A 57,671-nucleotide genomic window follows, 5' to 3' on the forward strand; every position below is an offset into this window, starting at 1 on the left:
TTATGAGGTTATTTGTTTTTGCTGTAAAAGTGTATTTCGAGTAAATGAAGGAACTGAAAAATATAAGCAGTTCAAGGAAAATCCAAAAGGGAAATATTGCTGTGACGAATGCAGTCATAAAATAAGACTTGAAGCAATTAAAAATTTTTTTAGATAGGGGTACTATCTACTTTTTATTTTTGCTAGTTTATAATGTCTAAAATAATTCATCTTAAAATGATTAAATTTTTTTATAAATATTGTTTATATATTCATAAAGGAAAACTCCATTTTAATCAATCTTTTGACAAAATGGAGTTTTTTATTTGTTGTTAAATAAGGATCGAAGGATATTTTTTAATCAATCTTTATTTTAAAGCTATACCGAATCCTTAAGTTGATGGATGTGTGGCGGTACCCCATCACCATCAAGCTAAGAAAATAGAACTACCCCCAGAACAAGATTTTGTGCTAATTTGTAATAAAAAAGTTCGTTTTTTCGTTTTGGGAATACCTTAAAATTTTAAGTTGATGGGCATGGGATCCAGCCCACGTTTTAACGAAAATATACGCTAAGCGAATCCCAACATAAAGCGAGCCGAATTTTCTACTCTTAAGAAAAATTTTGGTTCGTTTTATGGTTTTATGACAAGTTGTTTACTGAACAATAAAGTTCTTTATTGGAACAGGCTACTTTCTTCAACAATCGGGCCAGATTGTTGAAGAAGAAATATAATAAAAATGCTTTTGATTGTTTTATTAAACGAATTAAACCGCAAAAAACAAGAAGAATTCCCCCCTTTTTACTAGTACACTAAATACTATAAAAGGGGGGAGATCATGAACAATAAAGCCATTGGATTATTTCAAGGAATTGCGTTATACATTTCAGCTATTCTAGGATCAGGTGTCCTTTTTTTATCGGGGGTAACGGCCTCAATAGCGGGCCCTGCATCTATTGTATCCTGGTTTATCGTTATTATAATTAGTTTTCCGCTTGCTTATTCCTTTGCTAGTTTGGCACGGATATATCCTGATTCCGGTGGAGCAGCAACCTTTGTTAGAAATTCTTTTGGATATCATCTTGGCAATATCGTTGGGTGGTTTTACTTTGTAACAGCAGCAGTTGGTCAAACGATTGTATCTTTAACTGGTGCATTTTACGTCAGTCAGGCATTTGGATTTTCGCATTTTGAAACAATTGTAATTGCCGTCTTTATTTTGGTAATTGCAGGTGTTTCCAATTATTACGGCGTAAATGTTAGTGGTAAAGTTGCATTGATTTTAAGTTCTTTATTACTGATTCTTTTAGCGTCAGCTATATTTGTGGCGTTTCCAAGAATACAATGGGGAAATTTTAATCCCTTTGTTCCAAATGGATGGTTTTCTGTCGGGAACGCTATAACGGTTATCTTTTGGTCATTTTTCGGTTGGGAGGCGATTTGTAATCTGGCTGAGCACTTTAAAAGGCCAGAAAAAGATATTGTCAAAGGAGCAGTTATTAGTGCAGTTGTCATTGGATTATTATTTTTAGCGCTAAGCCTTGTCACTATTGGAACGGCCACGTATGGCAGTCAAGAAAGCAACCTGTCACCTATTGGTGTTATAATGGGAGATACAGTAGGTGGAGGTGCCAAAGTCGTTACAGCTGTTTTAGCTTTAATTATTTGTACAGGGACAGCGAATGCTTTTGTAGCCAGCCTAACGCAATTAGGATATTCATTAAGCAGAGATGGTGCTTTTCCAAAATTTTTCTCAAGGTTGCATGCAACTACTCAAATTCCAAGACAGATGGTATTGTTTGTTATCTGTTTTTCGGTAGCAGGTGTATTAGTGACAGAAGCTTTGTCACTAACGTTTGATGATATTTTGTTTATACCGACTTCTCTTGGGATTCTAGTTTATGTTCTTTCAATGGCAGCAGGCGTTAAATTATTTAGGAAGAACACACCAGCATGGTGGGCATCGTTAATCTCTTTCATTTTATGTTTGCTGGTGATTCCATTTTTTCAATTATATATATTTGTCCCGTTAATTGTCGTGGCTATATATGCGATTTATATGATTTTGAGTAATAAGATTTTCGCCTACAAGGGGGGATTAAAATCTAATGAAGGATCAAAATAACCTTTCCAGAGATACCATGTGGAAAGCAACAGTATCATGTGATTCAGCGTATGACGGGATATTCTTTTACGCAGTCAAAACAACTGGGATTTTTTGCCGGCCTTCTTGCAAGTCTAAGGTTCCTAATTTTGAAAATGTATCCTTTTTTTCAAATGCGCACGAAGCTCAAAGGGCAGGCTATCGCCCATGCAAAAGATGCCGATCAGATCTAAATATAAAAATATACGACCCGTTCGAATGCGTTTTGGAAGATACTATGCGATTGATAAAAAATAATTATGTTCAAAACATGTCTTTAAATGAAATTGCATCAAGGGTAGGAGTTAGTCGTTTTCATTTAAATCGGATTTTCAAAGAAAGAACAGGGTATACTCCTCGAATATATTTAGAAAGGATCAGAGTTAAGAAAGCAAAGGAACTTCTCTTGACAACGGTCTTTAATAGTACAGAGATTGGTTATCAAACAGGCTATCAAAGTGTATCTAGCTTTTATAATGCATTTAAAAGAAATACAGGATTTTCACCGAGTCAATTCCGTGCTTTCCATAGTGGAAATACCGAAAACCAAGAACTTGACTGAATTCACGTTCTTTAACAAAAGATAGCATGAATTAACAAGAGTGCTTTGTACTCATCGTATTTTTCGATAAATCATTACTGATTGATTAAAAGTAAACAACTTTGTATTGAACAATAATAAGCCATTTTTTCTCTGTTATAGAATTGTAAGCTTTTTAATTCAATCCTCAACAAACAGGCAAGATTATTGAACAAGTTTTATGAACTTTAGTGGTAGCATCATTAGTGAAATACTTTATAACAACTAATTAAGGAAGGATAGAATATGAGAAATAACTTTCAAATCGTTGCGTTGCAAGAGAAGGAGTTTAATAACCTATTTCTAATGAATGAAGAAGTATTAAAAAGTATCGGGGCAGTCAAAATAATAGCAAATAAAAACCCTGGATATCCTTGCAGGATAAGTTTGAAGGATGCAGAGGTAGGAGAAGAGGTAATTTTACTGAATTACCAATATCATAGTGTTAATTCGCCTTATAAAGCAAGTGGTCCTATATTTATACGAAAGGGAGCAACTACTGCTAAGCTAGATGTAAATGAAATTCCGCATATGTTACATCATAGGTATCTATCTGTACGCGGCTACAATGCTGACTCAATGATTGTAGAAGCAAGGGTTACAGAAGGTGTAAATTTAAGAGAAAATATAGATGAAATTTTTGATAATAAAGAAGTAGAATATATTCACATTCTTAATGCTAAACCAGGATGCTATAACTGCCTTGTTAATAGAGTGTGAAAAAATTAAAAATGCAAACTTCTATTATCCTATAAGGGGTACCACCAATCGCTATCAAGATAATTCAACAAAACCCTCCCTAAAATGAAAAAAAATACGCTATTCTTTTTGTAGAATCATAGGAAAGGATGGCGCTTTTGAATGTCTATTTCTGTATCTGATGAATTACAACTATTTGCTCAAGAGATTCAAAGTTTTTTATCTCCAAATATCTTACGGGATCTTGCTAGAGATGTTGGTTTCGTAAAACGAACCAGTAAATACCAAGCAAAAGATTTAGTCGCTTTATGTATATGGATAAGTCAAAATATCGCTACAACCTCTTTAGCGCAGCTATCTAGCTGTTTAGAAGCATCCACAGAAGGACTGTATCAAAGGTTTAATAAATCAGCCGTTCAGTTTTTACAACATATATTGACTAACCTTCTAAATAAAAAATTAACTTCATCTATACCACTTTCTTCTCCATACACCTCTATTTTCAAGCGTATTCGCATTTTAGATTCCACTGCATTTCAGCTTTCAGATATATTTTCAACCATTTATCCTGGGGCTGGAGGGTGTAGCTATACTGCTGGGATGAAAAATCAACTTGAATATGACCTATTAAGCGGCCTAATTCAAAAAATGAAACCCGATAGGGTTTATTTCGCATGCAAACCTTTAACTTCTCTAAGTCTGGCTTTTAGAAAAAAGAAATAATCACTACTATACTTGACATTGTATAATCTTAGCTTGATAGCAATGTGATCACGCCCTTTTTTAGAGTCAAACTATCAGTATATCCAAGATTAGGAGATTACTTGCAAGAGTCTTGGAAGTATTGCAACCGTGCTGTGTTATAATTCTAAAGTACTAACATTTCATGTAGGACTTATAGATGTCGGGTTGTCATATGAAATGTAAAATCAATCCGTTATTTTGAGGTTCAGGCTACCATTATTCAAACTATCATTCACACTAAAAGAAGTACAAGGAGGAAGGTATATCTATTAAAATAGTGAGGTATACCAAATTAGAAATGAATATTAAATTTAATAAAAAAGTAGTAGCATTCACGGCAGGATTAACGGTATTATCTTCACCATTGGTATCGTTTGCAGAGGAACAACAATTAGTAAACAATAAGCAATCTACAAACGTTCAGGAACAAAGTAAAACCACATCAGATGAACAGGCTTTAAAAAGTATTGAAGCTAGTTTTAAAGAGGTAGACGGACGTGGTGGAGGCACTGTCGACAATAAGAAAGTAGATAGTCTTCAACGTTCAGAAGGTATTCATGAAGAAACAGGTACACTAACTGTTCCTAACAATTCAAACAGAACAAAACGTAGTTTGTCTCCCATATCACCTAGCACCTCTAGTACAATAAATGGTGTTCCATTCACTGAATGGATTGTACCAGCAGGTAACGATAATATTCGTCCTCAAAACTATATGAGTCCAAAGTACATTACAATTCATGAGACTGATAATACAAGTGTAGGAGCAGGCGCTAGAAACCACGCCCAATACCTTTATAACCAAGCAGTAGGCAACACAGACCGAGCTGCATCGTGGCATTTTACAGTAGACGATAAAGAGATTTATCAACACCTACCATTAAACGAGAACGGATGGCATGCAGGAGACGGTGATGGTCCAGGTAATAGAGAATCCATTGCAATTGAAATCGCAGTTAATAGTGACGGAAACTACAGTAAAGCAGTAGATAACGCTAAGAAACTTGTAGCTTATTTAATGAAAGAAACTGGTGTACCGTTAAATAACATTGTAAAACACCAAAAATGGAGCGGTAAAATCTGCCCTGCTAACATGATTAATAATGGGCAATGGGATGTATTCGTAAATAGCGTTGAGGGGTATTATAATAATCTTTATCAACCAAAGGATGACATTACAGGAGGGTGGTATGAAGAAGCTATTCGAGAGTTAAATAGAAGAGGTATTATGATAGGGGAAGGAAACGGAGTTTTCGCACCCAATAGAGCGATAACAAGAGCCGAATTTGCTCAATTAATCTCTAACTCTCTAAACCTGCCAGCTGGAGATGCTTCATTTAAAGACCTAAACGATGCAAATTCAACTTTACGGGATGGTATTAAACGTACTGCAAGTGCAGGTATCATTCAAGGTAGAGGAGATGGTTATTTTGACCCAAACACACCTATTACAAGAGAAGAATCAGCAATTATTGTAAACAAGGCTTTACAGTATAAAGGTATATGGGGACCAGTTGTAAACCTACCATTCTCAGATAAAGACCAAATTATATATAAAGAAGACGTACAAAGACTGTATGGCCTAGGTATTGTAAGAGGTAAGGGTGACAATCAATACGACCCTAAAGGAACAACAACTCGTGGTGAAACAGCAACATTCATTCTAAATATGCTACAAGTAATTGAAAATGGTAGTGTAGAAAAGGTAATTGGAACGGCTCAAATTAATGGTATTGGGGTAAATGTTCGAAGCGGATCAGGTACAAACTATTCTATTGTTAGAAAGACAAGTAAAGGCGAAAAAGTTACAGTATATGAAGAAAAGAATGGTTGGCTAAGAATTGGAACAGGTCAGTGGATTTATTATGACTCTAGTTATATCGACTATAGCAGATTATAAAAGACTAAATAGTTAAAAGAACAAGTCATATTTGAATATATAACTTACTCTCAGGTTGTGAAGAAGACTTTCTCCACAACCTGTTTTTGTGTCTGCCCCCTCTTTACCTACCAATATTGATAAAAAGAGGAAAAGGAGAGATTCATTATGATGGGGGCATCGAAAAATCACCGTGATCGGCGTGTATAAAATTTAATTTACCTTATGTTTTTACGTATGACTTAAGCAGGTTCTTTTGAAAATAAGGGAAAGATCATTTAATGTGCTTCCCCGGAATATTGATGCCTCGTTTTCTGAAAAACAAAACATTTAATTATAATAATAATCGGATTGTTTAATACAATGTATTAATCCTAACAGAAGGGAAGATTAGCCATGCAATTAGTTTGTTTTAAAGTAGTAAATGGACAATACTTTTTAGTTGTAGAAGGTATCGAGATTCCTGCGCCAATTCCAGCGTTTGCTGCAGCTTTATTAATTGGTTTAGGAGCAATCCCGCTTTGTTCTTAATTTAAGGAATTCCAAACAGCTCTATCTTTCAATCGATAAATCCTTAAGTATATGAATGCTTGAGGGTTTTTTTATAATAAAAAAAGAAAAGACGCCATAAGGCGTCCCCACAAATAGGTAGATAAGACTTTAGTTTTCCAATCTAAAGAAACTTTGTATCAGCTCTTTGAAAGTATATCATAATATCTGATTGATTTATTATGCATTATTACATACTTCTCTCAAACCCTCTAGTTTCTATTTGATAAAATAGAATCCTAATATTACTAAAAATTAAATAAATATTTCTAAAAACCCTAAATATTTATAAGGGTAATAAAAGTGATACATTTAAGGTGCAAATTATAAAAAATATTAAAGGGGGAATAAAGCAGTATTAAAAAAACTATTATAAGCGGTGGGCATTTATAGAGGTTATATGAACTTGAATTTTGTTAAAAAGATACTCATTTAAATGTACTTTTTCTGACTTGGACTAACGTGATTTTAATAATATGAATGTTGGAGGCAGATCCCCAATAGGGCATAATGAAACAAAATACCAACAGCGCTTTAGGTATTCTATCATGCAATAAAATCTTATTATTTAAATGAATTGTTTTACTGAATTCAAAGGATTGAAAAGCGTATTTAAAATTGTAATACCTTTGCAGAGATAATAAAGGTATTTAATTAAAGCACCTGTTGGTTAAAGTGAGTTTTTCAACAGATTACTATTTTAGGGTGAACTCTGTAATGTAATGATACCGGTGCTATCAGATACTACAATTCTATTGATCACGTTAATTATTTCTCACTTGTAATAGCGGGGGATGTAGTGTTTTGAAATGTATCTGTTTTTGTTTCCCTATATGAACTATTATATCACCGGGCTCTTTATTAAAATAATGAAGAATCATCATTTGTTTATTCTGATTTCTGAAAAAGTTTTAATAGATTCATGTTGAACAAACATACTTTTTAGAAAGAGGGGAGATTATTGATGGATAATCAATTACTATATCAACAGCAAAAAAGAGAAAAGGCACTTGTGATTGGAGCTGGTATTGCAGGATTGCTTACTGCACGCGTGCTTTCCAGTCATTTTGAGAAAGTGATAGTTGTTGAAAAAGATGAGTTACCTCAAAAACCATCTGAACGTCCAGGTACACCCCAAGACTTTCATCCTCATCGTGTATTACCACGCGGAGAAATAATTATGAACCGTTTCTTTCCTGGATATGTTGATGATTTATTAAATCTAGGGGCCCATAATGTTAAGAATGATAAAATGATTCGATTTTCTCCGTATGGGGCACTTGAACTAGTTATAGAACGAAAAGGTGCAGCGAGCAGTCGAGCATTGTTAGAATGGACAATCCGCCAACGTGTGCAAGAAATTCCTAATGTACATTTTTATTCAAAGCAAGCGGTGACAGGCCTTTTAGCTTCGTCGGATCACAAGCGTGTTATTGGAATTCATATTCAAGAACGAGACGAATTAAAAACAAAACGAACTGTGTTAACCGATTTGGTAGTCGACACATGTGGTCGTCAATCTAAACTCAATAAATGGCTTACATCTATGGGGTATGATGTTCCAGAGCCAGAACATTTAAAGGTGAATTTTGGATATAGCACGAGATATTATAAAGTACCTTCACATATCAAAGAGAAATTGAGTACAATTTCTGAAGGCGATCCTGCTAAAAACGTTGGTGCTGTAGGGTTATTATATATTGAAGATAACATAGCTCAAGCGCTACTATTTGTTGCTGGAGGTACGCACTATCCACCAACCAATTCAAAAGAATATGAAAAAGAACTGGATTCTTTAGTTACCCCTATGATGAGAGAGTTAATTAAAAAGTTAGAACCAATTAGTGTCCCAAGAGGATTTAGAGCGCAGGAGTCAATTCGTCAACATTTTGAACAAATGGAAAATTGGCCATCTGGATTATTAGTGTTAGGTGATGCTTTTTGTAACTTTGATCCCATTTATGGACAGGGGATGACCGTAGCTGCCATTGAAGCTGAAATGTTAGATACTTGTTTAAAAGAACACTCTACTCATAAACCTGGATTCGAACGCAAGGTGCTGCAACGTATGCAAAAAGCTATTGAGCCGGCATGGTGGCTGAGTTCAATTGCGGATTTACGTTGGAAAGGTGTTGAACATGTAGGAGCCGTTCCACTAAAAGGTGTGAAATTTACACAGAAATATTTTGATTTATATCTTAAACAAGCTGTAAAGCAAGCAAATGAAGGTAATTCATCCATGCTCCAAAAATATATAATGATGAATGGGCTAGTTCATTCGCCTCATGAAATCATTAACTTAGATATGTTAATGATGTTAATCAATGGAGATGAGTCTTCAGAAGAGAATGAACTTTTGAACGAACTTGGAGAAGTAGATAAGAAATCACTGCAAGAAAGAATACATGAACTCATCCCTTCCTTTACATTAGCTTTTGAGAATAGCGTTCCAAATCTGTTCTTATCCATTTCAATTTCTAATGTCAAATGAGGAAAAGAAACATTGCTCTAATTAGGGCAATGTTTCTTTTATTAGCTAAGCAGTATTTAATCAACTACTTTTTCAATTGTTGGCATTATAGCGATTGGTGGTAAAGAGTAAGTCCAAGCAGCAGCGTATACGTTTAATTTTTCACCTAATTTGTAGCTTTCACCATTGGATACAGGTACTCTTAAAATTTTATTTTGGGAAACTAGCTCCCACCAATTATTCTGATAATAAAGTGCTTCTTCTTTCGTAAAAGTATCAGCAACAATTAAGTAATTATCGTCTGCTGAAATAACATAGCCCGTGAAAGGTATTTGTATTCGTACCTGTTCCTCCTTAATTGGAGAAGTGTTATTGGCAGTATCCGCAGAAGCAGGTGTTAAGCCAAAAGTAAATCCGCACCCTAATGTTAATGTTGTAATTACTGTTAATAATTTTTGTTTTTTTGAAAACATAATAGAAAGCCTCCTTAAATTTTATTACCACACCAACACCTTTCTATTCATTTAGATATAATGCCTTTTTGTATTCAAATATTTAACAATTTTGTCATAAATAAAACAAAATTGTATGTGATATGTATTTTTTTAGAGTGATTTATGATATAATTAACTAGGTAAAGTATTTTCGTGGTTCATCTTTATATAGTTTTTTACCCTACTTACTCTGTAAAATATTATTGGTGAAGAGAGAATGTTTTCTCTCTTCTTTTTTTATTTGACGTTAATAATATCGATAATAAAGGATGTTTAATATTTTTTAGGCTACTTTGTTGTTGGTAGTGAGTTTTGGTACTTATAATAAAATATGGTTTGATTAAGAGATTTAGTCTTGACGTACAGAATTTGCAAAATGTTGGTGTTCCGTCTTTATTCGCATCAAATATATTCCAATTTTAAATGAATTCAACATAATATTTTGTATCTATAATCCCAAAGGAAACTTTACATGGAAATGAAATTTTTCCTGCAGAAGCAGCCTGCATACAAGAAATTACCCAAGATTCCAATTCTAAAGGCAAGCGGTATACTTGAATATTACCATCACTGTTTTTTACAGTTACAATCGGTGCATTTACTCTGGTTGTTGCAAAATCGTCCGTTGTTATCATTCTTACTGCATTATTAGTGTGAAAACCAGTGTTTATAACTTCATAAATCTGTCCATCTTTCTCTTTAATAACCATAGGTATATTTAAATAGGGATAGTTTTTAATATCATTATGAATAATTGCTCCTATTGCACTCTTTCTTATTTGAACCTCTTGCATTCTTTTATGCTCCTTTATAATGATTTAAACATGTTTACGTAAATTTATTTTATTTTACATCTATATCTAAAGCTATTTTGCTCATTAAAGGGTTAGGGCCAATTCCTATTGTGCATTCGATCCGTGTTTTTGCATATATTTCACGTTTAAATGTCAACGCAAATTCATAGGGATTGTTAGCAAATAAATGAATACTATCCGTAATATCCATGAAAAACTCATCGATAGAATATTGGTGAAAATCTTTAATAGGAACGTACTGTAAAGCTAGTTTTGTTATGTAATTGGAGCATTTAATGTAAGTAGCCATAATGGGATTTACAACTAGAATGTCTTTTCTGCGAGGGATCTCGTATAATCTCGCCATCTTCTTTACTCCCAATTCTTTTAATGGGGGAGTGGCAGCTAATACGATTGAATCGTTTCTATTTACATTAGCGACTACTGCCAATTTTGTATACATAGGATCTAACCCCATTTTGATGCAACTTATAGAAGGGTAAAAGCTACGTAAATCAACACATAAGATGATTCTATTCGGTAAGATACAATAGTCATACACTGTTATTCCTCCCTAAATAAAAAGAATGTTTGTTCTTATTGTATACGAACGCGAGTTCTTTTATAAAGAGGTTTTGTTTTAAAATAATTTTTTCAGATATTCTTCTTGTGGGAGCAGCAGTTCTAACAACAATCAGTAATAGGGGGCGTGACACATGTCCATCAAGCTAAAATTTTGAAATACCCACAAAAAGAAAATTTTTATCTCTCTACACCAATTTATGAGAATTCATTTTTTTCGTTTTTAGGATAATGAATTTCTTAACTTGATGGCAATGACCTCACATTAAAGTGGATGGATAATTTCTTTTAATTAGTATATTTAATTTTATAAATATTTGATTGAAGCATAGGTGTATGATAAACGTATGTAATATCCTTCATCCTGTCCATAAATGTGCCCTGGATTTATTAGTATTTCTTTTGCTAAAACCATACTAAATAAGAATCGTAATAAAATTAAAGGTAAATTACACAGAATATTGAAATTTATATATATCAACTTATTTAAAGGTTAATCTAACGTAATGCCATGATACCATGGTTTTACATTAGATATAGATAATTTTGGAAAAGGGGAAGATTCTATGAATGTTCAATTAGAAAATGAACAAATAACAAAATTATTAAACGACTGGTATCAATCCATGTTAAAACACCAATTAGTTAAAGCAAAACAATTAAAAGAGTATATAGACAATGAAATTAACAATGTCAAAGAAAATCAAAACTTAATCTTATATTATTCTTTATTAGATTTTAGATACAAAGCATTAACAGATTGGATAAGTATTAACGAAAGCAGTTTTGATGAAATGGATAATTTCACAACTCCAGCAGATGACTTCCTGGCTTATTATTATCACTTCTTTAAAGCATTTCATTGTACTTTAACATCCAATTACACTGAAGCAAGTGAACACTATGAAAAAGCAAAAGAACTATTAATACACATTCCTGATCCAATAGAACATGCTGAATTTAATTATCGAATGGGATATTTTTATTATCAAATCTATAAACAAGTAATAGCTCTTGATTATATAAAATTAGCTAAAGAAGAATTTTTAAAACATGAAGATTATGAAATAAATGTAGCACTATGTGACAATTTTATAGGTCTGTGTTGTATTGATTTAAAACATTTCGAATTAGCTGAGGAGTCATTTAATAAGGCACTAGACACATTCCAAAAAAATAACCATAAAAATTCTATCCTTATGGTAAGACATAATTTAGCTTGGTTATATTCAAAACAAAATTTATCTAAACTCGCGATTCGTCATGTATCTGAAGTAACAAAGAACAATCCAAACCATTTCAAAGCATTTTTCGTAGAAGCATATGAATACTATAAGATAAATGACCATAATTACAGCGATCAACTAATTCAAAAAGGATTAAAACTTAGTAACGATTTTAACAATCAAGAATTCCAACATCGTTTTAAAATTTTAAAAGCCCTCAACAACAATGTCCCTACATTAACTTTAGAAATATTTGTTTCAGAAGGTATTACTTATTTCAAACAAGAAAAACTATGGGAATGCGTAAAAGAATATGCTGATATCTTAGCTCTAAAGTTTTATGAAGAAAATAACCATAACAAAGCAAGTCAATATTTTTACATGAGCAATACAGCTCAAAAAAATGAATTAGAAAAAGGAGCGTTAAAATAATGAAAAAAATCTATCTAACTATACTTGGAATATCTTTAATTAGTATCCTATCGTTAGGGTTAAACGATTCTTTTAAAAATCAAGCTGTAAATATAGGAGACGGTGGAGGTGCACCAGCAAGACCAGATTATTTATTACAAACACACGCTGACTTATAAGAAAAAAACACCTTCATTCTTGAAGGTGTTTTTTTATAATCTGATTTTTAAATAAATGAAAAACGGAATATATCAAAGTTCTCTAAGTTAACAACATATTCCAATTATTAGAAAAATATTAAAAATTTTCATTTTTTGTTCTATTATGGAGGTGAGGAGAAATTATACTTATAAGGGAGCTGTATTAGTTTGAAAAAAATTTTAGGATTAGTTTTTGTCGTAGTTATATTAGCTTTTGGAGTTTTTCAACCATACTCACTAAATTTAGAAAAAGTTTTTGCACAAGATAATACTAGTAACAATATTAATAATAATACCAAAGAAAAAAAGAACGATTGTGTACCTTGTAAAAAACCAGAAAATCTTTCGAAAAATGAAACAAATAAATTTGCTGACGAACAAATTTTGGACAAAGTAAAAAAACAATTAACTGATCTTAAACAAAACAAATTAAGTATTTACTCCACAGCAGATTTTGAATGGAAAGAAGCTGTTAAGGTCGATTATAAAGAGAATAAAACATCGGCGATCATAATTCCTTCAAAAGAAAACCCTAAATCTAATGATACAAAACAATATCTAACTGTAGGATTTAACGAATCTGAAAGTAAGTTTGCAGACCCTACATTTTTAGAGTTGAAAACACCAAATAATGGTGATACGATTCTTTTAACAGTAAAAACATTAGATGGTGAAAATGTAGGGACTTTAGACCTAAATTCAAAAGATGGAAAACTTAATCAGATGAAATTATTCACTGATGGAAAAAGTGAATCAATCTTAAAAGAAAACAATGCAAAAGCAGGTTACTGGGAAGATGTTCAACGTTGTATTAAAAACAACTGGAAAACTATGCCTCAATGGGCTAAATGGGCTTGCGAAGGTGCATGTGGAGGATGTTTATTTGCTAGTCCATATGCATGTGGTGGTTGTCTTGGATGTCTAGCTGGTTACGCAATTGGTTGCGCTGCTAGTCAAATATAAAAAGAAGGGTGTGATTCCTCAAATGGAAATGTCTAAAGGAATACTGTTTTATAGACTAACATTGATTATTGCTTGTTTCGCAGTAGTTGCCTTCACATATCCATCTGAATTCTCTAAATTCGCATTAATCGCAGGTATTGTTGGTATTTTTATTACACTAGATAAAATAATAGCAAAAGATAACAAAAAAAGAGTTTATCTCCTCGTATCATTACTCTTTATAATCGGATTTGCTATAACCTTCTACTACACATTCTTATAAAAATACTTCACAATAGGCGATACTTCAAAAAAAAGAATCCTGGTCTTTAAAGGATTCTTTTTTTTGCCCTCCTTCTCTTTTCCCCCTTAACAAACCAGATTAGCTAGCCAAAACAGGATATGCGAAGGGTAGGGGGCAAAGCTGGGGCGTGGAAAGCCTTTTGACTATGTGTAATTATTTCACTGCCTCTTTTAATTCTTTTCCAGCTTTAAAAGCAGGTGCTTTTGAAGCCGCGATTTGCATTTCTTCACCTGTTTGTGGGTTACGTCCTGTACGTGCAGATCTTTCACGTACTTCAAATGTACCAAAACCAAGAATCTGTACTTTCTCTCCATTTGCTAGCGCATTTGTTACTGTATCTAATAACGCTTGTGTTGCTGCTGCAGCATCTTTTTGTGTAAGTTCAGCTTTTTCTGCTACTACTTTTGTTAATTCTGTTTTATTCATTTTCTGCACCTCTTCATATGTAATTAGGTGACTATTATAACGTGTGTGTATTCATGACGCAATTATTATACTGTACTTAGAAAAAGCCATAGCAAGAGCAAGAGGACAATGTCTGTGTAAAAGGCATAAGAAGAATATTAATTATCGCTTTAAACTCTGTTCATATTTCTTTACATCTTCCATGGTTTTAAATATTAACACATCAAAAACTCCTTTTTCATTCCCACATACGACAACAAAACCATCTGTTGCTTCCAGAACTCTACCGACGCCACCATCTGTAAGTGAAATATTGGTGAGATGTTTTACGTTCAGTTTTTCTTCTTTTTGAATGTAAGTAGTTATGGGTGTTCCTACAGGAAATGCGTCTGTGATCTCTTTTGTTGTATATGTGCCATCATCTATTGATTGAGTTTTAGCTATAATAGAATCAGTTTGATTGGCACATCCTGTTGAACATATTAAAAGAATTCCAGTAATAATACTTACACAAGCTGTTTTTATCATTCACAAAATCCTCCTATAACTGTTCGTATTTTCAACCCATTTAGGGTAACAAATTATATATACGAAGTTTGTTGTTTTATGTGAGTCGTAAATTAACAAAGATACAGGTATTTTGCCAGAATATGTTTCAAACAAAAGAAAAGACACCCAAAGGTGCCTTCCTGCGACTGGAACCATCGTAATATGGTATTGGGTGCCAACCAGATTATTTTTTACCACATTAAGTAATTTTGGTTGTTGAGAAATATAATTCAAATCTATATTTTGTTTATTTTAGCTTCGTTAGCTTTTTTGTAGTGAATTCTTCAATCTGTTCAGATTTAATTTTAATTTCAGGGGTTATTGCTATCTTGCTACCCGAGTACACACAATAACAGTATTTGTTGCACCAGAACCAACAAAAATAATTAAATATAAAAAATAGTTAAAGGTCAAAATGTATATTAATAATTATAAATTTAAGGTGGCATCTGGAAGGGAATAGTTATGAATGAAAACAATAAAGGGGAAGTTATTTCTTAGCATTGATATTATAGGTTGTATCCTTTGCATTATAATGCTTATTATAAGTCTTGTTAATTTTAGAACATGGGTAAACCCTTTTTTATTTTCATTAAAAAATATATAACAATATATAAATTAATAATTTGTTATTATATATACGGATTTATTTACATTAGGAGGAATGAACAACTATGTTTAAAAGATTAGCAGTATTACTTATTGGTGCCCTATTATTATTCGGTTTAGCTGCTTGTGACAGCGTTAAATTAATGACAAGTAATGTCACGGTTGGTAAGGTAATTGAAGAATTTAAAGCCGCAGGATTAGAAGCTGAAAATCCTAGTGACCTACCAGAAAAAGAATTTGGAAATACTAGAAAAGAAGCAAAGCGCATTCTTGTTCCAGCATTAGGTGAAGATAGTGGCGGTCGAATATTTGAGTTTAAAAACAAAGAAGATCTTGAAAAAGCTAAGAAATCCTATGATGATTTAGGCAATGGTAATCAAATGCTATTTTCTCATACTTACGCAAAAGGTAACTTTCTTATACAAATGAACGGTGATATGGAAGATGCCCAATTTAACAAATATAAAGAGGTTATGGACAAAGTAATTAAGTAAGTTAAAGAATCCGCTTTCATTTTTCTGAAAATATGTTAGAATTATCTTTGGATGAAAGTCCAATACATATTATTAAAATTAAAGTGGTTATCAAGTCGGAGAAAGGCACCTTAGGGTGTCTTTTCTTTGTGGAAAGATACTTATTATAGGGGTGCCGCTACATTGCTATTAAGTGTTTTTATTTTTGAAAGTTTACATATAATTCGGTTCTTCGTTATAATTTCAGTGTTCATATCTTTAGGTACATTCCTAATCAATTTAGAAATAACATAAGTAGCAGTAGGAATGAAAAATATAAGAGATAATGTTCCATATTAGATGTCATAAAAAAACGCCTCCTATGTCGTTATTGAAAACAAGACAAAAGACGTATAACTATTTGTTGTAGCTGACCGCCACCCTGTGTCAAGTCACCGTTAAGTCAACGGAAAATAAAAAACCGCATCAAACGTTAATTTGACACGGTTTCTATCAGTATGACCCCGGAGAGGCTCGAACTCACGACCTTCACCCTGTCAAGGTGGAGGTTTATTTGATTACTTTTCTTCCTGCATTATAAAATTCCAAAAACGTTTTAATTCTTCACGCTTTTGGGATGGAGCAAGTTTTATATCATTTAACCATTGATCTAGTTCTTTATTGTTTCTGTCCTCTTTAACATTAAAATCTCGCCCTAGAAGAAAATCAGTAGACACATTAAAGTAATTTGCTATACGTATCAAGGTATTGTAATCAGGTTGACGTTCATTGCGTTCATACATACCAATTGTACTTTCACTTAGTTGAAGCGATTGGGCAAGTTCTTTTTGTGTAATGCCTTTTTGTTTTCTTAAATCACGAATTATATTTCCAAACGTTTTCATTCTATCACCTGATAATATATTAACACATTATGTGTTAAATAATTAAAATTTTTAAAAGTTGATAATTATAATCTATTGACAACACGAAATGTGCGGTTTATATTTTAATTAACAACACGAAATGTGGCTTTAGAGGTGAGAATGTATGAATTATGAAAGAGTAGCTGAAAATCTAATTAACTTAAGAAATGGAAGATCTAGAGAAGAGGTGGCAAAAGCAGTGGGAATCAGTATTAGTACATTACAGATGTATGAAAATGGACAGAGAATCCCACGAGATAATATAAAAATAAAATTAGCTAATTTCTATGGTGTTACAGTCCAAACGATTTTTTTTGATTCGGAACAACACGAATTGTGTTGAATAATGTTAGACTTTTAAGATGATGTAGTGATTTTTTAGAAATGTAAGCTTAGAAAATGTATTAGGCAATTTTACATAAAATTATAATGTTTTTATCATTATATATAAATTATAGGGGGTATTTGCATGAACATGAAAACATTTGAAATACGTGAAAAACGATTAGCAGAACTACTAGGTGCAAAAGTACTATGGGAATTTATCAGTGCCGTCACAGAGGAAATTGAAAAGCAGGAATTAGAGTCTACACCAGGTTTATTAGAAGATCTATTCATACATGTAAAAGAAACTATTCAAATTCAAAATATGAATCAACGCATAACAAAAGCCCCTGTAAAAACAGAGGCTGAAGGTATAAATAAAGATACATTATTTATGGAAGCATATGTAGAGTTAATCAATCATAAGTTTGTTATTTCTGAATTAGCTGTAGAGCTTTCATCTGTTCTAAAAGAATTAAATTGTTTTGTTCAATCATCTTTGCCACAGCTTCAAAGTGAGCTTGATTCTCAAGAACCTCAATCTGCTTCTCTTTAGGGAGTGATTGAAGTATTTCTTTTATTTCTTTACACTCGTATATGTTATTCTCCGAGTCTTCAATTAATTTATTGCGACGATTGGTGTATTCAAGTGCACCTAAAGTCGCTAATGCGCGAGGATCTAAACCTAGAATTTCCATGTATTCCTCTCCTTTCCTCTACAATAATTCGATAGGGGGAAGGAGATTCCTTTAATAATTTGGTAGAGTTTTTATAGTTATATAACATATTTTTTATTAGTGAGAATTTTATTTTGCAGGAATACTTTAGAATTAGACTTAAAATGTTTACCTTCGTCTAAATACAAGTTATACACACATATATTGATCTTATAAAGGTATATATTACACATAATATTATGTTAAAGGTGGCGAATTGTATCATGAAAGATTTTGTTCTCGAAAAAGAAAACATTATTCGTAAATATGGTGAATGGACCGCTTATGATATTAAATTAACGGATACTCTATATACAAGAGATATTCGACAACCAAATCCTGCGTTAAAAAAAATTGTGACAATGATTCAAGATATCACACAATGTGATTTTAAAAATCTTCGAATCTTAGATTTAGCTTGTTTAGAGGGGCATTACGCTATTGAGTTTGCTATGCAAGGAGCAACTGTTGTAGGGATAGAAGGAAGAGAATCAAACGTACAAAAAGCTATATTCGCTAAAGATTTATTAAGGTTGGAAAACTTAACCTTTTATCAAGATGATGTAAGAAATTTAAGTGCTGAAAAATATGGTCAATTTGATATTGTTTTATGCTCTGGTATTTTATATCATTTAGATTGCTCAGATGTATTCCCTTTTTTAGAAAAAGTGTATGAAGTATGCAAAAGGTTTGTAATAATTGATACTCATATCACTCATACTCCCAATGTATCAGTACTCTATAAAAATTATGAATATAAGGGGCACACAATGCTAGAACACTCTGCTAATTCATCTGTAGAAGAACGTTTAAAATCAAAATGGGCATCATTAGATAACATAACTAGTTTTTGGATGACAAAATCCTCTCTATACAATTTTTTAACGCGAACAGGTTTCTCTTCTATAAATGAATCCAGAAGTTTAGTTCAAGAAGATAGGGTTACTGTTTTAGCTTTTAAGAAATATCCTATAGAAATTAAAAGCTCTCCTGAAACAGAAAAATACATTGAACCCGATTATTTAGAATGCTAAAAATAACACGTTTAAGTTTAATATCCTAATCCTTCTGTATGAGGTTGTACTATATGCCTCTCAAGCTAAAATCTTAAAGTATCCCTAAATAAAATTATCAATTTTCCAAAAGCTATTTATATAAATGCAACTTGTTGTTTCCGTATTGAGGGCACTATCAAGCTAAAGAAATACTTCCGAAAACAAAAAATGAAAAGAATAATAAAAAAGCTTATCATAACGTGTTAAAGGATAAGCTTTTTTATTTAGAGTTCGATAGAACTCTTTACTTAGGAATTCCCCACTTCTAAACGAAGTGAAAGTGGGGGTAGTTCAATTGTAATTACAACAAATTAGTTAACAAAGACTTAAATACAAGTGGTTACTAAAACAGTGTTTTTCTTAAATTGTTCTCATTTAATGTACCTCATGTATCAGTCTTCTTATCTCATTTTTTCTAAGAGTCATCCCAGCTTCAGAAACTGTGTAACGGAAACCAAAGAAACATAAAGCAAATTAATACAGTAAAAGAATAATTTAAAAATATGTTTAGATTATAAAGTGATGCCAAGAAAGGATTGCTCATTTTATGCTTCTACAGTTCATACAATAAATTGATGAATTTCTAAAAGCGGAACCATATTCGGAAATTTAGGCTGATGGTAAGTGAAGTAAAGATGCTTGGTGTTGTGAAAAACTAGGTAGTTTAAAAGGGGATTTTTTATGAAGAATGAACGAGTAGTAACTTGTAATAAAAAAGGAAGTATTGCTGTCGTTACAATTCAAAATCCACCAGTCAACACTTTAAGTTTAGAAGTAGTTCAACAATTAGTAGATGTATTAGAGGAAATAGAAATTGATAATGATATTTCAGTCGTAATTATAACTGGAAGTGGAGAAAAGGCCTTTGTAGCAGGAGGGAATATAAAAGAATTTCCAGATTGGATGGGCAAAGGTGAAAAATATGCCGAGATGAAATCATTAGAATTGCACCAACCTCTTAATCAACTAGAGAATCTGTCTAAACCGACTATAGCTGCTGTTAATGGGTTAGCACTAGGTGGTGGATGTGAATTAGCACTTGCTTGTGACTTAAGGATAATAGAAGAACAATCTTTAATTGGATTACCGGAAATTACGTTAGGTTTATTTCCTGGGGCTGGAGGAACCCAACGCTTACCTAGATTAATTGGAGAAGGGAAAGCAAAAGAGATGATGTTCACAGGGAAATCGATTACAGCTAAAGAAGCAAAAGAAATAGGCTTGGTTAACTACATTACCCCTCGAGGAGAGGCGTTAAATAAAGCAAAAGAGATTGCAAGGGATATAAGTAAATTTTCTCTTCCAGCTCTCGCCTATATGAAGTTGGCAATTCGCGAAGGGGCAGCAGTACCTTTACAAGAAGGGCTTGAGATTGAAGCGCGTTACTTTGGAAAAGTATTTCAAACAGAAGATGTGAAGGAAGGGGTAAAGGCATTTATTGAAAAAAGAATGCCGCATTTTACAAATAAATAGAATGGGACGAAAAAAGTTATCCAGGTTTATTCTACACTATGTCAACATAGCTGCTGTTTTTAAAGCTATTTATTTGTTTTTCGCAACACCTTTCAGATCTAGTTCGTCTAATAAATAGATTTGTAGTAGCATGTCTATTTCAAAAGTGAAAATAAATAAAAAGGCGGAGGAATAGAATGGAAAATGGTACAAATGAAAAGGAAATAAATCAAACGCCTTTAGTAAGTGTATTAATTCCTACGTATAATCGTCCACACTACTTTGAAAAAGCTTTATGTAGTGTATTAGAACAAACGTATCCTAATATAGAAATTATAATAGGGGATGATAGTACAAACGACGAAACAGAGAAAGTGTTACAAAAGTACTTGTATGATCATTCAAATATTATTTATATAAAAAATAAGTCAACTCTTGGACAATTTGAGAACTCACGTATGTTATTTCATAAAGCGAAAGGTGAGTATATAAACTTCTTAATGGATGATGATTTATTTCATGTAAATAAAATTGAAAAAATGATGAAATACTTTTTAAATGACCTAGATAATGAAATTAAGCTTGTAACATCCCATCGCCAAGTAATGGATGCAGAAGGAAACCTATTGCCAGATGTTTATGCAACGATGCGTTTATTTTTTACAGATACGATTATAGATGGGCTACAATTAGGAAAAATGGTGATTATGAATCAAAAGAATTATATAGGAGAACCGACAACGGTTTTATTTCGTAAAAGTGATTTAACAGAACCGTATGGTGTATTTGATAAAAGGCGGTATCTTTGCAACGTAGATGTAGCTTCATGGTTATCCTTACTGAGTAAAGGGAAAGCAGTATATATAGCGGAGACACTCAGTTACTTTCGATTACATTCAAATCAGCAGTTAAATGAATCTAATAAAATGATGGATGGATTAGAAGATTTTTCTCATAGTATTATTATAGCTGGAGAAAAATATGGTTTCTTATCCTCCGAAGAGGAGTTAGACAGAGCTATTACAAATTTTCTAGACTATGCAAGAAGAATTGTTCCATCATCCATATTATATTCATTGGACTACTATCAACAAATCAAGCTAAAGAAAATAAATATTGAAAAGAAAAAACAGCGTATGAATATCAACTCGCACCTCCCAAAAGTCAGTATACTAATTCCTGCCTACAATAGACCTCATTACTTAGAATTAGCCCTCAAAAGTGCTTTGAATCAAACCTATGAAAATATTGAAATTATAATTTCTGACGATAGTACAAATGATGAAGTAAAAACAATGATCCAGCCATACTTAAAAGAACATGAATGTATAACATATGTTAAAAATGAAAATCCATTGGTGGCTGAAAATTTTAATCAATGTATAGAGCTTGCTACTGGTGAATATATAAATTTTTTATTAGATGATGATTTATTTCATCTTGAAAAGATTGAGAGAATGATGAAATACTTTTTTGAATTAGAAAACATTGCATTTGTGACGTCGTACCGTGAACTGATTGATGAGAATGGAGAGGTATTACCCCCCTCAACATTGAATATGAAAATTGCCACAGAAACTACAATTTTTGAAGGGAAAATACTAGTGAATTATATGTTGAAAAACTTAAAAAACGTAGTTGGAGAACCAACAACGGTTTTGTTTAATCGTAATTTTTTTGGAGGGAAATTTGGTTATTTTAAGGGGAAAGCGTATTCTTCTATTAATGACATTGCAACTTGGTTAGATATGATGAGGAAAGGAAAAGTAGTTTATATAGAGGAACCTCTTAGCTACTTTAGACAACATAGTGGACAAAATCAAAAACAAATGTACTTTATATTAATGACAATTGAAGAATGGATTGAATTAATTACAGATGCACATAATAGTGGGTTTTTAAATACTGAACAAGATTATAAAGAGAGCTTATCTTATTGTTTGGAGAATGCGGGATTTATACTTAAGGATGCAGTAAGAAGTGGAGAACTAGATCAAATTTATAATGAAAAGATAAAAAGCGGGTTAATTAAACTAGTTACTCATATATTTGAGAAAAATATTTGTTATTGTCAATATTGCAATCAAGAATTTGAAAAATTTTCACCTTGGCCAGCACATTATGATTTTCTAAAATATGAATTTGAGATGTGGAATAAAGATACAGGTATCTGTCCAGTTTGCTATTCCATGGATCGTGACAGGTTGTATCGTGCGTACATTGAAACAGAAACGGATTTGTTAAGTAGGAATTATACTATGCTTCATATTGCACCTGAAGTGAAGGTAAGAGGATGGCTTAACCAGTTTAAAAACATTACTTATATATGTGGGGATTTAGAACCAAAGGATTCTTTAATGGAGGAAATTGATATTACGAGAATTGCATACGAAAATAATACCTTTGATGTTATTTTATGTAGTCATGTATTAGAACACGTGCCTGACGATGAAAAAGCAATGCGAGAATTATATAGGGTACTAAAGCCAAATGGATGGGGAATTATTCAAGTGCCAATCGCAATGAATGTAGATTTTATTATAGAGGATAAATCTATTGTAACGCCATTATTGAGAAAAATAGCCTTTGGTCAAGAAGATCATGTTAGGATTTATAATCGATCGGGATTTATTCAACGATTAACAGATGCGGGCTTTAAGGTGGAATTGTATAACATAGCTCAGAAACAAGGGATAGAAATTGCTAGGAAATTCGGATTATCTGAAACGGATATGCTCTATATTGTCCGAAAATGATAGAAAGGAATAGATGCATATGGAGAATATTCCTTTTTTACGTGCGTCAATTGTACCTGCAAAAGAGTACTTAGATGAATTAGAGCGAATTGATATATCCCACATATATACAAATTATGGACCTATAAATCAACGTTTTGAAGAAACAATTATGTCGAAATTTTTTCAGAACAGGGGAGCAGTTACAACAGTAGTAAATGCAACGCTAGGGTTAATGGCGGCAATTCAATGTAAGAAAAGAAAAAAAGGAAAGTATGCTCTTATGCCTAGTTTTACATTCCCTGCTACTCCATTGGCAGCTATTTGGTGTGGCTTGGAGCCTTATTTTATTGATATTTCATTAGATGATTGGTGTATGGATAAAACGGTACTTTTGGATAAGATTGATGAATTAAAAGAAGAGATTGCAGTTGTTGTTCCATATGCAACATTCGGATCATGGATGGACTTGAAAGAATATGAAGAATTAGAGAAAAAGGGTGTTCCGGTTGTTGTAGATGCGGCACCAGGGTTTGGATTAATGCATGAGGGTGTACATTACGGTCAAAATTTTAGTGGTATGATTGTATATAGCTTTCATGCAACAAAGCCTTTCGGAATTGGTGAAGGTGGTATGATATATAGCCATAATGAGGAAGAGATAAATCAAATTAAAAGAATGGGTAATTTTGGATTTGATCATAATCGTGAATGTACGATGATGGGGTTTAACTGTAAAATGACTGAATATGCAGCAGCTATTGGGATTGCAACGATAAATAAATGGAATCAAAAAGTGCAAGAACGAAATCGTATCTCTGAATGGTATAAACAGCTATTACAAAGTACGGGATTAATAAAAAAAGGCTGGCAAGTTCAAAAGACAAAAGCAGTTATTCATCAATTTATGCCTATCCTCTGTTCAGAAAAAATTAACAATATGCAGATAATAGAAGAGTTGAAAAAGCAAAAGATAGAAGCTAGATCATATTTTTCACCATCTTGTCATCAACAAGATTTTTTTAAAAAATATAAGTCTACAGATTTAACAAATACAAATAAAATAGAAAAACGAATAATTAGTCTACCTTTATGGGAAGGAATGACAAAAGAAATCGTAGAGAAAATTATAATGTGTTTAATACAGAAGGTGGTGTCCACAGATGAATAGTTTTTATAGTCAAGAAGAGTTGAGCGAAATTGGCTTTCTATCTGTCGGGGAAAATGTATTAATAAGTAAAAAAACCAGCATATATAATCCAGGTGCTATATCTGTTGGAAATAATGTAAGAATCGATGACTTTTGCATTTTAAGCGGCAAAATTACAATTGGAAGTTATTCGCATATAGCAGCATATACAGCGTTATTTGGAGGAGAAATGGGGATTGAAATGCATGATTTTGCAAATATTTCATCAAAAACAATTGTATATGCAGCAATTGATGATTTTAGCGGAAATACATTAATGGGACCGACTATTCCACATCAATATAAAAATGTGAAAGCTGGAAAAGTTATTTTAAAAAAGCATGCCATTGTTGGTGCGCATTCTATTATCTTTCCAAATGTAGTAATAGGAGAAGGAGCGGCAGTTGGTGCGATGAGTATGGTAAAAGAAAGTTTAGATGATTGGTATACGTATGCTGGGGTGCCTGTAAGAAAAATAAAAGCTCGTAAACAAAAGATAGTAGAATTAGAAAATGAATTTTTAAAAAACATTAATTCCTGAGTGTTTAAAAGATTTTGTTGCAGCATTTCTCAAAAAAATAAAAAAAGACATGTATGAGGGGATATTATGGTGATTACTGTATTATTTATGGGGCTATCTTTATAGTAGAGTCTACACCAGGTTTATTAGAAGATCTATTCATACATGTGAAAGAAACAATTCAAATTCAAAATATGAATCAAAGCATAATAAAAGCCCCTATCAAAACAGAGGCTAATGATATAGATAAAAAGACATTATATATGGAAGCATATGTAGAATTAATTAATCATAAGTTTGTTATTTCTGAATTAGCTGTAGAGCGTTCATCTGTTCTAAAAGAATTAAATTGTTTTGTTCAATCATCTTTGCAACAGCTTCAAAGTGAGCTTGATTCTCAAGAACCTCAATCTGCTTCTCTTTAGGGAGTGATTGAAGTATCTCTTTTATTTCTTTACACTCGTATATATTATTCTCCGAGTCTTCGATTAATTTATTACGACGATTGGTGTATTCAAGTGCACCTAAAGTCGCTAGTGCCCGAGGATCTATACCTAGAATTTCCATGTATTCCTCTCCTTTCCTCTACAATAATTCGATAGGGGAAAGGAGAATCCTTTAATGATTTAGTAGAGTCTTTATATAGTTAGTGAGCATGTTATCTAGTAGGAATGTAGTAGGAATCTGCTTAAAACTCCTTAAAAATAATGAGAAGAAAGGAGAAATTATTAGATTACACTCTTTTTCCTTAAGAAATCTTCATATGGAATGGGATATAAATGAATAGAAAAACGAAATTAAAGAGATTTTTAACCGTTAAAATTATAGAGAATATTAAGAGGTTATCAGGCAATATGTCTTAAAGTGTTTAAGAGTAGGAAGATATGTATCACTCGTTAATTAAAAAGTAAAAAATTAGACATTAGAATAGGGAGAAGTGTCTAAGTAAGTTGCTTTTATAGATAAAATAGTGGAGCGTATGAAATTAAAACATGTTAAAGCAAATATAAGAGTGATCTCGATAGGTTAGGCTTAGAAAGTGGCTATTGAATTCCAAGAAGTTAAAATGTGAAAAGTTTCACTTATGTTAACCTGAATATCTATTACTTATTTACTCTATATAAAAAAGCAGCTGCACAAAAGTACAGCTAGTCTTCTTCACAAATTTATATGACTTTAATGACGAATTGAGATTGAGGTATATATAGTAATTGAGCTGTTAAAGAAGTTGTTGTATTAGCAAATGGGTATGCTTCCTTATAAAGAAAATTACTATACACTATTTCATTCATTTCATAGGTCGTACACAGTTTTTTTAGGATTTTTTGAGAAATTTTATTTGTACAAGCAGCAATAAAATCATAATCTCTTTTACTTATTTCTTGAATGGCATGTGAAAGAAGGGTAGTGACTATACCACTTCCCATCCAATCTGGATGACAAGCGCCCATATCTAGATAGACCAATTTTTCTTTATCTAAATGAGAAAACTCAATAGATTCTGTCTCTAATGTATCTAAAAGTTGAAAAATAGGTTCCATTTGTGGGCATAGTTGAATCGCTTTCTCTGTATCTATTAGTGGCTGAGTTACTTTTTTTGTTAAAAGAACTCCAACAATTTGAAAATTTTCTATTGCTACAAATGACATAGCTTGAGATACAGCTTGTTTCATCATTTCTTCGCACATTTTGTGAAAAGGAGCAAAAGGAATTTGTAAACTGCTTACAAGAGGTTCGTTATTCACAAAGGAATGTGCAAGTAAGTGTGCTGCATCTTTCACGTGGTGTGTATCTAGTAGCTCTATATTCATATGTTTTTCCTCTTTTCCTGATATAGTTAATAGTAATTAAAAGTATTATTTAATTTAGTTAAGTTTAATTATTAAAGCGCTTACCAAAATGATTATTAAACATATGAATAAATCTGTTTAGTAGCAATCGAAATATGTTCATAAAGAAATGCTACAATCTCATCTATACATTCAACAGTTGTATATGGAGAGATAGAAAAGAATTTTAATGTGGAAATTGAATTTCTACCACAACTGTTTATTGCATCTACTACACAAGAACGAGTTGTATCACCAAAAAATACTTGATCGCGATTTTTTCCTAGGTAATTAAATAGTTCTATATTTAATCGGTTTGTATCCTCAATCTCTTCTTTTGTTGCAAGGCCTATTCGTTCTTTTTCCCAATTTTCTTGGCCATCTCCATTCATATAGAAACGGAAAGTTGTAATTGGCCCAAATGTAAAATCATTTGTGATTGCGACTTGAGGCAGGGCCTTGCGCAACTTCTCTCTAAATAATAGATTTACACGAATATAATTTGCTAATAATTTTTGATATCCATCAATTCCAAAGGCTAATAGATTGATATACATTGGAATAGCACTACCAGCTCGTGAACATTCTAAAGTATAGCCTGTATGATAACTCCCATACGATCTATTACCAAGATAAGGTGTATCATCTTGGTCAATGTCCATCAGTTGTAAATCAGTATGACTTTTTACGATTAAAATACTTGAGGCATAAGGTGTTTGTCCTAATTTATGAAAATCAAAACATACACTATCTGCAAGAAACATATATTGCATTTTATCTTGTACGTATTGTAAGGCATTTTTTACATTAGGTTCAAATGAAAGTGGGTTTTCTTCAAAATTATAATTGTTAAAGAAGCTATAGAATCCGCCCATTGCAGAATCCGCATGGATATAAATAGGCTTTAATTTATATTTTTTCTGTATTGTTTCAGCGCTCTCTTTAATTTTTTTTATATCATCAATGGTAAATGTATCCGTGGCCCCCATAGTAGCTAGAATATAGAGGGGGATACCGCCATTTTTAATAACCTGTATCATTTTATTCTCTAAATCTTCTATATCCATAGAATTTGTATAAGGATCATTTTTTACTTTTATTAAGTGATTTGACCCGATGCCAGTTGCTTCAGCTGACTTTAATAAACTATAATGTGCATTTTCAGAAGCAAAGCAATATACATTTTGTGGAGCGCCATGTTCTTTTGCTGATGGGAATTGTTTAGAAATTGCTAAGCGCAAGCTCGAAAACACGCATCCTTGTCCACCCCATGTTGTATAGCCACCGCTATTATGTGGATTATAACCAATCAGTTTTGAAAGCATGGATACAACTTTTACTTCTGCTTCAGCTGCCCCTGGACCATATACATCCCAAACACCATTACCATTTAAAAGGGCCATGGTTATTACACCTAATAGTGAAGGTATACTTGGTAGTGGTACAGCGTTAGACAAGTAATATTTATTTGGATAAGGATGACCATTCATAAATTGGTTTAGCTCGTCTATAACCTTAGACATAGTGATTCCAGCTAGTGGAATATGACTTTGGTGAATTAAGTTATTGTAGTATCCTTCTGATTTTTCCTCACATTTACCTAAAGTAGCTCGCTCTTCATTTTTTAATCGGTCAAGATTTTTAATTATTTTCTACATAGATTCTAATAAAAGTTGTTGTTTTTCTTCATTTCCGTCAACGCTCGGAAATAGTTTTAAAATATCTTGCATGCAGTCACTTCTCCTTGTAAAAAAATGGATTTTTATTTTACTTGGTTAAACATAAGGGTATAATGATTTGTAATTGCCCTTTCGAATACTTAGAAATGAGGAGCTATTTAGAAAAAAATGTAATTCCATAGAAGATTATATGAACTATGGAATTTAAAGTAAAGAAAAATTTTTTGATTTATTTTAAAAAAGTAATTGTGAGATAATGAAGTTTCTAAAAATATTTCTGAATTAATTGTTTATTTTGTTTGCATGTTGCCCTAGCATGTATTCAACTAGTGTAATAGATATTTTTATATAATGTAGAACGTATTATAAGGTAGTTTAATAAAAGGGTTCAAATACCTTATAAACTGTAGATATTGTTGGGAAAAGATAAAAGAAATAGGCTGGAAGTGCTAAAGATATATTCTAGTGGAGAAGAAGTAGTAGTATGGATTTGGTAGAAAAATCAGCATGATTTTTTATAGCAGAATAATTACTTGATCAAAGTTGTTTAATGAATTTAATTTTATTATCTAATAATAATGGACGAATTAAATGTGAAGAGTTTTCTTTAACCTGATTAGAATTTTTTGCACCAGGAATAGCAACTGAAATGGCTGGGTGAAGGAGAAAAAGATGAGAATAGATCTACCAGATAAAGTAACAAAATATGATCATGTAGATTTATATGATGAGAATGGGAGTAAAGTGGATATTAAAAGTACAGATGCTCTTATTCCATATAAAAAGTAAGAATTGAGGTCGAAAATGAACGTAAGGGGAATACAAGCAGAATTTGAAAAGTTACACTATTTTGATGCATGGGTTACTAAATTAGTATGCGACTATTTTGGTGATGAGGTATACCTAACTTATAAGAATGAAAATGGCGACGTAGATTTTCAATTTAGCGGTTGCTATAGAATAGATTTCAAACATAGCATGGGATATGTAAAAGAAAAACCAATAAAAACATTTATATATGAACAGTTACCATATTTTCTTCATGATATTGAAATTGGTGAAGTAGAAAAAGAGGGCTTGAAATTATATACCTGTAATATAATTATGCCCCCTATGGAATTAGAAATATGGTGTAAGGATATAAAAATTGAAAGCTAAGTATTATAATAAAAAACGCTCCAATTATTGTGAAAAATTTACAAGCATTGGATGTGAAAATACTAGGGTTTCCTACAAGTTTTCAATATGAGAATAAATCTTGCAAATGCATTTACGGACTGAGCTAATAGAATAGCAAGCCATAAGATTGATATTCCAGCTGCGAGAAATATTGATAACATTGATTTATGTAATGTGTTATATGATCTGGGTGTTCCACTGGAAAAAAACGCTGGGTTTATAGCGGGCTAAAAGTCTGCTAATCAATTCATGACAATATTCATAGACTTTGCTCCTATACTGAGATGAAATCTTAGCTGAAAATGAAAATCTGCCTTCATGGTATCCAGCTGAATTGTTTGAAGTATCTAACCCTTTACAGCCTTTAGAATGGTATTTTGCAGATCATAAACAAAGTAAAGTGACAACAATAGAATATATATGAGGTTATAAAGAATTATCTTTAAATGATAGGCAAGCTCTTGGTTTAATGGAAAGAGTGAATAAAGATATTGAAATATTTTTAAAGCGTAAAGCCGAAATTGATGAATTTGGGAGATAGTAAATGAATGAAGTAATTAATCTATAAAAAACGTAGAATTAAATATTTCTAGTTTTTTTGTACATAACATTTAAATAAACAGCTTATTTTTGAAAAAGTTGAAAGATAGTATTTATGTTGGCGCAAATATCTATTACAATGTACCCTATATAAAAAAAGTAGCTGCAAGTGCAACTACTTTTTTTCACAAAAACATTATTATGCACATAACACCTTTAGCGTAGACTTGCGCTTAATGGTACTTGGGAATAAACTGTGAAATTGTTACCATAAGTACCGTGTCTTGAAAATGAGGAAGAAATTAAACCGTTCCAACTTTTGTAGGTAGATCCAGATGTATCTGCTCTTAGAAGTACATTTGAAAAGCTAGCCTGGCTAAAAGAATTACGTCCAGCATCTTCAACACCCTGAACCATTTTTACTGGTTCGTATTGAGAAAATGAGCCATATACAGGCTGATTTGCATATCTAGGGCTTCCATTTACATACATAGTAACCGTACCATTTCCGTTATTAATTATTTTAAGGTTTACCCGATCACCATCTTTAATTGATGTATCATATTGTGTGTTCCAATACTTACTGTTTTGACCTGATTCATTATATCCTGAATTAAGAAATACTTTATATCCACTTGGTGTTTTTGAAATACCACCCTCAACTTTAGATGCTCCAATACCTAGATACCAATTCACATATCCATCTTTAACAACAACTGATTTTGGTAGATTTATATCAGCTGCAATCCCGGTATAACTACTATTTGTAACACTTTTTACAGCACCTTCTGTAGCTGCAAAACTAGTAGTTGAAAACATTGATAGAGAAATTAGAAGTGAACCAACTAGATACATCATTTTTTTCTTACTTTTTCTAAATACTTGATTCATTTTAGATCCCCCATATTTTAAATTATTAAATTGTATGGAAAGTTGGCCAACTAACTACAACTTACAAATTAAAGATATATCAGGTTTCATTTAATGTATATATTTTCCTGTTATAAGTCATTGAAATGTCAAATAAATTTGTTCTTTTATATTTATCAATATAGATGGAGTTGACAGAATAAAGTGGTATGTCTATTTAAATGTAAGAAAATTTTGTTAAAAACCCTATAAAAACTATAAATGTATTGAGGATAATATGTACTATGATTCATTTAGGAGAGAGAAATATGGAATGAAAATAGGGGGGGCAAAGGGGATATCTGAAATGTTTAGAAATGGATTAAAAACAAAGGAAATAAATGAATAATTTTTGTTAAGGAATTCATTGAAATAGTTCGTAGATGAAGGGAAATATATGATTTTAAAAGACATGGATTTCCTATATAAAAGAAGAAAGGGATCCAGTTATGGGAAATATAAATACAAGATTAAAGTTAGATAATGCAGCTATTGAAGGGATGATAGAGGCATTAAAAGATGAAAATGAATGTTTACGTATGGAAGTCGATTATTTAAAGAAGTTAAAGGACTTCGTTCGAAAAGAGATGGAATTTCGGAACAAGACAAAGAAAAAGTAACTTATCTTACAAAATTCGAAGGTATGGAACTTATTAAGATAGTATTAGATAAGTATAATGTTCATTACAATCGCAAAAAAATCAAAGTTCATTTAAAAAGAATGAGTCCAGTATAATACTGGACTCACATTCAAACAGCCGCTTAATTTTTTGTTTAATTCTTCAGGTCCAGTTCATCATAGGCGATCGATTGTTGGCTTGCTACGCTCAGTAATTGTTATTCTTTAACTCATCTTATATTACATTAGTTTAAGTATTGAGAGTAAAAGAATAGGAATAGAAAAATTAATGTTTTGCTAAATAATCTATTAAAGAAACTTAAAGGAATAACAAGTTCTCCTATTGTAAGGATTTTAAGTTTATCCTTATTTAGTCCTTTTATTAATTCTTTTAATGTTTGGAAATTTATTTTATTAACGAAAGACCAACTTGGCACAGCTTTTGTATCTGAACCTATTTTGAAAATGATATGAATACTATGTGCATGAAAACCGCTTATTATTAAAATAAGCATAAACCCTAAAATAATGAACCAAGTCATTTTTCAACATCTCCTTTCAGTATTTAATATTAAGATATTAAAACTGTTGAGGAAGTGTGCTGTTGTCCATGAAAAATATTGTGAATTTGTTGAGGAAATATTGAGAATGTTGCAATGCGATTGATTGTAGGGGAGTTAGAGTTAATAATGCTTGTCAGATTATATGCGTGAAAAAAGGAAATAGGAAAGAGAACAGTTGCGTAGACTGTTCTCTTAAGGAGCGGAAGTGCTGAACATTTTCAATGACAATGATTCAACCATTCCCCTAATAGTATGTGCAAATATTTATAATTTATACAAGAAAGACGGCTATTAAAAATAGCCGCCTTGCCCAGGGAGATTTCAAGAAAATTAGAGATTCATTATGGATACAGATTGGCTGTTACCAATCTACTCTTAGTATTGGAAATAATTACATAAATTATTCGTAGGTTAAAATCTTAATTCATTGTAGGATGAGTGACATGCAAAGTAAAAAGAGCACTTTTTAAAAGTGCTCTTTTTAAGATGTGCATTAGGACTTGAAAGAGGCATCAATGACAATTTAGAAGGAGATATTTCTATACAACATATGGAGGTACAATGAAAGGGTGACGATAAAAAATAAAAAGAGCAGTTAGAATGAACTAACTGCTCAGCTCTAGGGGAAATGAATAGTTTCAATTATCGAGACAATAAAAGGATAAGCAAAAAGGATTGAATTTGAAGAAAGTGTGTTGTTTTAATTGTATTAGGAGTTTTAATCATCGTATAACTATCTCCCCTATATGAATGGATAAATTGGAAAGAAGTCTTTGTATATCCTATAGGCTTAATTCTATGTATGATACTTGGACATTTTGAGTTACTAGAGTTTTATATATGAGTAGGGTTAGTATGTATTGTATGAGGTATCCTTAGGGCAATAGGAATTAGTGTTATATAGAAAAAATAAGTACAGAGGGCATCTAAATGGGACGCTTTTTTATTTTGCATAGAAAAAGGAACCCAGAAGGGTTCCTTTTCTTATTCCGATCTATCTTAAGCGCATATAAGATAATGTTATTTTACATCTTAATATTAGGAATTACAATAAAGAAGTAAAGATTACCGTGAGGTGGTGTAAATAGGAGAAAGAACCATAAGTATTACTGCATGCTCTGGTTGTAATGAGCCTTGCATGTGGATATTAAATGTCTATTAAGTAAATTGGTCAAATTTTTTCTACAGGTGTTTCATAAAGGTAGATTAATTCGTAAATATGAAGCATTACGCTATAAGATAGAAATACTTACAAATTTTAAAAGAATTCCATTTGTGTACCAAGAAGCAAAATATATTTATGATAAAATATAGAAAAAGATGATTAAGAAGGGACAATTAAAGTGAAACCAACAATTTATGATGTTGCGGAAAAAGCAGGTGTATCAATAGCGACTGTATCTAAGGTAATTAATCAAACAGGGCGTATTAGTGAAAAAACAATAAACAAAGTAAATCAGGTAATGGACGAATTAGATTATCAGCCAAGTAGTGTAGCAGCAGCGTTAACAGGTAAAAAAACATATACGATTGGGGTACTTGTCCCAGATATCTCAAATCCATTTTTTGCAGAAGTAGCAAGAGCTTTTGAAAATAGTGCACGAGAATCAGGGTATACACTCATTTTATGTAGTACGGACCATCAAACAAAACGTGAGCACGAATACATTGATTTATTATTTAAAAAGCAAGTAGATGGCATTATTATTGCGACGGAACTAAATGATTATAAACTAGTTAAAAAAATCGTGAACCGAGATTTGCCACTTGTATTATTTACCGTAGATCATCCTTCCATCACGACTCATGTTGTGACAACTGATGATATGAGGGGCGGCTATTTAGCTGGGAATTATCTAACGCAGAAGGGCCATACATCTTTAACGATTATGATGGAGAAGGATAGAAAAAGTAGCTTAGGAAGGCTGAATGGCTTTAAGCAGGCTCTTACAGATTCAGATATCTCATTAGATGATGATGCAATAATTAGCTGCTATTCGACTGTGGAAGATAGCAAACGTGCAAGTAAAGAATTACTTAGCTTGCCTAATAGGCCTACAGCGGTTTTTGCTTGTACAGATTTAATTGCGATATGCCTTATGAATGAAGCAAGAAAACAAGGACTTTCAATTCCGGAAGATTTATCAATAATCGGATTTGATAATACAATTTATGCTGAGATAGCAGATCCTGGGTTAACGACAATTGAACAGCCAATTACACAAATGGCAGCTTGTACGTTTGAACAACTCTTAAAAACGATGGAAATGAAGGAACATGCTAAGCAAAAAATTACTATTATTCCTCAATTAGTAGAGCGATCCTCAGTAAAGGATATTACATGATAGCGTTTTTAATAGCCTATTTGAATGTAACGAAAAGAAGGTCATCGTAACCATGTGCAGTTATGATGACCTTCTTTTTATTTAGAGTTTATACTGAGAATTGCTCGCCGCTTTTCGTATTTAAATCCTGATTCATCTCATTTTCCTTTGGAATAGTAAGGAAATGAGTTAAAAATGCACCAAAGAAGTACAAACCAGCAAAGATCCACATCACGCCGCCTACTCCTAATGGGCCAATGAATGCAGTTACAACTAATGGCCCAACGAATGCTGATAATCCTGAACCTAAATTTAAGACAGACATTGCAGCTCCTTTATTTTCAGGAGATAAAGATGGGACTAATGCTGTAAGAGGTACATAACCGGCAAGTGTTGCTCCATAGCAACATGCAACAAATAATATAGCCCAATAATTATGTCCTACCATTTGTGGTACATAATAGAGTGCAAGAGTTACAATTCCGCAACCGACTCCTCCGAACCATTTAATCGTATTTACCCAGCCAAACTTGTCTCCAACAATACCAAAAATAATATTAAACACCATATTTACAAAGAATAGAGTACCCCAAATTTGAAGCCATTCAGTCATCGTAAAATTATATTTCATCATATAAGTAGGCAGGAAAACAACAAATCCAAACTGAGCGGCCGAGTTTATAATTTTAACAATACCACCTATACCAACTTTAGGATTTTCAAATGCGATGGTAATGCCTTTTAGTAATTCGCTTGATTTGTTAGCGCTGACGGTTTGTGCTTTAAATCTGTCCTTATTTACAACAATTGAGAACAATCCCCCGACGACAACAAAAATTAAGGCGCTCCATAAAGTAGCGATTTCTCCGATTTTAGGAACCATATAGCTAGAATAAAAGGCCCCGATAACACTCAGTCCAAGCTGGAATACGAACCAGAACCAGCCAACTGCTCTTGAAAGCATTTGTTGAGGTGTACTGTAAGATACCCAAACTAGGAAAGAATAAGCAAATAAGGGATAACCAAACCCTCGTAGGGCATAGCAAAGTAATATTACAGGATAATTCATATGTTGAATTCCTATACCGATGAACCCGATTGAACCTAAAATGAATGATACTAAACCAAACGTCATGACTTTTCTTGGTCCCCACATTTGTACAAATACCCCTGAAAACCAAGAAGAAGCAGATACAGTTATTCCGTAAATAGTAAACAAAAATGCAGCATGTTCTAGCGTTAGGCCTCTCTCAACGAGATAAGGGGATAACCATCCTTGTTCTAAACCATCCCCAATCATAAAAACAATAATTCCTATGTATCCCCAAGTTAAATTAGAAGGGATACCAATCCTGTCCATAAATGTTTTGCTTGAACTAATAGCGTTCATTCTCCCACCACCGATAAGTTATTTTTGGTTAAGCGCTTAATTATTTTTGATAAAAAAAGTATACGCTTACATTTTAAGACCGTCAATGAAATTTTTTGACAATTTACAACTTTCTTTTATAGGGGCATTCTATTTACTTATCGGACAATAAAATAATAGTGAGTATGAAAAGAAAGGAATACCTTATAGATGGGAGTTTAGCCTTTAAAAGGCTTCGTTTCCTTTGTTATATCAGTATTTTAAAAGATTATTTTTGTAGTTGTTTAGATTATTTGTTTCTAATTATTAATTTGTATATGGACGTAGTACGTTTACTTACGAAATTTGAAATTCGGATGAAAAGAAGAGTATTCAAAAAAATAAAAATGTTTTCAATTTAGAATCAAGTGTGTATAATGAAGAAAAATAGGGAAAGCGCTTAACTTAATTTGATGTGCTAAACCTTATAGACTTTCATTTTTTTTCTTAAATTTAAATAAAGAGGGAGAAATCATATGAATGTTTTAACGATTGGAATTATTGGTGCTGGACGAATAGGGAAACTGCATGTAGATAACTTGCAGCTGATGCCACAAGTAAAAATTAAAGCGGTTTCAGATGTTGTGATTAGTCATCTAGAAAAGTGGGCCGAGGATAAAGGGATTTCTACTCTGACTACAAACTATCAGGATTTATTAGCAGATCCAGAAATTGATGCTGTCTTTATTTGTTCACCAACAAATACACATGCGCAAATTATAAAAGAAGCGGCTCTTGCGAAAAAACATATTTTCTGCGAAAAGCCTGTTAGTTTCTCAGTAGAAGAAACATTAGATGCATTAGAAGTAGTAAAAGAACAAGGGGTATCTCTTCAAGTAGGTTTTAATCGTCGTTTCGATCCTAACTTCAGGAAAGTCTATGATCTTATTCAACAAGGAGAAGTGGGACACCCACATATTTTAAAAATTACGTCTAGAGATCCACAACCACCAAGTATAGAGTATGTTCGCTCTTCAGGTGGATTGTTTATGGATATGATGATTCATGATTTTGATATGGCTCGTTATGTGATGAATAGTGAAGTCGTTGAAGTATTTGCATATGGCACAACATTAATTGATCCATCCATTCAGGAAGTAAATGATGTTGATACAGCAATTGTCACATTAAAATTTGCGAATGGAGCTTTGGGGGTAATTGATAATAGCCGCCAAGCTGTTTATGGATATGACCAGCGTGTTGAAGTGTTTGGTGAAAAAGGCGCGGTTGCTGCGGATAATTGCTGTCCGACAACAGTACAAGTTTCAAAAACAGAAGGTGTTGTAAAAGACAAGCCGCTTTATTTCTTCTTAGAGCGCTACACGCAAGCTTACATTGAGGAAGTAACACAATTTACAAAGTCAATTATAGAAGGACAAGCTGTTATTTGCAGTGGTAATGATGGGTTACAAGCAGAACGAATTGCGAAAGCTGCGAAGGAATCATTACTAACTGGAAAACCTGTTCAAATTGAACATAAACAGCCTGCATTAAATTAATAAAGAGAGCGCTTACTTCTAGATAGATAAAGAGTAATGAATAGTAAGTTTATAAAAATATGAACTATGTCATTCACTCTTTCATAAAGCATGGGAGGTAGAAACAATGAATCCACTTATTTTTAAAGAAGATTGTCCATTAGACCTAATTGCAGTTGGACGTTTATGCGTTGATTTAAATGCCAACGAAACACAACGTCCTATGGAAGAAACAAGAACATTTACTAAGTATGTGGGAGGTTCTCCTGCGAATATCGCAATTGGTGCGGCGCGTCTTGGCTTACAGACAGGATTTATCGGTAAAGTTTCCGATGATCAAATGGGCCGCTTTATTACAGGATACTTAAAGGATAACAATATTAATACAGATCGGATACATATCGATCGTACAGGTGCGGTGACAGGTCTAGCTTTTACAGAAATTAAAAGCCCTGAAGATTGCAGTATTTTAATGTACCGCGACAATGTTGCAGATTTAAATCTTGATCCAACAGAAGTTTCTGAGGACTATATTAAACAATCAAGAGCTCTCTTAATTTCAGGAACGGCTTTAGCGAAAAGTCCTTCTCGCGAAGCGGTATTTTTAGCACTAGAATATGCGCGTAAGCATGATGTAGTCGTATTTTTTGATGTGGATTACCGCCCTTATACATGGCAGTCAGAAGCTGAAACGGCTGTGTATTACAATCTAGCAGCTGAAAAATCTGATGTCATTATTGGAACGCGTGAAGAATTCGATATGATGGAAAAACTATTAAACTATGAAAAATCTAATGACCAAGTTACGGCTGAAAGATGGTTTTCTCATCATGCGAAAATCGTTGTAATTAAACATGGCGGGGATGGGTCAATCGCTTATACGAGAGACGGTCAATCTCACAGAGGCGGTATCTTTAAAACAAAGGTGTTAAAGACGTTTGGCGCTGGCGACTCGTATGCTTCTGCATTTATTTATGGCTTAATGCAAGGGCTTGAGATCCCTCAAGCGATGCGATTAGGTGGTGCTTCTGCTTCGATTGTTATTTCTAAACATAGCTGTTCGGATGCAATGCCAACAAGGGCAGAGATTTCTGCATTCATGGAAACGGCTGAGGAAATTGTATAGAAACATCATAAACCATTAATTAAGCAAGGGCGTATCCTATTGGACGCTTCTACATTACATAAAAGGGAGAGAATGAATATGACAGTACAAACAGCACAAATTGTAAAAAACTACATTGGCGGCGAATGGGTAGAATCCATTTCAACTAAGATGGAAGCTGTATATAATCCTGCAACAGGAGAAGTAATTGCTCAAGTACCACTTTCAACAAAAGTAGATGTTGAACAAGCTGTATTAGCAGCAAACGAAGCGTTCAAATCTTGGTCTAAAACTGCTGTACCAAAACGCGCTCGTATTCTATTTAAATATCAACAATTACTAGTAGATAACTGGGAAGAGTTAGCGAAACTAATTACGATTGAAAACGGAAAAAGCTATAACGAGGCTTACGGTGAAGTTCTTCGTGGTATTGAGTGCGTGGAGTTTGCTGCAGGCGCTCCGACATTAATGATGGGAAAACAGCTTCCTGATATTGCAACAGGTATTGAGTCTGGCATGTATCGTTACCCAATTGGTGTTATAGGCGGGATTACACCTTTTAACTTCCCAATGATGGTTCCGTGCTGGATGTTCCCACTTGCAATTGCTTGTGGTAATACATTTGTATTAAAACCTTCAGAGCGTACACCACTTCTAGCAGCAAGATTAGCAGAATTAGCTGAAGAAGCAGGCTTACCAAAAGGTGTATTAAATATCGTAAATGGCGCTCACGATGTAGTAAACGGTCTTCTGGAACATAAATTAGTGAAGGCAATTTCATTTGTAGGTTCTCAGCCTGTGGCAGAATATGTATACAAAAAAGGAACAGAAAACTTAAAACGCGTGCAAGCATTAGCAGGTGCGAAAAACCATTCCATTGTATTACATGATGCGAATCTTGAACTAGCAACAAAGCAAATTATTAGTGCTGCATTTGGTTCAGCTGGTGAGCGTTGTATGGCTGCTTCTGTTGTAACAGTAGAAGAAGAAATTGCAGATCAATTAGTTGAAAGACTCGTAGAAGAAGCAAATAAAATTGTCATCGGAAATGGTCTTGATGAAGATGTATTTTTAGGACCAGTTATTCGTGATAACCATAAAGAGCGTACAATTGGTTACATCGATTCAGGTGTAGAACAGGGCGCTACATTAGTTCGTGATGGACGCGAAGATACGGCTGTAAAAGGAGCTGGCTACTTCGTTGGCCCAACAATTTTTGACCATGTTACAAAAGAAATGAAAATCTGGCAAGATGAGATTTTTGCTCCTGTTTTATCTATTGTTCGAGTGAAATCATTGGATGAAGCGATTGAAATTGCCAATGAGTCTCGTTTTGCAAATGGAGCTTGCATTTATACCGATAGCGGGGCAAGTGTACGTCAATTCCGTGAAACAATTGAATCAGGTATGTTAGGTGTGAATGTTGGGGTTCCAGCACCGATGGCATTCTTCCCGTTCTCTGGCTGGAAAGATTCTTTCTATGGAGATCTTCATGCGAACGGTACTGACGGCGTTGAGTTTTATACTAGAAAGAAAATGCTTACATCTCGTTGGGAAAAGTAATCATGAAGAGAGAAGTAGAATCTCTCTAGGTGCTTGGAAGCGAAAGTAAGGAAGGTAGTAAAACATAAGAAGGAAGTATTAGGAGTCTATCAAATTCCTGATACTCCTTTTTCATATGTAGAATGACTGATAGAGATAGAAAGGAGCAAACAATATGCAAACTGTTAGAATGACGACGGCACAAGCTTTGGTGAAATTTTTGAATCAGCAATACGTAGAGTTTGATGGAGAACAACAAAAGTTTATTAAGGGAATCTTTACGATTTTTGGTCATGGAAATGTAGTAGGCCTTGGTCAAGCTTTAGAAGAAGACGCTGGGGAATTAGAAGTATATCAAGGGAGAAATGAGCAAGGAATGGCAAATGCTGCGATGGCGTTTGCAAAACAAAAACACAGAAAACAAATTATGGCATGTACTTCTTCTGTTGGTCCTGGATCAGCAAATATGATTACCTCTGCTGCAACAGCTTCTGCAAATAATATTCCCGTTTTACTACTTCCAGGTGATGTATTTGCAACAAGACAACCTGATCCTGTTCTTCAACAAATTGAACAAACACATGACTTATCTATTTCTACGAATGATGCTTTTCGTGCGGTAAGTAAGTACTGGGACCGGGTAAATCGTCCTGAACAATTGATGACGGCTATGATTCAAGCCATGCGTGTTTTAACGAATCCGGCAGATACAGGAGCTGTAACAATTTGTTTACCACAAGATGTCCAAGGGGAAGCGTGGGATTTTCCAAGTTACTTCTTCCAAAAGCGCGTTCACCGTATTGAGCGTCGTCTACCTACAAAAGCCAGTTTAGTGGATGCGGTTGAAATGATTAAGAGAAAGAAAAAGCCAATTATGATTTGCGGTGGTGGAGTAAGATACGCAGAAGCGACAGAGGAACTGAAACAGTTTGCTGAGGCATTCCGTATTCCATTTGGAGAAACGCAAGCAGGGAAAAGCGCGATTGAAAGTTGTCATCCATATAATCTTGGCGGCATTGGGGTAACTGGGAATTTAGCAGCTAATACAATTGCAAAGGAAGCGGATCTTGTTATTGGAATCGGGACAAGATTTACTGATTTTACAACGGCATCTAAGCAATTGTTCCAGAATAAAGAGGTTGAGTTTTTAAACATCAACATTTCGGAATTCCATGCGAATAAGCTTGATGCATTGAAGGTGATAGCAGATGCAAAAGAAACACTTCTTGCTCTAATAGATGAACTGCAATCGATTGAGTATCAATCTAGTTACACAGTAGAAATCACTGATGCAAAAGAGGCTTGGGAAACAGAATTAGCACGTCTACATAATATTCGCTTTACAGGTCAAGGTTTCACGCCGGAAGTTGAAGGTCATTTCGATGAGAATTTAAATGAGTATGTAGACGCACTTGGTACAGAATTAACACAGACTACGGTCATTGGACAAATCAATACATTACTTGATGAAGATGCAATTATTGTTGGCGCGGCAGGAAGTCTTCCGGGTGATTTACAAAGAATGTGGGCATCAAGAAAACCAAATACATATCACATGGAGTATGGATACTCTTGCATGGGTTATGAGGTTGCGGGCGCACTAGGTGCAAAGATAGCTGAACCATCGAAGGAAGTATATGCAATGGTAGGGGATGGTAGTTACCAGATGCTTCATTCTGAGCTTGTCACAAGTCTTCAAGAAAATAAAAAAATTAACGTCTTATTGTTTGATAACTCCGGATTTGGCTGCATTAATAACTTACAAATGGGAAACGGTATGGGCAGCTTTGGAACAGAATTTCGCTACCGAAACCAGGAAACTAGTAAATTAAACGGGGCTATTATGAAAATTGATTTTGCAGCTAGCGCGGCTGGATATGGTGTAAAAACGTATCATGTTACATCAATAGAACAATTACGGGAAGCACTTATAGATGCGAAAAAACAAACAATTTCTACATTAATTGATATTAAAGTATTACCAAAAACAATGACAAATGGATACGAGTCATGGTGGCATGTAGGTGTTGCAGAAGTATCTAAAAGTCAAAGTGTACAAGCTGCGTACGAGAGTAAAGTAAGTAACTTGCAACAGGCAAGGTCATATTAGATTAGGATACAAAGAGAGCTTTTATCTACATGCATATTGTCTAGGAAGCTCTCTTTTTAACAATCAGATAAGAGAAGTTGGCAAGTTTCTATCACATTTTGTAAAGAGGAGAGACAAGGGGATGTTCAAAGAAAATACAATTAAGCTTGGAATTGCACCAATTGCTTGGACAAATGATGATATGCCGGAGCTAGGAGCAGAAAATACGTTTGAACAATGTATTAGTGAGATGGCACTAGCTGGATTTAATGGAAGTGAAGTAGGGAATAAATACCCGAGAAATACAGTTGTATTAAAAAAATCTTTGGAATTACGAAACTTGGAGATTGCTAGTGCATGGTTTAGTACGTTTTTAACAACGAAGCCGATTGAAGAGACGGTAGAAGAATTTATTAAGCATAGGGATTTCTTGCATGACATGGGTGCAAAAGTCATCGTTGTTTCAGAGCAAGGGCATAGTATTCAAGGTTTAATGGATGTACCACTATTTAAAAATAAGCCTGTTTTTACAGAAGAAGAGTGGGAAAAGCTAGCGGATGGGTTACATCACCTCGGTAAATTAGCTCAGGAAAAGGGGCTGCATATTGTATACCATCACCATATGGGTACGGGTGTTCAAACAACGGCAGAAATTGAAAAGTTAATGGATATGACGAATCCAGAGCTTGTATCCCTACTTTTTGATACAGGTCATCTTGTTTTTTCAGGAGAAGAGCCGCTTTATGTTTTGAAAAAATATTTACCTCGTATTAAACATGTACATTTAAAAGATATTCGCCAGGAAGTAGTAGATGCTGTAAAGGAAAACAATTTAAGCTTCTTGCAGGCAGTGAAGAATGGTGCATTTACAGTTCCTGGAGATGGCGTAATTGTATTTGATGAAGTGTTTACTACCCTTGCGAACTCTGAGTATAAAGGATGGTTTGTGGTAGAAGCAGAGCAAGACCCAGCTTTAGCGAATCCTTTTGAATACGCATTAAAGGCCCGAAAATTTATACAAGAAAAAGCACGTCTTTAATTTCCGCATTTTGAGATTATCCCTAAGTTAATGATATGACAATCAACAGGTCTTTTTTACAAAAGGAATAAAAAGACGAGAAGGTTGATTTTACATTTAATAAATAATATTGAAATAGGTGAGTATGTAATGCCATTAGTTCAAATGAAAGATATTTTAATAAAGGCAAATCAAGAGAAATATGGGGTTGGAGCTTTCAGTGTCGCTAATATGGAAATGGTAATGGGAGCTATTCAAGCAGCAGAAGAGTTACATTCGCCGCTTATTCTACAAATTGCGGAAGTTCGTTTGAATCATTCGCCAATTCATATGATTGGCCCTTTGATGGTAGCTGCAGCGAAAAAAGCAACTGTTCCAGTAGCAGTTCACTTTGATCACGGTATGACGTTTGAAAAAATTAAAGAGACATTAGAAATTGGTTTTAGTTCGGTTATGTTTGATGGCTCTCACTATCCGTTAGAAGAGAATATCCAAAGGACAAAAGAAGTTGTGGAGCTTGCGAAACAGTACGGAGCGACAGTAGAGGCTGAGATTGGCAGAGTAGGTGGTAGTGAGGACGGATCAGAAGATATTGAAATGATGCTGACAAGTACTAAAGAAGCAAAAAGATTTGCAGAAGAAACAGATGTTGATGCGTTAGCTGTTGCGATTGGAAATGCGCACGGGATGTACAATGGAGACCCTGATTTACGATTAGACCGCTTGCAGGAGATTAATGGGATAGTCGATATTCCTTTAGTATTACATGGTGGGTCTGGCATTAGCCCAGAGGATTTCAAGCAATGTATTCAACATGGTGTTCGAAAAATTAATGTAGCAACAGCGACGTTTCAGAATATAGTTTCTGCGGTTAACGCTGCTGTCCTAAATACTCCTTATTCAGATTACTTTACGTATCATCAAGATGTAATTGAGTCCGCATACGAAAACGTTAAAAATCATATGCTCATTTTCGGAAGTGAAAACAAAGCACAACCAGAAAAGCTTTCTTCATTATTTAGTTAGCTGACAAAGGTAGAGAATGATAGATTAGCCATAAAAAAAAGGGGGAGAACATCATGTTAGGTAAATTAGGTAAATTAAATGAAGGGTATAATGTATTAACAGAAATGAACGGTCAATGCAGTGATATGTTAATGGATATAGGTATATATAAGATGTCTAATGGAAAAGAAGAGTTGTTATTTGATAATAAGAATGAAACGGCAGTACTTTTACTAGAAGGGGCAATACGTTTAGAGTGGGATGGAATGGAACAAGTTATTCAAAGGCAGTCTGTTTTTGAAGAAAATCCTTGGTGTTTACATGTGGCTAAAAATGTGAAGGTTACAATTACTGCTCTTTCAGATAGTGAAGTGCTTGTCCAAAAAACAGATAATGACCAAGAATTTGCGTCCAAGTTGTATAATCCAAATGAGTGTCAAAGTGTTGTAGCTGGAGAAGGCGTATGGGAGGGAACAGCGCAGCGTGTTATTCGTACGATTTTTGACTATAACAATGCAGCATATTCTAATCTGGTAGTAGGAGAAGTTATTTCTTATCCAGGGCGATGGTCCAGTTACCCACCGCATCATCATGACCAACCAGAGGTATATTATTATCGCTTTAACAAGCCACAGGGATTTGGATGTGCAATGGTAGGTGAGGACGCTTATCGCGTTGTACATAATAGCTTTATTACAATTCCAGGTGAGCTAGACCACCCACAAGCAACTGCACCTGGATATGCAATGTATTTTTGTTGGATGATTCGGCACCTTGAGAATAACCCATGGAATGATCGTATCATGGAGGAAGACCACAAGTGGTTATTAGAACCAAACGCGAAAATTTGGCCAGAAAAGGAATAGACGAAAATAAATACGAGCACTCCTATTTTTAGTTTAGCGAGTGCAAATATTCAAAAAGAAACTTCAATAGTAACACAAGAAGTGACGCAATACTCAAATGGAAACACTGGTGGTTAATAGAAAGGCTGCACTGGAACTTAGCGAAAAACCTTGCAATTTTGTCGGAATGCAAGGTTTTTTCTTTATTCCAATTTTATTTCACCTTAATACTGATGTGAAATGAAATTGAGGATTTACAAAGAATTTACTATACGAATAAAAAAGAACATTGATTGTTAGCTGTATGCCTGACAAATTTTGTATTCGTTAGAAAAGGAATTTGAACTGTACAATCGAACGTGAAATTTTAACGAATTTTCCAAAAGAATTCTCCTTTCTCAAGCGTGTGAAGGGCGTAGCCCAACGGTAGGTGGGAGATGAATTTCGGTTTGGCGTAGCCAAAAGTTTTTCCTTTTTATTTTGCCTCATCAGTCTTATAAATGATAAAGGCTGGTATATAAATGACCATTCAGTATTCTTGTTGTATTATCACCTTGTGTTAGTCGTGAAATACAGAAGAAATGTGTTTGATGATGATATTAGAGGACATCCATTCATTGAAGCAGAAAAAAATGTTTTCAGGATAGATGTCCTTTTTGTATTAAAAAAAGAATATATTTTCTCAACAGGACAAATAGTAATTATCTATAAGTGTTACTTATAGGGATAATAGGAGAATAGAAATTAATGATAAAGGAGAATGCGAAATGTTAACAGTAATATCTAATAGTGATCTAGCTAAAATCCGTGAAGAAGATGTAGATGTATTAAAGGTAATGTCGCATCCGGTTCGATTAAAAATCATAAGTGAATTAATGCATCATAAAATGTGTAATGTTACACAGTTAACAGAAATATTAGGACTTCCACAGTCCACTGTTTCACAACATTTAGCAAAATTAAAAGGAATCGTACTCCGTGCAGATAGAAGAGGTTTAGAGATGCACTATTATATTGAGAATGCTAAAGCTCGTCAGATTGTAGAAATTTTAGGATTATAGGTCAATTTTTCAGAGTGTCTTTTCTTGTTGGTAAAAAGCTCACTCACATATTGATGAATTAGATAAGAAACCATAACTCTACTATGGAATAAACAACATAAGAAATTCTAACATCATCTGGAAAGAGATTAATATGTAATATTGCATTTGTTAGTCTGTATCTATATTGGTAGATAAAAGCCACCAATATAAATAAAAAGGACATGCAGTCGTAACTGCCGCCCTTTTAGGAGGAATTCAAGATACCAACAGGACGCGTATTGGTAAACAGGTTCAAAAATAGTATATGTGTTAAGAAAAAGTCCTATACAAAAAATTACTGTAAGCAAGCCTATTTATATGTGAAATAAAGAAGGGCCGTCCTATTTGGAGGGCTCTTCTCGTTTAAAGAATTAATATTCAAATAGTTTATTCAGTGAACTACTCGCCACTTAGCAAAGCTTGAAGTGGGAGCTTCTCAGTTCCACGACGAAAGTAACCTTTCGTCTCCTTGAGCGTTACTTCGGGGTGTTCCACCCCTAGATGTCCAACGCATGGATGCTCTTTTGGTACGGTTGATATTTTACGCAGGAACCGAATGGCTTGGTTTTCGCACTCTATTTTCTTCCTGCAACCTTCTATATCAAGTTATCAAAGAACTTCATATAGCTAGTTTATCAAAAGTTTTTGGCTATGCCAAACCGAAATTCATCTCCCACCTATCGTTGGGCTACACCCTTCACACGCTTGAGGAAGGAGAATTCTTTCGGGGAATACGTTAAATTTTGAATTTCACGTCTTCTTTTTTCTATTTAACAATTGTATACTAATTACCCTCAATTATTAATTGAGGGTAAAGAAGTAACTGTTGAGACTAAGTTTACTGAAAAAGAAAAAAGGTTTTGTAAAGCTAGCCATTACTTTCATTGGTACTAAACAGCAAGAAAGAGAAATAGTAGTGTTTGAAGACTTATTACATAAAGGTCAAGTAATTGTAACATACCCTGATGTTAATCAGATTTGGAAAAAGAAAAACAAATTTGCACACTATACTTGGCATATAGATGAGACTTATATCAAAGTCAAAGGAGAGTGGGGTTATCTTTATTGTACAAGGGAGCAAGATGGAGTTAATGATGAATAGTTAATTTCATAATTAAGAAATAGTTAAGAAATAGTTAAGCCCGGTTTAAAATTTGCTTTCTATACTAAAAACATAAGCATACAAGAAAGTTGGTGTTCTTACATGAGCGCAATAATAAAGACTACAAATTTAACAAAGATTTATGGCAATCAGAAATCAGTGGATAATCTTAATATAACCGTAAATCAAGGAGAAATTTACGGCTTTTTAGGTCGAAATGGTGCAGGGAAGACGACTACAATTAGGATGTTATTAGGATTGATAAAGCCCACCCATGGAAAGATTGAAATATTTGGAGAAGATTTATTAAAAAATCAAAAAGAAATCCTTAAAAGAATTGGGTCTATTGTTGAAGTTCCTGGATTTTATGAGAATCTTACAGCACGGGAAAATCTACTAATTAATGCAAAAATTATTGGGATACACAAAAAAAATGCAATTGATGAAGCGTTAGAAATCGTGGGATTGCAACATGAAACTAAAAAGCTTGTGGGTAAATATTCTTTAGGGATGAAGCAAAGATTAGGGATTGCTAGATCTCTTCTTCATTACCCAGAATTACTAATATTAGATGAGCCTACTAATGGTTTGGACCCAATAGGAATTAAGGAAATTAGAAGATTGATACAAAATTTAGCTAAAGAAAGAAAAATTACTTTATTAATATCCAGCCACATTTTATCGGAAATAGAACAGTTAGTAGATCATATGGGGATCATTCATGAAGGTAAGCTCTTAGAGGAAATCGAATTTAACAGCCTTAGAAAAAAGAATCGCAAATATATTGAGTTTCAAGTATCGAATGACAATAAAGCTACAAAAATCTTAGAGAAAAACTTTGGTATTTTTGATTATGAAGTTCATAATGAGGGGATTATTCGCGTTTATTCTAAACTTGGGCAACAAGGAGATATTAATAAAATATTTGTACAAAATGATATTCAGGTTTTGAAAATCTTGATGAGTGAAGACAGATTAGAAGATTACTTCACAAAATTAGTTGGAGGTGGAACAATTGGTTAATCTGTTATATACAGAATTATTAAAGTTAAAACGATCCCATATGTTCTTAATTAGTATTCTCGGTGCATCGGTAGTACCTTTTATGGTAGTAGTAGCATCATTTGTAAGCTTAAAAACTAAACATCCTACTCCTACTATTGTATTTAGTCAATTGTTTGGTGAAGTAAATTTATATACTGTTCTAATAATAGGAGTACCACTATATGGGGTAGTAACCGCCTACCTATTTATTCGGGAATATACAGAAGATACATTAAAGAATTTATTAACTATACCTGTATCACGTATGAATTTTCTTATAAGTAAATTCCTACTTCTATTTTCGTGGATTATGATGTTAACTTTTGTAGCATGGGGATTAACATTATTATTAGGGATAATATTTCAATTTGATGGACTAAGTTCATCCTTAATAAGGGAATCTTTTGTACAGTTTTTGATAGGTGGATTATTGCTTTTTATTTTATCAACACCAATCATACTTTTAACAATTGTACTTAAGAATTACGTACCGACCATTGTATTTACAGTTGTAATAACCATGATTAATTTAATGACAGCAAATTCAGAACATAGAGGATTGTTTCCATGGGCAGCAGCAGGTGATATCTCAAGAAATACGCTTCAGCCCACTTATCCTCCCGAGTACTCCTATATAGGTATATTCGGAACATCTATTATTGGATTAGTATTATTGATTTCATATTTTAAAAAGGTAGATATTCATTAAGAATAATAAAATGGGACCATCTAAAACTATTAGGTAGTAACAAAAAGTAGATTAAAAAATTTTAATTAGCGTTTGATTTATATATATGGTAAGGAGGAGTTTGAAAATGTCTTTTTCTCAGTTCAATATTGATGCTTTTCGAGCCGTTAACGATTTAGGTAAACAGTACCCATTTCTCAATTCTACTATGACGTTCGTGGCAGAATATATGGTATATTTCTTAGCTTTAATTATTGTAGTGTATTGGTTTACTCGATCTAACCAAAATCGAATGATGGTTGTTCAAGCGATGATTGCTTTTGTGATTGCTGAGGTTATCGGGAAAATAGCAGGAAAGTTACATTCAAATTATCAACCATTTGCAGAGTTACCCAATGTTAATAAATTGGTAGAGCATGCTGTTGATAATTCATTTCCAAGTGACCATACAATTTTATTCTTTTCAATTTGTTTTTCATTTTGGCTTGTTCATAAAAAGATTGGTTGGCTATGGATTACACTTGCATTCTGTGTAGCCATTTCTCGTATTTGGGTAGGAGTTCATTATCCTTTCGATGTTATAACAGGTGCTATATTAGGGATTGTTTCAGCGATAATTGCTTATTGGTTAGTACCAAAAGTTACTTTCTTGAAAAGAATACTTTCTATATATGAAAAAGGGGAAAACTACATTTTACCTGCAAAAGATAAATCAAAAAATTTTTAAGGAAAAACATCTGAATTATAAGTAGCTTTTTGCTTATATTGTTAATTTGATGTTAGATAAAGATGCAACATTTCTAGGACAATTGAAGTGGCTTAAACTTGCCACTTCAATTGCCCTAGAATAACTGAGTAAAAATATGGTTTATATATGTATCATAAATACGAATAACGTTTTCTTGGTAAGAATTTACTCATTACAATTTTTTTGGAAGACTAAACCTCATAGACATACCCCACATCATTTTCACTCCAAAAATGAATTTCATACTTAAGTTAAAACAGTTATAAGGGATAGGATAACATTGGTGTTCATTCCTTTTTGTAATAATTGTGGATATACATAATTATTTTTTTGAAAACAATTTACAGTAATATTACGTTTTTTAGAGGAGAAATCAAGTTGTCAAAATCACTAATAAATATGATTTATTAGTGATTTTGGCAACTTGAGAAAATAATTCGTTTATTATTTTGATTACAATATAAGGTAGTATTAGAATGCAGCGTGGAAAGTTAGAGAAAATAAACTGCATATCAAAAGGAGGATGATTTTGGATAGTTATGTTTGGATTATGAATATCAGAATAAAAAACTATACAATTTAATGAGTGGTAGTGTACATTTGGACGTGTAATTCGCGATAGAAATCCTAGTGGCAAATTATTTCTTAAAGTAGTGTGTTAGGCTCTAACCACAGGAACTGCCATGAACGTTAGGGATTTAGATATTCTACGTTTCAAACATAGCAAAGGCGTTAAAATCTGAATAATTAGAATTAAGTCAAATTAAATGGGGAGTCCTTATGAAGAAAATTTTAGTTATATTTCAAAATGGGAATTACTCGAGGCTATTTTTTGCATCTTTTACTTCACAAATGGGTAGTACAATTGGTTTAACTGCACTTATGTTTTATTTTTTAAATCGTTTTTCGCACCAACCTGCATATGCTACTATTACGGAGTTGATGTTGTCTTTGCCCACATTAGTAGTATTTTTTCTTGTTGGTGTAGTTACTGATAGGATTGATCGACAAAAAATAGCTCAAAATTGTGATTGGATTTGTTCTATATTATCGCTTTTATTATTGTGGTCTCTTTTTCTAAACTGGATGCCAGTAGCATTTGCGCTGTTATTTTTAAGAAGTATGGTAAAGAGCTTTTTTACACCCGCGCAATCATCCCTTGTACAAGGTGTTTTAACAAGAGATGATTATGCTACTGCAGTTGGTTTGAATCAGATGGTTACAAGTTTGTTTATGCTTTTTGGTAGTGGTATCGGGATTTATTGTTATTGGGTAATCGGTATTTATGGTGCAATCTTAATTGATGCAATTAGTTTTTTTATTAGTGCTCTTCTTATAAAATCTTGTAGAATGTCAGAAGAAATTCGAATGCCAAACGGAAAACATAACATCAAGGATTTGAACATTTCAATTGTAATGAAGGATTTTGTGAAGGGAATACGTTATATTTTGAACCACAACTTGTTACTTACACTTATCTCCGGATTTATAGTTTTTGGAATTTTAAATGGAGGGCTCTCAGTGATGCAGGTATTTATTTTAAAATACAAACTAGCCCCAAGAAACTATGAAGAAGTTTCAATTATATTAAGTATAGTCTTTGGTATAGGGATTTTACTTGGTAGTGTTATAGCATCTATACTTTCTCAAAAAATAAAGCTTTATCATTTACTAATTTTAGCTTTGTTTATTGGAGGAGGAGCGACTATTTTGAGCTCATTAGTCAATACAGTTTGGCTGTATGTTATTTGTACAGGCATAGTTGCCCTAGCACTTCCGATGATTAATGTAGCTATTGGAGGTTGGATTCCGAAAATAGTAAATCCAAAAATGATGGGAAGAGTACACGGGTGTATTAATCCTTTGATGATGCTCTCACAGTCACTAACCTTACTTTTTATTGCTGGATTTTACCCAGGTATTCTTGCAGTTGAAACTCTTTTTTGGATAGTTGGCGGATGTTTAATATTTGTAGGAGTTTTTTACATGATTAGCATTCCACGATTAATGAAAGTAGAAAAATCAGTTAGCATAACGCTCGAATAATTGTAGTTGATCAATTAATTTAACTAGGATTTGTGAGGGGTTTTATGGAAATTTTTGTTACCAAAATTAAAGATATAAATGATCGAAAATTAGAAAAAACTTGTTCGTGGATAGATGAAGAGAAAAGATATAGAATAAAAAAACTTATTAATAAAAAAGATAAAATTAGAACCTTGATTGGTGAATTACTAGTAAGGACTCTAACAAATAAAAAGCTTAAAATCGGTAATGAAAGAATAGTATGGGGGAAAAATCATTATGGAAAACCTTATTTAAAGGGGTATCCGAATTATTACTTTAACATTTCACATTCGGGAGAATTTGTAGTATGTGCAATTAGTAATAACCCTGTTGGAATTGACATTGAACAAATAAAACATATTGAATACGAAGAAATAGCAAAAAGTTTTTTCTGTGATAGTGAATATGCTTATATACAAAAAGGTGATGTTAATTATCAATTGAGAAAGTTTTATGAGGTATGGACATTGAAAGAGAGTTATATTAAATGCTATGGAAGCGGATTATCAATGTCACTAAAATCATTTTCTATTAATATAGATAGTCACAAAGCTGTTCGTATACTTTCCGATAATAGAGAAAAGAGTAATTCTTATTCAATGGCGATTTTTGATGTAGAGTTAGAATACAAAATGGCTGTATGTTCATTAAATGAAGAAATTTCTAGTAATATAACAGAGATTAACCAAGATATTATTATTAATGATTTTTACAAACTTTTATCAGATAGAGGTGCATTTTAATGATGTTATTTTGTTTGCCTTATGCAGGAGGATCCGAAGCGTTATATTATAAATGGGGTGATTATCTAACCCCATCTATAAATCTATGTCCAGTACTGTTAAAAGGAAGAGGGAAAAGATTCAATGAACCATTTTATAATAGCTTAGAAGAAGCGGTAGATGACATCTTTGATAATATTCGGGATAAAATATGTGAGGAAGATTATGCAATTTATGGACATAGTATGGGGAGCCTATTAGCGTATGAATTATACTATAAAATAATAGGAATGGGATTCAAGAAACCCAAGCATATCTTTTTTTCTGGATACAAAGCACCGAGTGAAAGGGAAAAGAAAGAGATAACTTATAATTTACCAAATAACGAGTTTAAAAATAGAGTTATAGAATTAGGGGGAACACCAGAAGAATTAATTCGTAACGAAGAATTGTTCGAATTTTTCATTCCTTTACTAAAACATGATTTTAAAATAGTTGAAACATATGAATATAAAGAAAAAGCGGACAAAATCACATGCGATATTACTGTATTAAACGGAACAGAAGATTTAATTAGTCTAAAAGGCATAATTGGTTGGAAGAAGCATACTTGTGGAAATTTTAAGATTTATAATTTGGAAGGAAATCATTTCTTTATAAATAACAATGTGAAAAAAATTACAACAATAATAAATGATACGTTAACTGAGGTTGTGAACTACTCGCCATTTAGCAAAGCTTGAAGTGGGAGCTTCTCAGTTCCACGACGAAATTAACTTTTCGTCTCCCTGAGCGTTACTTTGGGGTGTTCCACCCCTAGATGTTCAACGCATGGATGCTTTTTTGGTACGGTTGATATTTTACGCAGGAACCGAATGGCTTGGTTTTCGCACTCTATTTTCTTCCTGCAACTTTCTATATCAAGTTATCAAAGAACTTCATATAGCTAGTTTATCAAAAGTTTTTGGCTATGCCAAACCGAAATTCATCTCCCACCTATCGTTGGGCTACGCCCTTCACACGCTTGAGGAAGGAGAATTCTTTCGGGGAATACGTTAAATTAGATTCCTCAGATATATATCAATAGTTATCATTACTTATTCATTTTCTTAATTATGTGCTGTAGTAGCGTTATCTGTAACTTGATATGAGTTTTAATATTTGTCTTTAATTAAATTACTGTAAAAAATTCTGATTATTTTAATTTTTTAGATAAATTTTTATCATATGTTTTTTGTATGAAAATAAGGAAATTTTTCTCGTAGTAAGTTAAATTTTTTTATAGAATTCCTTTTAGTAACTTCTAAATAGGGGGGATTGTATACCTTGTTATGAACGATGAATTTTTTATTTAATTCATTCTCTATATTTTTAACAGTAATAAAATAATAAATAATTTTGGTAATGGATAATTACTAAAAAAGGGGAAATCCAACATGTCTATTAAGAATTCTGGTGAAATAAACAAGGGTGGTATAAGAACTTACGATGAGATTACAGTAGCAGAGCAAGATATGATATTAAATAAATTCAATTCCACAAAAACCGAATATCCAAGAAATAAGACCATAAACCAGCTATTTGAAGAACAAGTGGAGAGAACACCTGAAAATATTGCAGTTGTGTTTAAAGATAAACAACTCACATACAGGGAACTTAACGAGAAATCCAATCAATTAGCAAGGATGTTAAGGAATAAGGGTGTTAATACAGATGCTATTATAGGATTAATGATTGATAGATCACTTGAAATGATAATTGGAATAATGGGTATTTTAAAATCTGGAGCAGCTTACCTCCCAATTGATCCTGATACTCCAAAAGCAAGAATTGATTATATGTTACGGGATAGTCATACCATGATTTTATTGACTCAAGAGAAATTCATTAAGAAAATCGAATATGATTTAGAAATAATCAATTTGGACGAGCTAGATTCAAGTGACTTAAGTACAGATAATCTGAAACATGTAAATCGTTCTGATGATACAGCTTATATTATTTATACATCGGGTTCTACTGGAATACCAAAGGGAGTTATCATTTCGCATTATAGTGCTATAAGAGTCGTTCGAAATACAAATTACATAGAAATAAAAAATAATGATACCATTCTACAGCTTTCGAATTATTCTTTTGATGGATCAATTTTTGATATATATGGTGCTCTGTTAAATGGGGCGAAATTAGTAGTGATAGAAAAAGATACAGTCACGGATATAAATAAGCTTGGAAATATAATTAAGCAAGAAAACATAAACGTAATGTTTATTACAACTGCTTTATTTAATGCGCTTGTAGGTATGAAAATAGATTGTTTAATCAATATAAGAAAAATATTATTTGGTGGAGAAAGAATTTCAGTCTCCCATGCAAGAAAAGCATTAGAATTTCTGGGGAAAGATAAACTCATTCATGTATACGGACCAACGGAAAGTACTGTTTTTGCCACATATTACTTTATAAATGAAATAGATGAGGATGTTGACACTCTACCTATAGGTAAACCGTTAGCAAATACTTCAGTTTACATAGTAGATGAAAAGAAAAATTTACTTCCTATTGGTGAACCTGGAGAACTTTGTATTTCTGGTGATGGATTAACTAAAGGGTACTTAAATAATGAGCAGCTAACATTAGAGAAATTCGTTAAAAACCCATTTGCAGAAGGAGAGCGTTTATACCACACAGGAGATTTGGCTAGGTGGTTACCTGATGGGAATATTGAATTTATAGGAAGAATTGACCATCAAGTAAAGGTTCGGGGATTTAGGATTGAACTTGGAGAGATAGAGAGTCAGTTATTAAAGCATCAAAATGTAAAAGAAACTGTAGTTGTAGCAAGAGAAAAAAAGGACAAGAGTAATTATATTTGTGCATATCTAACATTAGTAGGAGAAGTTACTGTTGAAGAATTAAGAAGATTTTTAGGTGAAAAGTTACCTGATTATATGATTCCTACTTATTTTCTTAAGTTAGATAAAATGCCGTTAACAGCAAATGGAAAAATAGATAAAAAGTCTTTACCTGAACCAGATCAAAGTTTTAATACCGAGGTTGAATATGAGGAACCAAGAAATGAGATTGAAAAACAGCTCGTTTTAATGTGGCAGGAAACTTTGAATATAAATAAAGTTGGTATTAATGACAGTTTTGCAGTTCTTGGTGGGCATTCGATAAACGCAATGGAGTTTTTATCTAAAATGAATGACAGGTTAAGTGTTGATTTACCATTAAAGGAACTGTTTAGATTATCTACAATAAAGAAAATAAGTGCTTACATCGAAACAAACAAGGGAGAAATTATAGAGAACCGACAATTTACAAAAACTACAGATTTAAAGAATTTACATGAACCTTTCCCACTTACAGGTATACAATTAGCCTATTTAATAGGTAGAGATCCGGCTTTTGAAATTGGTGGAGCAGCTACAAATTTAACGGTTGAATTTGAAATAGATATTAATATAGATAGGTTTAATAGTGCATTACAAAAATTAATTAATAGACATCCAATACTAAGAACAATAGTTTTTGAAAATGGAACACAGAGAATCTTAGAAGGAGAACTTCTTTATTCTGTAGACACAGTAGATGTAAGGAATTTAAATCAAGAAGATATAATGATACGTATATTGGAACAAAGACAAAAAATGATAGCTAAAATCATAGATCCAAGTACTTGGCCATTATTTGAGATAAAAGCATTTATATTACCCAATAATCAAAAATATTTTTGTTTAAATATAGATCCGCTAATTTGTGATGACAGTAGTATGAAAATATTAATCAAGGAATTTAAAATGTTTTACAATCAGCCAAGTCTGCAGCTGCCTGAGCTGGAGTATAATTTTAGAGACTATGTTTTAGCAACCAATGAATTTAGGCAATCTAATCGATATAAAAAAGATGAGAAGTACTGGTTAAATAAATTGGATAATTTCCCAAGTGCACCAGCATTGCCTTTAAAATGCAACCCATTAGAAATTGAGAAACCTACATTCAATAAATGTTCGGAATTTTTAGAACGTGAAACATGGAATAAATTAAAACAAAAAGCAAGGGAAAAAAATCTTACCCCTACATCGGTTTTATGTGCTGCATATGCTTACGTCTTAGCATATTGGAGTAATCAGAGTCAATTTGCAGTAAATTTAACTGTTTTTAATCGGATACCGTTTCATCAAGACGTAAAAAAAATCATTGGGGATTTCACAACTCTAATGTTATTAGATATTAATGCGAAAGATAGTATTGAGTCATTTTGGAAATTTGCTGCGAAGGTACAGGATACATTGTTAGAAGCCCTTGAACATAGACATTATGATGGTGTGGATTTTATAAGAGCTATTGGGAAAAAACATAGAATGGTTAATCAAGCTATAATGCCTATTGTATTTACAAGTGTATTGAGTGAGGACTCAGATGATTCATTTAATCATTTGATAGATTTTGAAAAAATTAAATTTTTTAGTACAAGAACATCCCAAGTTTATATAGATAACCAAGTTTATGAATTAAATGGAGGTTTATATATTACATGGGATTACGTTGAACAATTATTTGAGGTCAATGTTATTAAATCAATGTTTGAACAATATATAAATGTATTAAATCAGGTTATATTTAATGATCAAGTGTCAGGTATTAACCTTAGTGACAATAGCATAAAAGTTATTGAAACCTATAATGATACAAACAAAAAGTTTGATAAGTGTACTTTACATGAAATGTTTGTGAATCGAGCAAAACTAGTACCAGATAAGGTAGCTGTAATTCATCATGATGATTCGATAACTTATAAAGAACTAAATGAAAAATCGAATCAAATTGCAAGATACTTAATGGATAAGGGAGTTAGAAAAGGTGATTACATTGGTGTGATAGGTAAGCGATGTATAGATACCATTATAAATTTGTTTGCTGTTTTAAAGGCTGGAGCAGCATATATACCGCTTGATCCTGATTATCCTGAAGAAAGAAAAGAATATATAAAAAAGAAAAGTAATTGTAAGTTCTTTATAACACCTTCTACCTATAAAGATGAAAATATTAGGGAATATTCTGGTGATGAAGTCAATATAAAAGTAGATGAAACAGATATGGCATATGTTATTTTTACTTCTGGTAGTACAGGAAAACCTAAAGGAGTTCAA

General features: G+C 32.9%; 47 protein-coding genes and 10 pseudogenes (1 of these 57 running past the window's edge). 45 read left to right on the plus strand and 12 right to left on the minus strand.

Features of this window, described 5'->3' with window-relative positions:
• From DN404_RS06215 to DN404_RS06245, 8 genes and pseudogenes are all read left to right on the plus strand, one after another.
• The coding region (locus tag DN404_RS06215; RefSeq protein WP_149214838.1) for a DUF2197 domain-containing protein at positions 1-157 on the plus strand (157 nt) is incomplete at its 5' end.
• 662 nt (positions 158-819) lie between these two features.
• A complete protein-coding gene (locus DN404_RS06220; RefSeq protein WP_149214839.1) occupies positions 820-2,106 on the plus strand; it encodes an APC family permease in 1,287 nt (428 codons plus the stop codon).
• Complete coding sequence (locus DN404_RS06225) at positions 2,090-2,686, plus strand: bifunctional transcriptional activator/DNA repair enzyme AdaA (protein ID WP_086389399.1); 597 nt, start codon at positions 2,090-2,092, stop codon at positions 2,684-2,686. The genes DN404_RS06220 and DN404_RS06225 overlap by 17 nt, the downstream gene beginning before the upstream one ends.
• A 264-nt stretch (positions 2,687-2,950) precedes the next feature.
• Positions 2,951-3,424: a DUF1203 domain-containing protein gene (locus tag DN404_RS06230; RefSeq protein ID WP_001245414.1), complete on the plus strand. Its 474-nt coding sequence runs from the start codon at positions 2,951-2,953 to the stop codon at positions 3,422-3,424.
• A 141-nt stretch (positions 3,425-3,565) separates the two neighbouring features.
• A pseudogene (locus DN404_RS06235) lies at positions 3,566-4,039 on the plus strand (transposase); the annotation flags it as partial.
• 406 nt (positions 4,040-4,445) lie between these two features.
• Positions 4,446-6,047, plus strand: coding sequence for an S-layer homology domain-containing protein (locus DN404_RS06240; RefSeq protein ID WP_149214840.1), 1,602 nt, complete (start codon positions 4,446-4,448; stop codon positions 6,045-6,047).
• Between the two features lie 375 nt (positions 6,048-6,422).
• Positions 6,423-6,557 carry a hypothetical protein gene (locus DN404_RS30895; RefSeq protein ID WP_255444980.1) on the plus strand — a complete coding sequence of 45 codons (135 nt, stop codon included), beginning with the start codon at positions 6,423-6,425 and terminating at the stop codon, positions 6,555-6,557.
• 982 nt (positions 6,558-7,539) lie between these two features.
• A complete protein-coding gene (locus DN404_RS06245; protein WP_149214841.1) occupies positions 7,540-9,066 on the plus strand; it encodes an NAD(P)/FAD-dependent oxidoreductase in 1,527 nt (508 codons plus the stop codon).
• A gap of 56 nt (positions 9,067-9,122) precedes the next feature.
• On the opposite strand, the gene DN404_RS06250 is transcribed toward DN404_RS06245, so the two are convergent.
• The 3 genes and pseudogenes from DN404_RS06250 to DN404_RS06260 form a co-directional block, all read right to left on the minus strand.
• The gene (locus DN404_RS06250; RefSeq protein ID WP_149214842.1) at positions 9,123-9,518 is read right to left on the minus strand and encodes a DUF3221 domain-containing protein; all 396 of its coding nucleotides are present in this window, start codon (positions 9,516-9,518) and stop codon (positions 9,123-9,125) included.
• Between the two features lie 440 nt (positions 9,519-9,958).
• Positions 9,959-10,333 (minus strand): hypothetical protein, encoded by a 375-nt coding sequence (locus DN404_RS06255; RefSeq protein ID WP_149214843.1) that lies wholly within the window; start codon positions 10,331-10,333, stop codon positions 9,959-9,961.
• 52 nt (positions 10,334-10,385) lie between these two features.
• Positions 10,386-10,895: pseudogene (locus DN404_RS06260) on the minus strand (Y-family DNA polymerase); the annotation flags it as partial.
• A 586-nt stretch (positions 10,896-11,481) separates the two neighbouring features.
• On the opposite strand from DN404_RS06260, the gene DN404_RS06270 reads away from it, so the two are divergent.
• From DN404_RS06270 to DN404_RS06285, 4 genes are all read left to right on the plus strand, one after another.
• A complete protein-coding gene (locus DN404_RS06270; protein WP_149214845.1) occupies positions 11,482-12,573 on the plus strand; it encodes a response regulator aspartate phosphatase in 1,092 nt (363 codons plus the stop codon).
• Positions 12,573-12,731: a Phr family secreted Rap phosphatase inhibitor gene (locus DN404_RS06275; protein WP_000725639.1), complete on the plus strand. Its 159-nt coding sequence runs from the start codon at positions 12,573-12,575 to the stop codon at positions 12,729-12,731. The genes DN404_RS06270 and DN404_RS06275 overlap by 1 nt, the downstream gene beginning before the upstream one ends.
• A 189-nt stretch (positions 12,732-12,920) precedes the next feature.
• Positions 12,921-13,715 (plus strand): hypothetical protein, encoded by a 795-nt coding sequence (locus tag DN404_RS06280; RefSeq protein ID WP_149214846.1) that lies wholly within the window; start codon positions 12,921-12,923, stop codon positions 13,713-13,715.
• Between the two features lie 22 nt (positions 13,716-13,737).
• Positions 13,738-13,977 carry a hypothetical protein gene (locus tag DN404_RS06285; protein WP_002182105.1) on the plus strand — a complete coding sequence of 80 codons (240 nt, stop codon included), beginning with the start codon at positions 13,738-13,740 and terminating at the stop codon, positions 13,975-13,977.
• Between the two features lie 174 nt (positions 13,978-14,151).
• Here the strand turns inward: DN404_RS06285 and DN404_RS06290 are convergent, their stop codons facing one another.
• A complete protein-coding gene (locus DN404_RS06290) occupies positions 14,152-14,424 on the minus strand; it encodes an HU family DNA-binding protein (RefSeq protein WP_001043944.1) in 273 nt (90 codons plus the stop codon).
• Between the two features lie 141 nt (positions 14,425-14,565).
• Positions 14,566-14,931 (minus strand): hypothetical protein, encoded by a 366-nt coding sequence (locus DN404_RS06295; RefSeq protein ID WP_149214847.1) that lies wholly within the window; start codon positions 14,929-14,931, stop codon positions 14,566-14,568.
• Positions 14,932-15,626: 695 nt separating this feature from the next.
• Here DN404_RS06295 and DN404_RS06300 point away from each other — a divergent pair.
• Both DN404_RS06300 and DN404_RS31415 read left to right on the plus strand, forming a co-directional pair.
• The gene (locus DN404_RS06300; RefSeq protein ID WP_149214848.1) at positions 15,627-16,055 is read left to right on the plus strand and encodes a stress protein; all 429 of its coding nucleotides are present in this window, start codon (positions 15,627-15,629) and stop codon (positions 16,053-16,055) included.
• A gap of 162 nt (positions 16,056-16,217) precedes the next feature.
• A pseudogene (locus tag DN404_RS31415) lies at positions 16,218-16,328 on the plus strand (DUF3796 domain-containing protein); the annotation flags it as partial.
• Positions 16,329-16,591: 263 nt separating this feature from the next.
• Here DN404_RS31415 and DN404_RS06305 read toward each other — a convergent pair.
• Positions 16,592-16,918, minus strand: a complete 327-nt coding sequence (locus DN404_RS06305; protein ID WP_098324063.1) for a helix-turn-helix domain-containing protein — start codon at positions 16,916-16,918, stop codon at positions 16,592-16,594.
• 145 nt (positions 16,919-17,063) lie between these two features.
• Between DN404_RS06305 and DN404_RS06310 the strand changes: the two genes are divergently transcribed.
• The 8 genes from DN404_RS06310 to DN404_RS31270 all read left to right on the plus strand — a co-directional run bounded on the left by DN404_RS06310 (position 17,064) and on the right by DN404_RS31270 (position 25,355).
• The gene (locus DN404_RS06310; RefSeq protein ID WP_074790017.1) at positions 17,064-17,282 is read left to right on the plus strand and encodes a helix-turn-helix transcriptional regulator; all 219 of its coding nucleotides are present in this window, start codon (positions 17,064-17,066) and stop codon (positions 17,280-17,282) included.
• Between the two features lie 126 nt (positions 17,283-17,408).
• The gene (locus tag DN404_RS06315) at positions 17,409-17,819 is read left to right on the plus strand and encodes a hypothetical protein (RefSeq protein WP_149214849.1); all 411 of its coding nucleotides are present in this window, start codon (positions 17,409-17,411) and stop codon (positions 17,817-17,819) included.
• Positions 17,820-18,203: 384 nt separating this feature from the next.
• Entirely contained in the window at positions 18,204-19,013 is an 810-nt protein-coding gene (locus tag DN404_RS06325; protein WP_149214850.1) for a class I SAM-dependent methyltransferase, read from the plus strand.
• A 702-nt stretch (positions 19,014-19,715) separates the two neighbouring features.
• The gene (locus DN404_RS06330; RefSeq protein ID WP_061655964.1) at positions 19,716-20,507 is read left to right on the plus strand and encodes an enoyl-CoA hydratase; all 792 of its coding nucleotides are present in this window, start codon (positions 19,716-19,718) and stop codon (positions 20,505-20,507) included.
• A 176-nt stretch (positions 20,508-20,683) separates the two neighbouring features.
• Positions 20,684-23,242 (plus strand): glycosyltransferase, encoded by a 2,559-nt coding sequence (locus DN404_RS06335; protein WP_149214851.1) that lies wholly within the window; start codon positions 20,684-20,686, stop codon positions 23,240-23,242.
• Positions 23,243-23,261: 19 nt separating this feature from the next.
• Positions 23,262-24,392 carry an aminotransferase class I/II-fold pyridoxal phosphate-dependent enzyme gene (locus DN404_RS06340; protein ID WP_149214852.1) on the plus strand — a complete coding sequence of 377 codons (1,131 nt, stop codon included), beginning with the start codon at positions 23,262-23,264 and terminating at the stop codon, positions 24,390-24,392.
• Complete coding sequence (locus DN404_RS06345; RefSeq protein ID WP_149214853.1) at positions 24,385-24,951, plus strand: acyltransferase; 567 nt, start codon at positions 24,385-24,387, stop codon at positions 24,949-24,951. The genes DN404_RS06340 and DN404_RS06345 overlap by 8 nt, the downstream gene beginning before the upstream one ends.
• A 53-nt stretch (positions 24,952-25,004) precedes the next feature.
• Positions 25,005-25,355, plus strand: coding sequence for a hypothetical protein (locus tag DN404_RS31270; protein ID WP_370512797.1), 351 nt, complete (start codon positions 25,005-25,007; stop codon positions 25,353-25,355).
• Between the two features lie 741 nt (positions 25,356-26,096).
• Here DN404_RS31270 and DN404_RS06355 read toward each other — a convergent pair.
• The 3 genes and pseudogenes from DN404_RS06355 to DN404_RS31275 all read right to left on the minus strand — a co-directional run.
• Positions 26,097-26,741: a GNAT family N-acetyltransferase gene (locus tag DN404_RS06355; RefSeq protein WP_149214855.1), complete on the minus strand. Its 645-nt coding sequence runs from the start codon at positions 26,739-26,741 to the stop codon at positions 26,097-26,099.
• Positions 26,742-26,836: 95 nt separating this feature from the next.
• Positions 26,837-28,489 (minus strand): annotated as a pseudogene (locus DN404_RS06360) (pyridoxal phosphate-dependent decarboxylase family protein).
• 486 nt (positions 28,490-28,975) lie between these two features.
• Positions 28,976-29,104 (minus strand): annotated as a pseudogene (locus DN404_RS31275) (aldo/keto reductase); the annotation flags it as partial.
• 138 nt (positions 29,105-29,242) lie between these two features.
• Between DN404_RS31275 and DN404_RS06375 the strand changes: the two are divergent.
• From DN404_RS06375 to DN404_RS06385, 3 genes and pseudogenes are all read left to right on the plus strand, one after another.
• Positions 29,243-29,596: a hypothetical protein gene (locus tag DN404_RS06375; protein WP_149214856.1), complete on the plus strand. Its 354-nt coding sequence runs from the start codon at positions 29,243-29,245 to the stop codon at positions 29,594-29,596.
• A gap of 11 nt (positions 29,597-29,607) precedes the next feature.
• A pseudogene (locus DN404_RS31185) lies at positions 29,608-29,809 on the plus strand (hypothetical protein); the annotation flags it as partial.
• A gap of 97 nt (positions 29,810-29,906) precedes the next feature.
• Positions 29,907-30,158: pseudogene (locus DN404_RS06385) on the plus strand (hypothetical protein); the annotation flags it as partial.
• 215 nt (positions 30,159-30,373) lie between these two features.
• Here DN404_RS06385 and DN404_RS06390 read toward each other — a convergent pair.
• Positions 30,374-31,048, minus strand: a complete 675-nt coding sequence (locus DN404_RS06390) for a hypothetical protein (protein ID WP_139894884.1) — start codon at positions 31,046-31,048, stop codon at positions 30,374-30,376.
• Between the two features lie 467 nt (positions 31,049-31,515).
• On the opposite strand from DN404_RS06390, the gene DN404_RS30430 reads away from it, so the two are divergent.
• On the plus strand, positions 31,516-31,686 hold the full coding sequence (locus tag DN404_RS30430; protein WP_179951858.1) for a hypothetical protein: 171 nt from the start codon (positions 31,516-31,518) through the stop codon (positions 31,684-31,686).
• Between the two features lie 244 nt (positions 31,687-31,930).
• Here DN404_RS30430 and DN404_RS06395 read toward each other — a convergent pair whose 3' ends face one another.
• Positions 31,931-32,227 (minus strand): hypothetical protein, encoded by a 297-nt coding sequence (locus DN404_RS06395; RefSeq protein WP_000219733.1) that lies wholly within the window; start codon positions 32,225-32,227, stop codon positions 31,931-31,933.
• A 1,364-nt stretch (positions 32,228-33,591) separates the two neighbouring features.
• Between DN404_RS06395 and DN404_RS06400 the strand changes: the two genes are divergently transcribed.
• Positions 33,592-34,593 (plus strand): LacI family DNA-binding transcriptional regulator, encoded by a 1,002-nt coding sequence (locus tag DN404_RS06400; protein ID WP_139894886.1) that lies wholly within the window; start codon positions 33,592-33,594, stop codon positions 34,591-34,593.
• 88 nt (positions 34,594-34,681) lie between these two features.
• Here the strand turns inward: DN404_RS06400 and DN404_RS06405 are convergent, their stop codons facing one another.
• Entirely contained in the window at positions 34,682-35,962 is a 1,281-nt protein-coding gene (locus tag DN404_RS06405; protein WP_139894888.1) for an MFS transporter, read from the minus strand.
• 494 nt (positions 35,963-36,456) lie between these two features.
• Between DN404_RS06405 and iolG the strand changes: the two genes are divergently transcribed.
• From iolG to DN404_RS06505, 18 genes and pseudogenes are all read left to right on the plus strand, one after another.
• Entirely contained in the window at positions 36,457-37,479 is a 1,023-nt protein-coding gene (gene iolG / locus DN404_RS06415) for an inositol 2-dehydrogenase (RefSeq protein WP_149214858.1), read from the plus strand.
• Positions 37,480-37,585: 106 nt separating this feature from the next.
• Positions 37,586-38,584 (plus strand): 5-dehydro-2-deoxygluconokinase, encoded by a 999-nt coding sequence (iolC, locus tag DN404_RS06420; RefSeq protein ID WP_149214859.1) that lies wholly within the window; start codon positions 37,586-37,588, stop codon positions 38,582-38,584.
• A 78-nt stretch (positions 38,585-38,662) separates the two neighbouring features.
• Positions 38,663-40,126: a CoA-acylating methylmalonate-semialdehyde dehydrogenase gene (locus DN404_RS06425; RefSeq protein ID WP_149214860.1), complete on the plus strand. Its 1,464-nt coding sequence runs from the start codon at positions 38,663-38,665 to the stop codon at positions 40,124-40,126.
• Positions 40,127-40,280: 154 nt separating this feature from the next.
• Complete coding sequence (gene iolD, locus DN404_RS06430) at positions 40,281-42,215, plus strand: 3D-(3,5/4)-trihydroxycyclohexane-1,2-dione acylhydrolase (decyclizing) (RefSeq protein ID WP_149214861.1); 1,935 nt, start codon at positions 40,281-40,283, stop codon at positions 42,213-42,215.
• A gap of 121 nt (positions 42,216-42,336) precedes the next feature.
• The gene (gene iolE / locus DN404_RS06435; protein ID WP_149214862.1) at positions 42,337-43,233 is read left to right on the plus strand and encodes a myo-inosose-2 dehydratase; all 897 of its coding nucleotides are present in this window, start codon (positions 42,337-42,339) and stop codon (positions 43,231-43,233) included.
• 129 nt (positions 43,234-43,362) lie between these two features.
• Complete coding sequence (locus DN404_RS06440; RefSeq protein WP_149214863.1) at positions 43,363-44,238, plus strand: class II fructose-bisphosphate aldolase; 876 nt, start codon at positions 43,363-43,365, stop codon at positions 44,236-44,238.
• Positions 44,239-44,291: 53 nt separating this feature from the next.
• On the plus strand, positions 44,292-45,083 hold the full coding sequence (locus DN404_RS06445) for a 5-deoxy-glucuronate isomerase (protein ID WP_149214864.1): 792 nt from the start codon (positions 44,292-44,294) through the stop codon (positions 45,081-45,083).
• A gap of 496 nt (positions 45,084-45,579) precedes the next feature.
• A pseudogene (locus DN404_RS06450) lies at positions 45,580-45,663 on the plus strand (transposase); the annotation flags it as partial.
• A 166-nt stretch (positions 45,664-45,829) separates the two neighbouring features.
• Positions 45,830-46,123 carry an ArsR/SmtB family transcription factor gene (locus DN404_RS06455; protein ID WP_048535942.1) on the plus strand — a complete coding sequence of 98 codons (294 nt, stop codon included), beginning with the start codon at positions 45,830-45,832 and terminating at the stop codon, positions 46,121-46,123.
• Between the two features lie 819 nt (positions 46,124-46,942).
• A pseudogene (locus tag DN404_RS30900) lies at positions 46,943-47,123 on the plus strand (VaFE repeat-containing surface-anchored protein); the annotation flags it as partial.
• Positions 47,118-47,234, plus strand: a pseudogene (locus DN404_RS30435) (DDE-type integrase/transposase/recombinase); the annotation flags it as partial. The pseudogenes DN404_RS30900 and DN404_RS30435, both read left to right, overlap by 6 nt.
• Positions 47,235-47,348: 114 nt before the next feature.
• Positions 47,349-48,269, plus strand: coding sequence for an ABC transporter ATP-binding protein (locus DN404_RS06470; RefSeq protein ID WP_001273092.1), 921 nt, complete (start codon positions 47,349-47,351; stop codon positions 48,267-48,269).
• Positions 48,262-48,999, plus strand: coding sequence for an ABC transporter permease (locus DN404_RS06475; protein ID WP_000247702.1), 738 nt, complete (start codon positions 48,262-48,264; stop codon positions 48,997-48,999). The genes DN404_RS06470 and DN404_RS06475 overlap by 8 nt, the downstream gene beginning before the upstream one ends.
• Before the next feature lie 106 nt (positions 49,000-49,105).
• Positions 49,106-49,705, plus strand: coding sequence for an undecaprenyl-diphosphatase (locus DN404_RS06480; RefSeq protein WP_088362860.1), 600 nt, complete (start codon positions 49,106-49,108; stop codon positions 49,703-49,705).
• Between the two features lie 801 nt (positions 49,706-50,506).
• Positions 50,507-51,772 (plus strand): MFS transporter, encoded by a 1,266-nt coding sequence (locus tag DN404_RS06485; RefSeq protein WP_016118422.1) that lies wholly within the window; start codon positions 50,507-50,509, stop codon positions 51,770-51,772.
• A 44-nt stretch (positions 51,773-51,816) separates the two neighbouring features.
• On the plus strand, positions 51,817-52,536 hold the full coding sequence (locus DN404_RS06490) for a 4'-phosphopantetheinyl transferase family protein (protein ID WP_149214866.1): 720 nt from the start codon (positions 51,817-51,819) through the stop codon (positions 52,534-52,536).
• The gene (locus tag DN404_RS06495) at positions 52,536-53,258 is read left to right on the plus strand and encodes a thioesterase II family protein (protein ID WP_149214867.1); all 723 of its coding nucleotides are present in this window, start codon (positions 52,536-52,538) and stop codon (positions 53,256-53,258) included. Before DN404_RS06490 ends, DN404_RS06495 begins: the two co-directional genes overlap by 1 nt.
• A 693-nt stretch (positions 53,259-53,951) precedes the next feature.
• A protein-coding gene (locus DN404_RS06505; protein ID WP_149214869.1) for a non-ribosomal peptide synthetase crosses the window boundary here: on the plus strand, positions 53,952-57,671 show its start. It continues 12,102 nt past the right edge of the window; only the first 3,720 of its 15,822 coding nucleotides appear in the window; the start codon lies at positions 53,952-53,954; its stop codon lies off the right edge, out of view.

Source organism: Bacillus sp. TE8-1 (assembly GCF_008368855.1).
In the GTDB taxonomy this organism is placed as follows: Bacteria; Bacillota; Bacilli; order Bacillales; family Bacillaceae_G; genus Bacillus_A; species Bacillus_A cereus.

Excerpts from the sequence above, each read along its gene's own strand:
- iolE (WP_149214862.1), top strand. The coding sequence starts at position 42,337 with ATGTTCAAAGAAAATACAATTAAGCTTGGAATTGCACCAATTGCTTGG.
- DN404_RS06245 (WP_149214841.1), top strand. The coding sequence starts at position 7,540 with ATGGATAATCAATTACTATATCAACAGCAAAAAAGAGAAAAGGCACTT.
- DN404_RS06470 (WP_001273092.1), top strand. The coding sequence starts at position 47,349 with ATGAGCGCAATAATAAAGACTACAAATTTAACAAAGATTTATGGCAAT.
- DN404_RS06240 (WP_149214840.1), top strand. The coding sequence starts at position 4,446 with ATGAATATTAAATTTAATAAAAAAGTAGTAGCATTCACGGCAGGATTA.
- DN404_RS06305 (WP_098324063.1), bottom strand. The coding sequence starts at position 16,918 with ATGAAAACGTTTGGAAATATAATTCGTGATTTAAGAAAACAAAAAGGC.
- DN404_RS06230 (WP_001245414.1), top strand. The coding sequence starts at position 2,951 with ATGAGAAATAACTTTCAAATCGTTGCGTTGCAAGAGAAGGAGTTTAAT.
- DN404_RS06225 (WP_086389399.1), top strand. The coding sequence starts at position 2,090 with ATGAAGGATCAAAATAACCTTTCCAGAGATACCATGTGGAAAGCAACA.
- DN404_RS06480 (WP_088362860.1), top strand. The coding sequence starts at position 49,106 with ATGTCTTTTTCTCAGTTCAATATTGATGCTTTTCGAGCCGTTAACGAT.
- DN404_RS06255 (WP_149214843.1), bottom strand. The coding sequence starts at position 10,333 with ATGCAAGAGGTTCAAATAAGAAAGAGTGCAATAGGAGCAATTATTCAT.
- DN404_RS30895 (WP_255444980.1), top strand. The coding sequence starts at position 6,423 with ATGCAATTAGTTTGTTTTAAAGTAGTAAATGGACAATACTTTTTAGTT.
- DN404_RS06290 (WP_001043944.1), bottom strand. The coding sequence starts at position 14,424 with ATGAATAAAACAGAATTAACAAAAGTAGTAGCAGAAAAAGCTGAACTT.
- DN404_RS06390 (WP_139894884.1), bottom strand. The coding sequence starts at position 31,048 with ATGAATCAAGTATTTAGAAAAAGTAAGAAAAAAATGATGTATCTAGTT.
- iolG (WP_149214858.1), top strand. The coding sequence starts at position 36,457 with ATGAATGTTTTAACGATTGGAATTATTGGTGCTGGACGAATAGGGAAA.
- DN404_RS06445 (WP_149214864.1), top strand. The coding sequence starts at position 44,292 with ATGTTAGGTAAATTAGGTAAATTAAATGAAGGGTATAATGTATTAACA.
- DN404_RS06300 (WP_149214848.1), top strand. The coding sequence starts at position 15,627 with ATGTTTAAAAGATTAGCAGTATTACTTATTGGTGCCCTATTATTATTC.
- DN404_RS06335 (WP_149214851.1), top strand. The coding sequence starts at position 20,684 with ATGGAAAATGGTACAAATGAAAAGGAAATAAATCAAACGCCTTTAGTA.
- DN404_RS06340 (WP_149214852.1), top strand. The coding sequence starts at position 23,262 with ATGGAGAATATTCCTTTTTTACGTGCGTCAATTGTACCTGCAAAAGAG.
- DN404_RS06275 (WP_000725639.1), top strand. The coding sequence starts at position 12,573 with ATGAAAAAAATCTATCTAACTATACTTGGAATATCTTTAATTAGTATC.
- DN404_RS31270 (WP_370512797.1), top strand. The coding sequence starts at position 25,005 with ATGAGGGGATATTATGGTGATTACTGTATTATTTATGGGGCTATCTTT.
- DN404_RS06355 (WP_149214855.1), bottom strand. The coding sequence starts at position 26,741 with ATGAATATAGAGCTACTAGATACACACCACGTGAAAGATGCAGCACAC.
- DN404_RS06405 (WP_139894888.1), bottom strand. The coding sequence starts at position 35,962 with ATGAACGCTATTAGTTCAAGCAAAACATTTATGGACAGGATTGGTATC.
- DN404_RS06270 (WP_149214845.1), top strand. The coding sequence starts at position 11,482 with ATGAATGTTCAATTAGAAAATGAACAAATAACAAAATTATTAAACGAC.
- DN404_RS06310 (WP_074790017.1), top strand. The coding sequence starts at position 17,064 with ATGAATTATGAAAGAGTAGCTGAAAATCTAATTAACTTAAGAAATGGA.
- DN404_RS06250 (WP_149214842.1), bottom strand. The coding sequence starts at position 9,518 with ATGTTTTCAAAAAAACAAAAATTATTAACAGTAATTACAACATTAACA.
- iolC (WP_149214859.1), top strand. The coding sequence starts at position 37,586 with ATGAATCCACTTATTTTTAAAGAAGATTGTCCATTAGACCTAATTGCA.
- DN404_RS06375 (WP_149214856.1), top strand. The coding sequence starts at position 29,243 with ATGAACGTAAGGGGAATACAAGCAGAATTTGAAAAGTTACACTATTTT.
- DN404_RS06495 (WP_149214867.1), top strand. The coding sequence starts at position 52,536 with ATGATGTTATTTTGTTTGCCTTATGCAGGAGGATCCGAAGCGTTATAT.
- DN404_RS06485 (WP_016118422.1), top strand. The coding sequence starts at position 50,507 with ATGAAGAAAATTTTAGTTATATTTCAAAATGGGAATTACTCGAGGCTA.
- DN404_RS06295 (WP_149214847.1), bottom strand. The coding sequence starts at position 14,931 with ATGATAAAAACAGCTTGTGTAAGTATTATTACTGGAATTCTTTTAATA.
- DN404_RS06425 (WP_149214860.1), top strand. The coding sequence starts at position 38,663 with ATGACAGTACAAACAGCACAAATTGTAAAAAACTACATTGGCGGCGAA.
- iolD (WP_149214861.1), top strand. The coding sequence starts at position 40,281 with ATGCAAACTGTTAGAATGACGACGGCACAAGCTTTGGTGAAATTTTTG.
- DN404_RS06220 (WP_149214839.1), top strand. The coding sequence starts at position 820 with ATGAACAATAAAGCCATTGGATTATTTCAAGGAATTGCGTTATACATT.
- DN404_RS06345 (WP_149214853.1), top strand. The coding sequence starts at position 24,385 with ATGAATAGTTTTTATAGTCAAGAAGAGTTGAGCGAAATTGGCTTTCTA.
- DN404_RS06440 (WP_149214863.1), top strand. The coding sequence starts at position 43,363 with ATGCCATTAGTTCAAATGAAAGATATTTTAATAAAGGCAAATCAAGAG.
- DN404_RS06490 (WP_149214866.1), top strand. The coding sequence starts at position 51,817 with ATGGAAATTTTTGTTACCAAAATTAAAGATATAAATGATCGAAAATTA.
- DN404_RS06285 (WP_002182105.1), top strand. The coding sequence starts at position 13,738 with ATGGAAATGTCTAAAGGAATACTGTTTTATAGACTAACATTGATTATT.
- DN404_RS06455 (WP_048535942.1), top strand. The coding sequence starts at position 45,830 with ATGTTAACAGTAATATCTAATAGTGATCTAGCTAAAATCCGTGAAGAA.
- DN404_RS06315 (WP_149214849.1), top strand. The coding sequence starts at position 17,409 with ATGAACATGAAAACATTTGAAATACGTGAAAAACGATTAGCAGAACTA.
- DN404_RS06395 (WP_000219733.1), bottom strand. The coding sequence starts at position 32,227 with ATGACTTGGTTCATTATTTTAGGGTTTATGCTTATTTTAATAATAAGC.
- DN404_RS06325 (WP_149214850.1), top strand. The coding sequence starts at position 18,204 with ATGAAAGATTTTGTTCTCGAAAAAGAAAACATTATTCGTAAATATGGT.
- DN404_RS30430 (WP_179951858.1), top strand. The coding sequence starts at position 31,516 with ATGGGAAATATAAATACAAGATTAAAGTTAGATAATGCAGCTATTGAA.
- DN404_RS06330 (WP_061655964.1), top strand. The coding sequence starts at position 19,716 with ATGAAGAATGAACGAGTAGTAACTTGTAATAAAAAAGGAAGTATTGCT.